General features: G+C 59.8%; 54 protein-coding genes and 2 tRNA genes (2 of these 56 running past the window's edge). 21 read left to right on the forward strand and 35 right to left on the reverse strand.

Going from position 1 to position 55642, the window contains the following annotated elements:
- Window positions 1-158 carry the 3' portion of a recombinase RecA gene (recA, locus tag QOM10_RS06300; protein WP_007908746.1) on the forward strand. Its footprint begins 898 nt before the window's first position, so the window shows 158 of its 1056 coding nt (coding positions 899-1056); the start codon falls outside the window, past its left edge; the stop codon is at window positions 156-158.
- Between the two features lie 8 nt (window positions 159-166).
- Entirely contained in the window at window positions 167-637 is a 471-nt protein-coding gene (gene recX / locus QOM10_RS06305; RefSeq protein ID WP_110720180.1) for a recombination regulator RecX, read from the forward strand.
- A gap of 55 nt (window positions 638-692) precedes the next feature.
- Here recX and QOM10_RS06310 read toward each other — a convergent pair whose 3' ends face one another.
- Entirely contained in the window at window positions 693-1811 is a 1119-nt protein-coding gene (locus QOM10_RS06310) for a TIGR00730 family Rossman fold protein (RefSeq protein ID WP_316917751.1), read from the reverse strand.
- 351 nt (window positions 1812-2162) lie between these two features.
- Between QOM10_RS06310 and QOM10_RS06315 the strand changes: the two genes are divergently transcribed.
- Window positions 2163-2357, forward strand: a complete 195-nt coding sequence (locus QOM10_RS06315) for a hypothetical protein (RefSeq protein WP_034154934.1) — start codon at window positions 2163-2165, stop codon at window positions 2355-2357.
- Here QOM10_RS06315 and QOM10_RS06320 read toward each other — a convergent pair whose 3' ends face one another.
- Complete coding sequence (locus QOM10_RS06320) at window positions 2358-2783, reverse strand: PA3611 family quorum-sensing-regulated virulence factor (RefSeq protein WP_008077172.1); 426 nt, start codon at window positions 2781-2783, stop codon at window positions 2358-2360. It lies immediately after the preceding gene.
- A 189-nt stretch (window positions 2784-2972) separates the two neighbouring features.
- Between QOM10_RS06320 and QOM10_RS06325 the strand changes: the two genes are divergently transcribed.
- The 3 genes from QOM10_RS06325 (at window position 2973) to QOM10_RS06335 (ending at window position 5030) form a co-directional block, all read left to right on the forward strand.
- Window positions 2973-3719 carry a tRNA-uridine aminocarboxypropyltransferase gene (locus QOM10_RS06325; protein ID WP_160038550.1) on the forward strand — a complete coding sequence of 249 codons (747 nt, stop codon included), beginning with the start codon at window positions 2973-2975 and terminating at the stop codon, window positions 3717-3719.
- Between the two features lie 223 nt (window positions 3720-3942).
- Window positions 3943-4593, forward strand: a complete 651-nt coding sequence (erdR, locus tag QOM10_RS06330; RefSeq protein ID WP_077571373.1) for a response regulator transcription factor ErdR — start codon at window positions 3943-3945, stop codon at window positions 4591-4593.
- A 74-nt stretch (window positions 4594-4667) separates the two neighbouring features.
- A complete protein-coding gene (locus tag QOM10_RS06335) occupies window positions 4668-5030 on the forward strand; it encodes a diacylglycerol kinase (RefSeq protein WP_042557932.1) in 363 nt (120 codons plus the stop codon).
- Here the strand turns inward: QOM10_RS06335 and QOM10_RS06340 are convergent.
- Window positions 5027-5953, reverse strand: a complete 927-nt coding sequence (locus tag QOM10_RS06340; RefSeq protein ID WP_316917752.1) for a LysR family transcriptional regulator — start codon at window positions 5951-5953, stop codon at window positions 5027-5029. The genes QOM10_RS06335 and QOM10_RS06340 overlap by 4 nt on opposite strands.
- Window positions 5954-6086: 133 nt before the next feature.
- On the opposite strand from QOM10_RS06340, the gene fpr reads away from it, so the two are divergent.
- Window positions 6087-6866, forward strand: a complete 780-nt coding sequence (fpr, locus tag QOM10_RS06345; RefSeq protein WP_007908723.1) for a ferredoxin-NADP reductase — start codon at window positions 6087-6089, stop codon at window positions 6864-6866.
- A 110-nt stretch (window positions 6867-6976) separates the two neighbouring features.
- On the opposite strand, the gene tsaA is transcribed toward fpr, so the two are convergent.
- From tsaA to rimO, 6 genes are all read right to left on the reverse strand, one after another.
- Window positions 6977-7675, reverse strand: coding sequence for a tRNA (N6-threonylcarbamoyladenosine(37)-N6)-methyltransferase TrmO (tsaA, locus tag QOM10_RS06350; RefSeq protein WP_174245045.1), 699 nt, complete (start codon window positions 7673-7675; stop codon window positions 6977-6979).
- 169 nt (window positions 7676-7844) lie between these two features.
- On the reverse strand, window positions 7845-8615 hold the full coding sequence (locus QOM10_RS06355; RefSeq protein WP_127926074.1) for an SDR family oxidoreductase: 771 nt from the start codon (window positions 8613-8615) through the stop codon (window positions 7845-7847).
- A 129-nt stretch (window positions 8616-8744) separates the two neighbouring features.
- Entirely contained in the window at window positions 8745-9215 is a 471-nt protein-coding gene (locus QOM10_RS06360; RefSeq protein WP_316917753.1) for a DUF1456 family protein, read from the reverse strand.
- Between the two features lie 72 nt (window positions 9216-9287).
- Entirely contained in the window at window positions 9288-9998 is a 711-nt protein-coding gene (locus tag QOM10_RS06365; RefSeq protein ID WP_127926075.1) for an rRNA pseudouridine synthase, read from the reverse strand.
- A gap of 191 nt (window positions 9999-10189) precedes the next feature.
- Complete coding sequence (locus QOM10_RS06370; protein ID WP_127926076.1) at window positions 10190-10663, reverse strand: GNAT family N-acetyltransferase; 474 nt, start codon at window positions 10661-10663, stop codon at window positions 10190-10192.
- Between the two features lie 552 nt (window positions 10664-11215).
- Window positions 11216-12553: a 30S ribosomal protein S12 methylthiotransferase RimO gene (gene rimO, locus QOM10_RS06375; protein WP_095188906.1), complete on the reverse strand. Its 1338-nt coding sequence runs from the start codon at window positions 12551-12553 to the stop codon at window positions 11216-11218.
- 349 nt (window positions 12554-12902) lie between these two features.
- Between rimO and QOM10_RS06380 the strand changes: the two genes are divergently transcribed.
- Complete coding sequence (locus QOM10_RS06380) at window positions 12903-14744, forward strand: potassium transporter Kup (RefSeq protein WP_371857960.1); 1842 nt, start codon at window positions 12903-12905, stop codon at window positions 14742-14744.
- Window positions 14745-14928: 184 nt separating this feature from the next.
- Here the strand turns inward: QOM10_RS06380 and QOM10_RS06385 are convergent, their stop codons facing one another.
- Entirely contained in the window at window positions 14929-15252 is a 324-nt protein-coding gene (locus QOM10_RS06385; RefSeq protein ID WP_160038558.1) for a DUF3077 domain-containing protein, read from the reverse strand.
- A 403-nt stretch (window positions 15253-15655) separates the two neighbouring features.
- Between QOM10_RS06385 and QOM10_RS06390 the strand changes: the two genes are divergently transcribed.
- Window positions 15656-15802, forward strand: coding sequence for a hypothetical protein (locus QOM10_RS06390; protein WP_174245029.1), 147 nt, complete (start codon window positions 15656-15658; stop codon window positions 15800-15802).
- A gap of 196 nt (window positions 15803-15998) precedes the next feature.
- On the opposite strand, the gene QOM10_RS06395 is transcribed toward QOM10_RS06390, so the two are convergent.
- From QOM10_RS06395 to QOM10_RS06410, 4 genes are all read right to left on the reverse strand, one after another.
- The gene (locus QOM10_RS06395; RefSeq protein ID WP_316917754.1) at window positions 15999-17294 is read right to left on the reverse strand and encodes a virulence factor family protein; all 1296 of its coding nucleotides are present in this window, start codon (window positions 17292-17294) and stop codon (window positions 15999-16001) included.
- Window positions 17294-19933, reverse strand: coding sequence for a bifunctional lysylphosphatidylglycerol flippase/synthetase MprF (gene mprF, locus QOM10_RS06400; protein WP_127926079.1), 2640 nt, complete (start codon window positions 19931-19933; stop codon window positions 17294-17296). The genes QOM10_RS06395 and mprF overlap by 1 nt, the downstream gene beginning before the upstream one ends.
- Window positions 19934-20212: 279 nt before the next feature.
- A tRNA-Met gene (locus tag QOM10_RS06405) sits at window positions 20213-20289 on the reverse strand.
- 221 nt (window positions 20290-20510) lie between these two features.
- Window positions 20511-20587 (reverse strand) — tRNA-Met (locus QOM10_RS06410).
- A 280-nt stretch (window positions 20588-20867) separates the two neighbouring features.
- Here QOM10_RS06410 and dinB point away from each other — a divergent pair.
- Window positions 20868-21929, forward strand: coding sequence for a DNA polymerase IV (gene dinB, locus QOM10_RS06415; RefSeq protein WP_150749402.1), 1062 nt, complete (start codon window positions 20868-20870; stop codon window positions 21927-21929).
- Between the two features lie 102 nt (window positions 21930-22031).
- Here dinB and QOM10_RS06420 read toward each other — a convergent pair whose 3' ends face one another.
- From QOM10_RS06420 to QOM10_RS06435, 4 genes are all read right to left on the reverse strand, one after another.
- A complete protein-coding gene (locus QOM10_RS06420; protein WP_137217559.1) occupies window positions 22032-22985 on the reverse strand; it encodes a hypothetical protein in 954 nt (317 codons plus the stop codon).
- Window positions 22986-23002: 17 nt separating this feature from the next.
- A complete protein-coding gene (locus tag QOM10_RS06425) occupies window positions 23003-24718 on the reverse strand; it encodes a proline--tRNA ligase (protein ID WP_007918631.1) in 1716 nt (571 codons plus the stop codon).
- 129 nt (window positions 24719-24847) lie between these two features.
- The gene (locus tag QOM10_RS06430) at window positions 24848-26407 is read right to left on the reverse strand and encodes an AmpG family muropeptide MFS transporter (protein WP_150651372.1); all 1560 of its coding nucleotides are present in this window, start codon (window positions 26405-26407) and stop codon (window positions 24848-24850) included.
- Between the two features lie 43 nt (window positions 26408-26450).
- Entirely contained in the window at window positions 26451-26804 is a 354-nt protein-coding gene (locus QOM10_RS06435; protein ID WP_122608732.1) for an MGMT family protein, read from the reverse strand.
- 161 nt (window positions 26805-26965) lie between these two features.
- On the opposite strand from QOM10_RS06435, the gene QOM10_RS06440 reads away from it, so the two are divergent.
- A complete protein-coding gene (locus QOM10_RS06440) occupies window positions 26966-27973 on the forward strand; it encodes a DUF481 domain-containing protein (RefSeq protein ID WP_127926081.1) in 1008 nt (335 codons plus the stop codon).
- A 164-nt stretch (window positions 27974-28137) separates the two neighbouring features.
- Here the strand turns inward: QOM10_RS06440 and QOM10_RS06445 are convergent, their stop codons facing one another.
- On the reverse strand, window positions 28138-28347 hold the full coding sequence (locus QOM10_RS06445) for a cold-shock protein (RefSeq protein ID WP_002554837.1): 210 nt from the start codon (window positions 28345-28347) through the stop codon (window positions 28138-28140).
- A gap of 354 nt (window positions 28348-28701) precedes the next feature.
- Here QOM10_RS06445 and dcd point away from each other — a divergent pair, with 354 nt between their 5' ends.
- Complete coding sequence (dcd, locus tag QOM10_RS06450; protein WP_007918616.1) at window positions 28702-29268, forward strand: dCTP deaminase; 567 nt, start codon at window positions 28702-28704, stop codon at window positions 29266-29268.
- 107 nt (window positions 29269-29375) lie between these two features.
- Window positions 29376-29585: a hypothetical protein gene (locus QOM10_RS06455; protein ID WP_127926082.1), complete on the forward strand. Its 210-nt coding sequence runs from the start codon at window positions 29376-29378 to the stop codon at window positions 29583-29585.
- Between the two features lie 42 nt (window positions 29586-29627).
- On the opposite strand, the gene pdeM is transcribed toward QOM10_RS06455, so the two are convergent.
- From pdeM to QOM10_RS06510, 11 genes are all read right to left on the reverse strand, one after another.
- Window positions 29628-30284 carry a ligase-associated DNA damage response endonuclease PdeM gene (gene pdeM / locus QOM10_RS06460; protein WP_150774147.1) on the reverse strand — a complete coding sequence of 219 codons (657 nt, stop codon included), beginning with the start codon at window positions 30282-30284 and terminating at the stop codon, window positions 29628-29630.
- Window positions 30281-32770 (reverse strand): ligase-associated DNA damage response DEXH box helicase, encoded by a 2490-nt coding sequence (locus tag QOM10_RS06465; RefSeq protein ID WP_160038568.1) that lies wholly within the window; start codon window positions 32768-32770, stop codon window positions 30281-30283. The genes pdeM and QOM10_RS06465 overlap by 4 nt, the downstream gene beginning before the upstream one ends.
- Before the next feature lie 196 nt (window positions 32771-32966).
- A complete protein-coding gene (locus QOM10_RS06470) occupies window positions 32967-33731 on the reverse strand; it encodes an ABC transporter ATP-binding protein (protein ID WP_127926085.1) in 765 nt (254 codons plus the stop codon).
- A gap of 13 nt (window positions 33732-33744) precedes the next feature.
- A complete protein-coding gene (locus QOM10_RS06475) occupies window positions 33745-34863 on the reverse strand; it encodes a M14 family metallopeptidase (protein ID WP_316917755.1) in 1119 nt (372 codons plus the stop codon).
- Window positions 34864-34891: 28 nt separating this feature from the next.
- Window positions 34892-35602, reverse strand: a complete 711-nt coding sequence (locus QOM10_RS06480; protein ID WP_016986412.1) for an ABC transporter permease — start codon at window positions 35600-35602, stop codon at window positions 34892-34894.
- On the reverse strand, window positions 35599-36327 hold the full coding sequence (locus QOM10_RS06485; RefSeq protein WP_150749395.1) for an ABC transporter permease: 729 nt from the start codon (window positions 36325-36327) through the stop codon (window positions 35599-35601). Before QOM10_RS06485 ends, QOM10_RS06480 begins: the two co-directional genes overlap by 4 nt.
- Before the next feature lie 56 nt (window positions 36328-36383).
- Window positions 36384-37166, reverse strand: a complete 783-nt coding sequence (locus QOM10_RS06490) for a transporter substrate-binding domain-containing protein (protein WP_007918608.1) — start codon at window positions 37164-37166, stop codon at window positions 36384-36386.
- Between the two features lie 296 nt (window positions 37167-37462).
- Window positions 37463-39151, reverse strand: coding sequence for an ATP-dependent DNA ligase (locus QOM10_RS06495; protein ID WP_316917756.1), 1689 nt, complete (start codon window positions 39149-39151; stop codon window positions 37463-37465).
- Window positions 39148-40182, reverse strand: a complete 1035-nt coding sequence (locus tag QOM10_RS06500; RefSeq protein WP_127926089.1) for a ligase-associated DNA damage response exonuclease — start codon at window positions 40180-40182, stop codon at window positions 39148-39150. The genes QOM10_RS06495 and QOM10_RS06500 overlap by 4 nt, the downstream gene beginning before the upstream one ends.
- A 623-nt stretch (window positions 40183-40805) precedes the next feature.
- The gene (locus QOM10_RS06505) at window positions 40806-43256 is read right to left on the reverse strand and encodes a penicillin acylase family protein (RefSeq protein WP_316917757.1); all 2451 of its coding nucleotides are present in this window, start codon (window positions 43254-43256) and stop codon (window positions 40806-40808) included.
- Window positions 43257-43457: 201 nt separating this feature from the next.
- Window positions 43458-44102: a glutathione binding-like protein gene (locus tag QOM10_RS06510; RefSeq protein WP_127926091.1), complete on the reverse strand. Its 645-nt coding sequence runs from the start codon at window positions 44100-44102 to the stop codon at window positions 43458-43460.
- A 146-nt stretch (window positions 44103-44248) separates the two neighbouring features.
- Here QOM10_RS06510 and QOM10_RS06515 point away from each other — a divergent pair, with 146 nt between their 5' ends.
- Window positions 44249-44806, forward strand: a complete 558-nt coding sequence (locus QOM10_RS06515; protein ID WP_160042472.1) for a cysteine hydrolase family protein — start codon at window positions 44249-44251, stop codon at window positions 44804-44806.
- Window positions 44807-44961: 155 nt separating this feature from the next.
- Here QOM10_RS06515 and QOM10_RS06520 read toward each other — a convergent pair whose 3' ends face one another.
- The 4 genes from QOM10_RS06520 to QOM10_RS06535 all read right to left on the reverse strand — a co-directional run bounded on the left by QOM10_RS06520 (window position 44962) and on the right by QOM10_RS06535 (window position 46747).
- The gene (locus tag QOM10_RS06520) at window positions 44962-45165 is read right to left on the reverse strand and encodes an SEC-C metal-binding domain-containing protein (protein WP_034154967.1); all 204 of its coding nucleotides are present in this window, start codon (window positions 45163-45165) and stop codon (window positions 44962-44964) included.
- Complete coding sequence (locus QOM10_RS06525) at window positions 45162-45656, reverse strand: LEA type 2 family protein (RefSeq protein WP_127926092.1); 495 nt, start codon at window positions 45654-45656, stop codon at window positions 45162-45164. The genes QOM10_RS06520 and QOM10_RS06525 overlap by 4 nt, the downstream gene beginning before the upstream one ends.
- Before the next feature lie 112 nt (window positions 45657-45768).
- On the reverse strand, window positions 45769-46245 hold the full coding sequence (locus tag QOM10_RS06530; protein ID WP_316917758.1) for a YchJ family protein: 477 nt from the start codon (window positions 46243-46245) through the stop codon (window positions 45769-45771).
- Window positions 46246-46249: 4 nt separating this feature from the next.
- Window positions 46250-46747: a DUF6231 family protein gene (locus tag QOM10_RS06535; protein WP_316917759.1), complete on the reverse strand. Its 498-nt coding sequence runs from the start codon at window positions 46745-46747 to the stop codon at window positions 46250-46252.
- A 199-nt stretch (window positions 46748-46946) separates the two neighbouring features.
- On the opposite strand from QOM10_RS06535, the gene QOM10_RS06540 reads away from it, so the two are divergent.
- The 4 genes from QOM10_RS06540 to QOM10_RS06555 all read left to right on the forward strand — a co-directional run bounded on the left by QOM10_RS06540 (window position 46947) and on the right by QOM10_RS06555 (window position 49652).
- Window positions 46947-47642 carry an OmpA family protein gene (locus QOM10_RS06540; RefSeq protein ID WP_095119209.1) on the forward strand — a complete coding sequence of 232 codons (696 nt, stop codon included), beginning with the start codon at window positions 46947-46949 and terminating at the stop codon, window positions 47640-47642.
- Window positions 47643-47733: 91 nt separating this feature from the next.
- Entirely contained in the window at window positions 47734-48456 is a 723-nt protein-coding gene (locus QOM10_RS06545) for an OmpA family protein (RefSeq protein WP_150749386.1), read from the forward strand.
- A gap of 163 nt (window positions 48457-48619) precedes the next feature.
- Window positions 48620-48901: a DUF1145 domain-containing protein gene (locus QOM10_RS06550; protein WP_038358130.1), complete on the forward strand. Its 282-nt coding sequence runs from the start codon at window positions 48620-48622 to the stop codon at window positions 48899-48901.
- Window positions 48894-49652 carry a collagen-like protein gene (locus tag QOM10_RS06555; RefSeq protein WP_150749385.1) on the forward strand — a complete coding sequence of 253 codons (759 nt, stop codon included), beginning with the start codon at window positions 48894-48896 and terminating at the stop codon, window positions 49650-49652. The genes QOM10_RS06550 and QOM10_RS06555 overlap by 8 nt, the downstream gene beginning before the upstream one ends.
- 107 nt (window positions 49653-49759) lie before the next feature.
- Here the strand turns inward: QOM10_RS06555 and QOM10_RS06560 are convergent, their stop codons facing one another.
- On the reverse strand, window positions 49760-50218 hold the full coding sequence (locus QOM10_RS06560) for a CopD family protein (RefSeq protein ID WP_316917760.1): 459 nt from the start codon (window positions 50216-50218) through the stop codon (window positions 49760-49762).
- 99 nt (window positions 50219-50317) lie between these two features.
- Here QOM10_RS06560 and dinG point away from each other — a divergent pair, with 99 nt between their 5' ends.
- The 3 genes from dinG to QOM10_RS06575 all read left to right on the forward strand — a co-directional run.
- The gene (dinG, locus tag QOM10_RS06565; RefSeq protein ID WP_273914324.1) at window positions 50318-52462 is read left to right on the forward strand and encodes an ATP-dependent DNA helicase DinG; all 2145 of its coding nucleotides are present in this window, start codon (window positions 50318-50320) and stop codon (window positions 52460-52462) included.
- A 95-nt stretch (window positions 52463-52557) separates the two neighbouring features.
- A complete protein-coding gene (locus tag QOM10_RS06570; RefSeq protein ID WP_316917761.1) occupies window positions 52558-55038 on the forward strand; it encodes a beta-galactosidase in 2481 nt (826 codons plus the stop codon).
- A 190-nt stretch (window positions 55039-55228) separates the two neighbouring features.
- Window positions 55229-55642, forward strand: partial view of a serine hydrolase domain-containing protein gene (locus QOM10_RS06575; RefSeq protein WP_127926099.1) — the 5' portion only. It continues 732 nt past the right edge of the window; 414 of the gene's 1146 nt are visible here — the first part of the coding sequence; the start codon lies at window positions 55229-55231; its stop codon lies off the right edge, out of view.

Below are 55642 nucleotides of genomic sequence, written 5' to 3' on the forward strand. Positions count from 1 at the left end.
GCAAGGCCAACTCGGCCAAGTTCCTGGCGGACAACCCGGAAATCGCCGCGAAGCTCGAGAAGCAACTGCGTGACAAGCTGCTGACGCCGGCAGTGATCGACTCCAAGGCTTCTGCAGTCAAAGAGACTGAAGACGACCTGGCCGACGCTGATATCTGATTGCAGCGATGACCACCGCCGTACTCGATACCCTCGTCGCTGTGCGGCGAACCGCCATGGACCTGCTCGCACGCCGCGAGCACGGTCGAGTCGAGCTGACGCGCAAACTGCGTCAGCGCGGCGCCGAGGCGGATATGATCGAAACAGCCCTCGACCGTTTAACGGAAGAGGGGCTGCTTTCCGAAGCCCGTTACCTTGAAAGCTTTGTTTCCTACCGTGCCCGTTCCGGCTACGGCCCTCTGCGGATTCGCGAAGAGCTGAGCCAGCGCGGTTTGCAACGCGCCGATATTGAACTCGCCCTGCGCGAAAGCGGTATCAGTTGGCAGGAACAACTTCAGGAAACGTGGCGCCGGAAGTTCTCCGGGCATTTACCGATTGATGCGAAGGAACGGGCCAAACAAGGCCGATTTCTGGCGTATCGGGGGTTTTCGATGGAGATGATCAACCGCTTGTTCAGCGGTCGAGGCATGGACGATTAAAACGATTCAATAAAAACGGCCCGCTATGAAAATAGCGGGCCGTTTTTTTTTGCCCTCAAATTACCTTTGAGGGTTCGCGCGAACGTTGCGCTGTTTGCGGTTTTGAATCAGCCCAGTTTTCCGGCAGGTTGATGTAGTCGATCAACTCCCTCAGACGCCCATGAGTGCGGGCATTGAAGGCAAAGGCCAGTCGCACCAGATGGCTGTACTGCGCTTCATCCTGCTCCTCACCGCTGTAGGCGTGTTGATGAAACTGGTCGCTCAGGCACAGATCGGCAAAGGCCTCCTGCATATGTTCCAGCGCTTGATCGCTGAGCTTGTGATGCATACGAATCACGAATTGCCGCTTGAGCCAGCGGCTGGAGTGGAAGTTGCCGTAGAACTGGTTGATCTGTTCCACCGCTTCCTCAACGGTATAAACCAGACGCATCAGCTTCATGTCAGTCGGCAGGATGTAGTGGTTGGCCTCCAATTGCTGGCGGATGAAGTCCATCGCGCCTTGCCAGAATGTGCCGCCTGGCGCATCCAGCAGCACCACCGGCACCAATGGACTTTTGCCGGTCTGGATCAAAGTCAGCACTTCCAATGCTTCATCCAGTGTGCCGAACCCGCCGGGGCATAAAACCAGTGCGTCAGCCTCTTTGACGAAGAACAGCTTGCGCGTGAAGAAAAAATGGAAAGGCAGCAGATTGCCGGTACCGTCGACGGTCGGGTTGGCATGTTGTTCGAAGGGCAGGGTGATGTTGAAGCCGAGGCTATGATCGCGGCCGGCACCTTCATGGGCGGCGGCCATGATGCCGCCCCCGGCGCCAGTGATGACCATCATCCCCGAGCGGGTCAACGCCGCGCCGAGTTCACGGGCCATGGCATATAGAGGATGTTCGACTGGTGTACGCGCCGAGCCGAACACCGTGACTTTACGTCGGCCCTTGAATTGTTCCAGCACCCGGAATGCCTGCTCCAGTTCGCGCAGGGCTTGCAGGGTGATCTTGGCGTTCCAGCGGTTGTGGTCTTCCTGAGCCATGCGCAGCACGGTCAGGATCATGTCGCGGTAGATCGGAATGTTCGGGCTGTTGGGGGAAACACGGTTGAGTTGTTCTTCGACCTTACTGATGAGGTCGGGGCCGCTTTCCTGAAAATGACGACTCAAGAGGTCATTCGGTTGGTAAGGCATTCAACGTCTCCTTCTGCACAGAGCGGTTGGCCCTGACGAGCGGCGTCAGTGCCGCGCTGCAAAAAACACACGATCGACAGTTCCTTTCCTGCCGTTGAAAAGTGATCGGGAATACTCTGAATCTAGACCCTTGCGCGCAATCGCGCTGACTTGATCATTGCGTTGCAAGGTTTTGGCTGGCAACCGTTTATTGATTTTCCGCCCGTTCCGTCACCGCTCGTCCGAACGTGCGCCGAGCGGCAATCCCTCTGATTAACTAACTCACAGGCGCCGTACGACAGCTTTGCGTCAACAAACGTACGCAAGGTGCACGCGATTCAAGGATTTGCGGGTGGCAAGGAGGCGGGGCACATGGCCAGAGTGATTCTGGAGATCGATACGCAGCTGTATCGAATGTTGAAGGCATCAGCCGAGACCAATCATCTCAGTCTCGAAGAAGAGTGCTGCCGGCGGTTGGCGGGCGGCGAGCGCCGTTCGCACTATTTACAGGCCTTGCTGGCCGAACTGCGCGCCGAGGATGAACAGCGGCGCGCCAATTCTCGATGATTACTTCTTCTTCGCCGGCCCGGCTTTCGGGCAATCCGATTCCTGGTAGCTGGCGGAGCCGATCGCTTTGTTGGTTTTCACTTCCGTGAAGTCGTAACGCATGATCGCGCCCTTGGCCATCAGCTTGCGAAACGACGGGTTGTTGCACACCGAAGCGCCCAACTGGAAATACACGGCTTTAGGGTCAGCGCGCATCTTGTCGGCGTGGCTCTTCTGCACGCTCAGGTGGTTGATCAACTGCGTGCCTTCAACGGTGAAGCCCTGATCAAGAATGTCTTCACTGATGGCGCGTGGCGTGCCGACGCTGCTCTGGGCGGCGACGTTGCGCAGCTCGCGGTTCAGATTCTGCTCACTCAGGGAGGCAGCCTGAGCGGTGAAGGACGACGCCAGCAGAATGGCAGCGGTGGGAACGATAAGGCGCAGCATGAAACTCTCCTGGTTCAGTGACTGGTGGTTCGACCAGCCACGTGACTGTGCGTTCAGTGGCGGCGAATTATAGGGGAGCCGGTCGGGAGGGTACAGGCTTGTGCCCGTCGCTCTGGTAAACTGCCGGCCTTTATTGCCCTGCCGAGTGTTGTTCGTGTCGAGTTTTCCTGCTTTTCGGCGTTATCCGCGATGAATCATGCCCCCAACGCCGTCGCTCGTCTGCGTGACCAGCGTGAAGATGAAGGCATCAAGCCGATTCAGGCCCGTGGCTTTCGCTCTGAGCGTTGCCGCGACTGCCGGGTGATCATCAGCCATTGCCTGTGCGCCTGGCGGCCGAGTGTCGAAACGCGTTCGGGCGTGTGTCTGATCATGACCGGCAAGGAAGTGTTCAAACCGAGCAACACCGGTTGGCTGATTGCCGATGTCGTGCGCGATAACCATGCGTTTATCTGGTCGCGCACCGAGCCCGATCCGCAGATGCTGGCGCTGCTCAACGATCCGCAGTGGCAGCCATACCTGGTGTTTCCTGGCGAATACGTCGAGCCATCGCGCGTGACCAACACCGTCGCGATCGATAGCAGCAAACGTCCGCTGTTCATTTTGCTCGATGCGACCTGGACCGAAGCGCGGAAGATTTTCCGCAAGAGCCCGTATTTCGATCGCTTGCCGATCTTGAGTCTGTTACCCGACAAACTTTCGCGCTACCGCTTGCGTCGTTCGACCCGCAGCGAGCACTTGTGCACTGCCGAAGTCGCCGCGTTGTGTCTGGAACTGGCCGGTGACAGCGACGCCGCCTCTGCGCTGGACGCCTATTTCGACGTGTTCAGCCAGCATTACCTCGGCGCCAAACAGCAGGTCGACATGAATGAGTCCACTCCTGCTCACGCCGAGTTGCTGCCCTATATACGAAAGCCGCAGCCGGAGTTGGCCCAATAGTGGCCCATACTGTGCACAACGGCGGCCGTGCTGCTTGACCACCCAGTCTGCGCTGGGCATGCTTGGCGCCGATTGGGGTGCGGCCAAGGTTTGAAACGCCGTGTTTGCTGTTGATTGGCGTTGAACGTGCCCCTGTGGATATCGCCGCCAAGCGGTATCTTGAGTTGCTTTGGCCAGACCGGAATGCACCGCGTCTGCCATCAAAAACAGGATCATTTGAAAAATGGCCACATACGACATCCTGATTGCCGATGATCACCCTCTGTTTCGTAGCGCCCTGCATCAAGCGGTGACGCTGGGCCTCGGCCCTGATGTACGCTTGGTCGAAGTAGCAAGCATCGCCGAACTGGAAACCCGCTTGACCGAAAAAGCCGACTGGGATCTGGTCCTGCTGGACCTGAATATGCCCGGCGCTTTCGGATTTTCCGGATTGGTCATGCTACGCGGACAGTATCCGCAGATTCCGGTGGTGATGGTCTCGGCGCAGGAAGAAGCTTCGGTGATGGTCAAATCCCGTGAGTTCGGCGCCAGTGGCTTCATTCCCAAGTCCAGCGACCTCAGCGTGATTCAGCAAGCGGTGCGCAAAGTACTCGATGGCGATGTCTTCTGGCCGCCGCAAGCGTTTGAAGCGGTCGCCGTTTCCGACGAAGCCAAAGCTGCCAGCGATGGCCTTGCCAGCCTGACGCCGCAGCAGTTCCGCGTGTTGACCATGGTCTGCGAAGGCCTGCTGAACAAGCAGATTGCCTATGAGCTGAGCGTGTCGGAAGCGACCATCAAGGCCCACGTCACGGCGATCTTTCGCAAGCTGAATGTGCGCACCCGCACGCAAGCGGCTTTACTGCTGCAACAACTTGAGTCAATTCCGAGCCAATAATGGCTGGCGTCTTCACGCTTTTTTGACTTTTGTTGATCTAGTTTTCCCACTCCTTTTTGGTTGGTTTCTACTTTATGTCACCTTTCAAGGGCCAGACCGGCCTGAAACGCATCCTCAACGCTTCCGGCTACTCGCTGGACGGTCTGCGCGCAGCCTTCACCGGTGAGGCGGCATTCCGTCAACTGGTGCTGCTTAATGTCGTGCTGGTTCCGCTGACGTTCTTCCTCAATGTCAGCCGCGTGGAGCAGGCTTTGCTGATTGCCGTGTGCTTGTTGGCGCTGATCGTCGAGCTGTTGAACTCGGCGGTAGAAGCGGCCATCGACCGCATCTCGCTGGAACTGCACCCGCTGTCGAAGAACGCCAAGGACATGGGCAGCGCCGCGCAGTTCGTGGCATTGAGCATGATCGCGCTGGTGTGGGCAGTGATTCTGCTTTAAGCGATTGTCGGCAAAACGATCTCGTCGCTGCGCTGCACCCCGGCGGTGAAAGCGCGGCACAGCTCGAGAAACTCGCGCATGGCCGAAGTCTGGTATTTCTGCTTGTGCCAGATGAAGTAGAACTGCCGCGCCAAGTCCAGATCCGGCGTCTCCACCGGCACCAGACTGCCACGGCGGAACGCATCACGCAGCGCCAGCCGTGAGATGCAGCCAATCCCCAGCCCCGATTCCACCGCGCGTTTGATCGCTTCGGTGTGTTCCAGCTCGAGACGGATATTCAGCGAGCTGCGATGGTGACGCATGGCTTGATCAAAGGTCAGCCGCGTGCCGGAACCCTGTTCACGCAGAATCCACGCTTCGTGAGTCAGCTCTTCCATGGTTGCAGTGCCGCGTTGGGCCAGCGGATGCTGCGGCGCGCAGAACACCACCAGCTCATCCTCGACCCAGCTCTGCACTTCGATGTCCGGGTGGCTGCAATCGCCTTCGATCAGACCCAGATCAATTTCGTAGTGGGCGACTTGTTGCACGATATTGGCAGTGTTCTGTACATGCAGCTTCACCTGACTTTCCGGATGGCGCTGCATGAAGCTGCCGATCAACAGGGTTGCCAGGTAATTGCCGATGGTCAGCGTCGCGCCGACCGACAGCGAGCCGAAACCGGATTTGCCGTTGAGCAGGTCCTCGATTTCCTTGGCCTGATCGAGCAGCGCCACCGCCTGTGGCAACAGCTGTTTGCCAAGGGCGTTGAGGCTCAGCCGTTTGCCGGCGCGGTCGAACAGCTGGCAGCTGGATTGGCGCTCGAGCTCGGTGATCGAGGTGCTGGCGGCCGACTGCGAGAGGTTGAGCAGACCCGCAGCACGGGATACGCTTTCCTGCTGGGCGACGGCGACGAAGACTTGAAGTTGACGGAGAGTAAATCGCATATCGATATAACCGATAACCCTTATCTTAATAATCCAGTTAACAGATATTGTCGTCGCTATTAGAATGCGATGCAATTGCGCACCGTCGCCTTCAAAAGCCAGCGCAGACCCAATCTCCAGGAGTCAAACGTACATGAGCAACATGAACCACGAGCGTGTCCTCAGTGTTCATCACTGGAACGACACTCTGTTCAGCTTCAAGTGCACCCGCGATCCGGGCCTGCGCTTCGAGAACGGTCAGTTCGTGATGATCGGCCTGCAACAGCCAAACGGCCGCCCGCTTATGCGCGCTTACTCGATCGCCAGCCCGAACTGGGAAGAGCATCTGGAGTTCTTCAGCATCAAGGTGCAGGACGGCCCGCTGACTTCGCAACTGCAGCACTTGAAGGAAGGCGACGAGATCATCATCTCGAAGAAGCCTACCGGCACCCTGGTTCTGGATGACCTGAACCCAGGCAAGCACTTGTACCTGCTGAGCACCGGCACTGGCCTGGCGCCGTTCATGAGCGTGATTCAGGACCCGGAAACCTACGAGCGCTTTGAAAAAGTGATCCTGGTTCACGGCGTACGCTACGTCAACGAAGTCGCCTACCGCGAATTCATCACCGAGCATCTGCCGCAGAACGAGTTCTTCGGCGAAGCGCTGCGTGACAAGCTGATCTACTACCCGACCGTGACCCGCGAGCCTTTCGAGAATCAGGGCCGCCTGACCGACCTGATGCGCAGCGGCAAGCTGTTCAGCGACATCGGCCTGCCACCGATCAACCCGCAGGACGACCGCGCGATGATCTGCGGCAGCCCGAGCATGCTCGACGAGACCAGCGAAGTGCTCGACAGCTTCGGCCTGAAGATCTCGGCGCGGATGCGCGAGCCGGGTGATTACCTGATCGAGCGTGCGTTCGTCGAGAAGTAAGCGTTTGGCCGGTGACGCGGAGCGTCACTGGATGCATTCCCACGCGGAGCGTGGGAACGATCAGCCCGCGTTGCCTGTTAAGGCAGCGCGGGCTTTTTCGTTTCCGGGGGTTACGCTTCGGCAGGGATGACTTCGAGCACGCGGATCTGCTCAGGCGTCGGGTAATGCCAGCGTACGTCCAGATCCCAGAACTGCGCGCCGTACTCGCGTTCCGGCACCGGGGTTTGATACGCCGGACGCGGATCCTGGGCCAGACACTGTTCAATCAACGCCACCAACGGTTCATCAAGACGCTGAGCGTGTGCGTGCGCCTGTTGCAGCGCGGAATCCGTCCACTGCACGTCAATCAGCTGTGGCGCAGCGCTGGCGATGCTGTTGGCAGCCTCGGGAATGATGTCGGCGTAAGGCACGTAGGGTTTGATGTCGAGAATCGGCGTGCCGTCGAGCAAGTCGATGCCGGAGATGAACAGGCGATTGGCTTCGACTTTGTCCAGTTTCACCACGGACTGGCCGATGCCATTAGGACGGTGTGTGGCGCGGGTGGCGAACACGCCCATGGACTTGTTGCCGCCCAAGCGGGGCGGACGGACTTTCAGTCGCGGTTTATCTTCCAGCGCTTGATGAAACAGGAACAGCAGCCAGACATGGCTGACCTGCTCCAGGCCTTGCACCGCGTCACCCTGATCGAACGGCGCCACCAGTTCCAGCACACCACGGGCGGCTGGGGCCAGTTGCGGTTGGCGGGGGATGGCGAATTTCTCCTTGAAGCAGGAGCGCACGAAGCCGATGGGGGAGACGCTGTAAGTCATGGTTTGCATTCGAAGCGGGGCAGGGGTGGGCATGATAACCCGACAGGCCTAAAGTCTGGTGTTAGCAGGGCTGGCCTCTTCGCGAGCAGGCTCGCTCCCACAGGGGTTGTGTGCAAGACACGGATCCAATGTGGGAGCGAGCCTGCTCGCGAAGGCCGCACCGCCGATGTCAGAGGCTAAATCCGCCATCAAGTGGAATGATATTCCCGGTCATATAAGCCCCAGCCGTACTCGCCAGACTGATCGCCAACGCCGCCATCTCCTCTTCACGCCCCCAACGCTTCATCGGAATCAGCGCCGTGTCCTCAGCCAATGCCTGCTGATCGCTGCCAATATGCTGCGTCATCTTGCTCGGAAAGCGCCCCGGCGCGATCACGTTGACATTGATGTGCTGGCTCACCAGCTCCCGCGCGAGAATCCGCGACAACTGATGCAGGGCCGCCTTGCTTGGCCCATAGGCATACGCCTGCTCGCCAAACGAAGAAATCCCCGCCACCGAACCGATATTGATAATCCGCGCCGGATTCGCCGCCGAGCCGGCCTTGCGCAACAACGGCAGAAACTGCTGGATGCAGGTGAACACCGACGTTACGTTGAGCTGCATGACCTTTTCCCAGCCCTTGACCGGGTAGCTCTCCAGCGGCGCGCCCCAGGTGGTGCCGGCATTGTTCACCAGAATATCCAGATGCGTGATCTGCTCGCCCAGGCGCGCGGCCAGTTCCTGCACGCCTTCTTCAGTCGCCAGATTCGCCGCCACGCCGTGGCACTTGCCCAAGGCGCTGAGTTCTTCAGCCGTTTGATGGCAGGCTTCGGCATCGCGCGAGCAGACATAGACACGCGCGCCAGCCTCGACAAAGGCCTTGGCGATCATTTTGCCGATACCACGGGTGCCGCCAGTCACCAGAGCGGTGCGGCCTTGCAGGGAGAAATACGGGTGCATGGCGAGTCCTGAGGATTAGGGATCAGTACACCCTAGTCGTCAGCCGCACAAAGCGGAGCCATTATTTCTGGAGGGAATGAGCCGTCATGCGTTGCGGCGGCGACCATCAGTCGCCACCGCAGAAGGGGATCAGGCCGGGCGAACGCGCAGGGTCAGACCCTTGAGGAAGTTGCGCAGCAACTGGTCGCCGCACGGACGGTAGTTGGTGTGGCCGACCTTGCGGAACAGCGCGCTCAGCTCAGGCTTGGACACCGGAAACTCGGCGGCCTTGAGGATTGCGTGCATGTCGTCTTCTTTCAGTTCGAAGGCTACGCGCAGCTTTTTCAGGATGATGTTGTTGGTCACCGGCACTTCGATCGGCTGCGGCGGACGGCTTTCGTCCTTGCCACGCTTGAAGATCACCAGACCGTCGAGGAAGTGTGCGATGACTTCGTCCGGGCAGCGCACGAAACCTTCTTCGTCTTCTTCTTTCTTGTCGAGCCAGGTCACTATATCGGCGAGCGCTACGTCCATGCCGCCGAGCTTGATGATCTCGACAACCTTCTTGTCGCTGATGTCGAGCATGTAGCGCACGCTGCGCAATACGTCGTTATGAATCATGTGAGTAATCCTGATAAGCGTTGTGGGCAGCACGCGGGCGCGCTGCCGGAATGTGTGGCGGCAGTGGAAGTCTTAGAACTTCTCTTTGCCGGACAGGTAGCGCCATTGGCCGACCGGGACTTTGCCGATCGAGACGCCGCCGATGCGGATGCGGCGGATGCCGATGACCTTCAGGCCGACCGCTTCGCAGAACTGGGCGATGATCCCCGGCTGCGGATTTTTCATGGCGAAGCGCAGACGGTTTTCGTTCTGCCAGCTGGCCTTGACCGGCGGCAGCTCCTTGCCCTTGTGGGTGAGGCCGTGCTGCAAGCGGTTGAGGCCGTGGGCGACCATGTCTCCTTCGACTTCAACCACGTATTCCTGCTCGATCTTCGCGGCGTCAGCGGTGAGCTTGCGCAGGATTTTCCAGTCCTGAGTGAACACCAGCAGACCGCTGGCCTTGGGCTGCAGATCGGCACTGGCGGTCAGGCGCAGGAAGTGCCCGCGCAGAGGGCGTTTGCTGAAGCGGTGTTCTTCGCTGAGGGTTTCGGCGCTCAGCGATTGCATGGCGGTTTCAACGTCCATGCCGGCAGGGGCGTTGAGCAGGATGGTCACCGGCTCCGGCGCGGTGGCCTTGGCGTCCTTGTCGAGCTCGACCTTCTGGTCGCCGACCTTGAATTGCGGCTCGTCAATCACTTCGCCGTCCACGGTGACCCAGCCGCCCTCAATGAACAGCTCGGCCTCCCGGCGGGAGCAACCGACCAGTTCGATGAGGCGTTTGGAGAGGCGAATCGGGTCAGTCATGACAGGGCCGTAACAAAAAAGGGGTGGGCATTGTACCTGTGTGGCGCCGGTTAAGCCCGGTTCCATTTACAGGCTGTTCGCAATTCCCTGTGGGAGCCAGCCTGCTGGCGATTGCATCACCGCGGTGTATCTGACTGACCGCGTCGCCTGCATCGCTAGCAGGCTAGCTCCCACAGTTGTTTTGGATTGTGTCAACCGTTACTGGAGCGCTGCTGGTTCTGGCGCAAACGCATATGCAACAACGGATACGGCTGGCCCATGCCATCGACCTCCGAGCGGCCGATTACCTCGAAACCCTGCTTGAAGTAGAAGCCCAAGGCCTGCGGGTTCTGCTCGTTGACGTCCAGCTCATCGGCATTCAGATGCTGCATGGCATAGTTGAGCAGTTTCTTGCCCAAGCCCTGACCGCGATGCTCAGGATCGATAAACAGCATCTCGATCTTGCCCGCCGCGACTCCGGCAAACCCGGTGATGCGCTGGTCGGCGTCCTTGGTGCAAACCAGCATCACCGCATCGAGATAACGCGTGAGCACCAGATTGCGCAGCAGCTCGATATAGCTGTCCGGCAGAAAGTCATGGGTGGCGCGGACCGAGGCCTCCCAGACCCGGGTCAGTTCCTGATAATCGCTGAGTTTCGGCGTGTGGATGACCGAATGGTGACGCATGCCTGTCTGCCTCTTGTCCGTTTCAAGGGAGTCCGTCCCCCGCTAAACGATAGCCGTAAAAAAGCCCCGCATCTCGTAAAAAGAGCGGGGCTTTCTGTATTTGTTGCGGTATCTGGCTGGCTATTTCTGTCGCCAGCAAGATCTCTCCCCCTCACCCCAACCCTCTCCCCCAAGGGGGCGAGGGGGAAGGGAGCTGATCTTCATGCTGTTCAAAACCTGAGCCCGACTGGATATTTCTAGTCGCCGCAATTCGAAAGAACACCTCGATCAGTCCCCTCTCCCCCAAGGGGGCGAGGGGGGAAGGGCGCAGATCTTCGTGCTGTTCAAAACCTGAGTTCGACCGGATGGCTCAGGTCGGTGCAGCACGCAAGAACACATAGATCAGTCCCCGCGCCCTCTGGGAGAGGGCGAGGGGGAAGGGAGCTTATCTTCGTGCTGTTCAAAACCTGAGTTCGACTCGAACGTTCAGGTCGGTGCAGCTCGCAAGAACACCTCAATCAGTCCCCTCTCCCTCTGGGAGAGGGCTAGGGTGAGGGGCTTTTGATCTTCAGGTCAGATCTGCTCAGCCCACAGGTCATACTCGTCAGCGTCAGTAACCTTGCACCAGACCTTGTCACCCGGCTTCAGATTGCTGCCGTTATCAATAAACACGTTGCCATCGATTTCCGGGGCATCGAAGAAGCAGCGGCCGACCGCGCCTTGCTCGTCGACTTCGTCCACCAGCACTTCGATTTCACGGCCGATACGCATTTGCAGGCGTGCCGAGCTGATCGCTTGCTGGTGCGCCATGAAGCGATCCCATCGATCCTGCTTGACGTCGTCCGGTACGATCTCCAGATCCAGATCATTCGCCGGAGCGCCATCCACCGGTGAGTATTGGAAGCAACCGACGCGGTCGAGCTGGGCTTCGGTCAGCCAGTTCAGCAGGTACTGGAAGTCTTCTTCGGTTTCGCCCGGGAAGCCGACGATGAAGGTAGAACGGATGATCAGGTCCGGGCAGATTTCGCGCCAGTTCTTGATGCGCGCCAGGGTCTTGTCTTCGAAGGCCGGGCGTTTCATCGACTTCAATACTTTCGGGCTGGCGTGCTGGAACGGGATGTCCAGGTACGGCAGGATCTTGCCGGCGGCCATCAGCGGGATCAGCTCGTCAACGTGCGGGTACGGGTAAACGTAGTGCAGACGCACCCAGACGCCGAGGGTGCTCAGGGCTTCGCAGAGTTCGGTCATGCGGGTTTTCACCGGCGCGCCGTTCCAGAAACCGGTGCGGTATTTCACGTCAACGCCGTAGGCGCTGGTGTCTTGCGAGATCACCAACAGCTCTTTGACGCCGGATTTGACCAGACGCTGAGCTTCGTCGAGCACATCACCCACCGGACGGCTGACCAGTTTGCCGCGCATCGACGGGATGATGCAGAAGCTGCAGCTGTGGTTGCAGCCTTCGGAAATCTTCAGGTACGCGTAGTGGCGCGGGGTCAGCTTGATGCCTTGCGGCGGCACCAGGTCGATCAACGGGTTGTGATCCTGACGCGGCGGTACGACTTCGTGCACGGCGTTGACCACTTGTTCGTATTGCTGCGGACCGGTCACGGCCAGCACGCTCGGGTGCACGTTGCGGATGTTGCCTTCTTCCACGCCCATGCAACCGGTGACGATGACCTTGCCGTTTTCCTTGATCGCTTCGCCGATCACTTCCAGCGACTCAGCCTTGGCCGAATCGATGAAACCGCAGGTGTTGACGACTACCACGTCGGCGTCCTGATAGGTGGACACCACGTCATAGCCTTCCATGCGCAGCTGGGTCAGGATGCGCTCGGAGTCGACCAGTGCTTTCGGGCAACCCAGAGATACAAAGCCAACCTTTGGATTGGCCGGCGCGGGAGTGGTGGACATGTCTAACCTCGGTATTTTGTGACATCGCTTTCTTGGTGCGAAAGCCGACGGACGGGCGCTTAGGGCGCGCCTCTGATCAAAAAGTGCGCAATTCTAGCGGCGAGCAACGCACTTGACCAGCTTTATGCAGGGAAATACGACGAGTGCTGCGCTATGCTTCGCGCCGTTGAGCTTTACCAATTTTTTACAGTCAACAAAACGTCTGTAACAACAGGTAAAACAGCGCATGCTGCACCACAAAGCATAGTGCTTCATTCAAGAAGCCGGTTCTGAGAAGTAGGAGTGTTGGATGGGTCAGGCAAGTAGTCATGCGGCAGGCGCCGAGGGTTCGGCCTCCAAGCCGCTGAGCATGCTGGTCGCGGCGGTCGGGGTGGTTTACGGCGACATCGGCACGAGCCCGTTGTACACCCTCAAAGAAGTGTTTTCCGGCGCTTACGGCGTATCGGTCAATCACGATGGCGTGCTGGGCATTCTGTCGTTGATCTTCTGGTCGCTGATCTGGGTCGTGTCGATCAAATACATGATGTTCGTGCTGCGCGCCGACAACCAGGGCGAGGGCGGCATCATGGCGCTCACCGCACTGGCGCGACGGGCGGCAGGGCATCGCAAGAAATTGCGCTCGTTGTTGGTGGTTTGCGGGCTGATCGGCGCGGCGCTGTTTTATGGCGACAGCATGATCACCCCGGCGATTTCCGTACTGTCGGCGATTGAAGGTCTGGGGCTGGCATTCGATGGCATCGACCATTGGGTGGTGCCGTTGTCGCTGGTGGTACTGGTGGCGCTGTTTCTGATTCAGAAACACGGTACGGCGCGGATTGGCATTCTGTTCGGGCCGATCATGGTCACCTGGTTCCTCGTCCTCGGCGCCCTCGGTGTATATGGCATCAGTCACGCGCCAGAAGTGCTGCATGCGATGAACCCGATCTGGGCGGTGAATTTCTTCGTGGTTCATCCGGGCATGGGCGTAGCGATCCTCGGCGCCGTGGTGCTGGCGCTGACCGGTGCCGAAGCGCTGTACGCCGACATGGGCCACTTCGGCCGCAAGCCGATTGCCCGCGCCTGGTTCATCCTGGTGTTGCCGGCGCTGGTGCTCAACTACTTCGGTCAGGGCGCCTTGCTGCTGGAAAACCCGGAAGCAGCGCGTAACCCGTTCTATCTGCTGGCACCGAGCTGGGCGCTGATTCCACTGGTCGGTCTGTCGACGCTGGCCACGGTGATTGCCTCGCAAGCGGTGATTTCCGGTGCATTTTCCCTGACCCGTCAGGCGATCCAGCTCGGTTACATCCCGCGCATGTACATCCAGCACACTTCCAGCGACGAGCAGGGCCAGATCTATATCGGCGCGGTGAACTGGGCGCTGATGGTCGGCGTGGTCCTGTTGGTGCTGGGCTTCGAATCCTCCGGCGCACTGGCCTCGGCTTACGGCGTGGCGGTGACTGGCACCATGCTGATGACCACCATTCTGGTGTCGGCAGTGATGCTGCTGCTGTGGAAATGGCCGCCGATCCTCGCGGTGCCGGTGCTGATCGGCTTCCTGCTGGTGGACGGTCTGTACTTCGCCGCCAACGTGCCGAAGATTGTGCAGGGCGGTGCTTTCCCGGTCATTGCCGGTATCGCGCTGTTCGTGCTGATGACCACTTGGAAACGAGGTAAGCAGTTGCTCGTCGATCGCCTCGACGAAGGAGCGCTGCCGCTGCCGATCTTCATCAGCAGCATTCGCGTGCAACCGCCGCATCGTGTGCAGGGCACTGCTGTGTTCCTCACCGCGCGCTCCGACGCCGTGCCGCATGCGCTGTTGCACAACCTGCTGCATAACCAGGTACTGCACGAGCAAGTGGTGTTGCTGACGGTGGTCTACGAAGACATCCCGCGCGTACCGCCATCGCGGCGCTTCGAGGTCGAAGCGCACGGGGAGGGTTTCTTCCGGGTGATCCTGCATTTCGGCTTCACCGACGAGCCGGACGTGCCGCAAGCGCTGAAGCTGTGTCATCTGGATGATCTGGACTTCAGCCCGATGCGCACGACCTACTTCCTCAGCCGCGAAACGGTGATTGCCTCGAAACTTGAGGGGATGGCGCGTTGGCGTGAGGCGTTGTTTGCGTTCATGTTGAAGAATGCCAATGGGAATTTGCGGTTCTTTAATTTGCCGTTGAACCGGGTGATTGAACTCGGCACGCAGGTAGAAATGTAAGCTTGGCCTCAAGCGAAAAGCCCCCGTCAGCCTTGTGGCTGGCGGGGGCTTTTTTGTGCATGCACATAAACCTCAAACCCACGCAAATCCCCTGTGGGAGCTAGCCTGCTAGCGATGGCTGAGTGTCAGACAGCACATCTTTACCAGATCCACCGCAATCGCTAGCAGGCTAGCTCCCACAGGGTTAAGTGGTGCGTTCAGGCAGATCGATTTCAGATTCAGTCTTCGTCCGCGCAGGTCGTGGCATCAACGCCTGAATCACATCATCAATCAAGGCTTTGCCCATCACCGTCAGGTAATGCGCGGCCCAGGCATGGCGATCGGTGTCTCTGATGAAGGCAGCGTCTTCTGCGAAGGATTTGGCGAGGGATAGCAGGTCGGAGGATTGGGACAAGGCATCGATGATCGGGATGCCGGAGCGGACGTTGAAATACGCTTGATCCGAGTTGTAGAGGAAGGGGGTGAAGCCGATGGTTGTAGTGTCTGAAGGCGTACCTGTTTTACTCATTGTTTTGCTCCTTAACGCGGGGAGCTGCTCCATTTCGTTACCACGCGAAAGGGTGGCAGCTGTACGCAGGGTGGTAAACCGGGAGCAAAGAAACCGGCAGACCCGAAGGTCTCCCACGCACAGCCGCCATTACACTGAATTACAGGCATCAAAATGCCTATTGTCGTGATGGGGCGCTGTTGCGCTTTGCATAGCCGGGTTACCACACCCGATCGCTGAATGGGTCAGCGACATCCGGAGAGTATCCCGTCGAAAAACAGCGCAATAGAGCGGCACAGCGCCCCAACAAGAGTTTCGGAGTTTGCCTACAAGGTCTGTGGGCGTCATCTGATATTGCGAGACTGGAAGTAAACGATACTAAACGTCTGACACGAACTGGCGTGTGCAAATGAGCGAGGCATGTATGACGGCATCATCGGAACAAGAAAAGCATGATGATCTCGAGAACCTTCGAATTGAAGCCGAAGCGATGGAACGATTGATCAACCTCGATCCGGCTCAAGTGATCAGCCATGACGATATGCGGGCAAGATACGCTTGCCAGGACTAACGATTATTTGAGTCCAGGGCAATTCCCCTGTGGGAGCGAGCCTGCTCGCGAAGGCATAGTGTCAGTCGACGAATCTGTAAACTGACCCACCGCTTCGCGAGCAGGCTCGCTCCCACAGGGGATTTTGGTGGCTGCTGGAATGTAAAAGCCCCCGCAACCGTGAAGTTGCGGGGGCTTTTTATGGGCGTGGCTCAGATCACTCTTCGGCGACCGAGTCCTTGCTCTGACGCTTCTCGATCAAGTCCACCAGACGCTTGGCCAGCGCCGGGTAGTTCTCATCGAAGTGGTGGCCGCCAGGCAGTTTCACTGCTTCGCCAACGGCAGTCTTGTCCGTGCAGCCACTTTCATCCGTCTCTTCTTCACCATAGATGCACACAACCTTGGCCGGTGGCAGCTTGGCCATTTCCGGGCCGGTGGCGGCTTCTTTGCCGGCGTTACCCAGCCAGCCTTCGACTTCGATTTCGAAGCTGCCGGTGCGGGCGAAGGCCAGCAGGATGATTGCGTCTACGCGTTGCTGCTCGGTGTCCGGCAGGCGGTTGTAGATCGCTGGCAATACGTCAGCACCGAACGAATAACCGGTGAGGATGAAGCGCTTGGTGCCCCATTTCTGCCGGTAGTGCTGCATCAGTTCGGTCAGATCCAGTGCGCTTTGCTCCGGGCTCTTGTGCTGCCAGTAGTAGCGCAGGGTGTCGATGCCGACCACCGGGTAGCCTATCTTGGCCATTTCACCGGCCACGTCGCGGTCGAGGTCGCGCCAGCCACCGTCACCGGAGAGGAACAGGGTCACGGTGTCTTTCGCTTGGCCGGCCGGCACTTCAACCACCGGGATCGCCAGACCGCCGTTGGCCTTGTCGCCGCCAACGAGGATTTTACGCAGTTCGTTGTTCAGCACTTGCGGCAGGTTGATGTCGTAGTCGCTGATGCTGGTTTCGGCGTTCGGTTGGTCGCGCACGAAACCTGCGCTGGCGTCGTCCGGGTTATCGTTCCAGGCTGCCAGCCAGTGGCCGTGGGCGGCGGATTTTGGCAGCAGGTGGGTGCAGCCACCTTTTTCCAGCGCGAGGTCGACGGACACGGCTTGAGCCTTGTCATCTTTCTGTTCCGACAACCAGCGCCAGGCCAGCACGGCCCCTGGGCCAATGCCACTGACCAAAGTAGCCGGACCGTTCAGTTCACGCAGGCCCGATTGCAGGGCGCGGCTTTGCAGCAGGCAGTCCTTGGGCAGAATCACTTGAACGATCTGCGCCGAGGCGCTGCGGCTCAGGGTGGTCAGTTGTTTTTCACTGAGTTTCTGGTCGTCGTTGACTGCTACCAGCACCTGCGCCTTGGGCTTGGTGCCCGGGATGACGCGGGTCATGGCGGCGCCATCGGCCGGGGTCAGCTGTTCGACGGTCGGTTCCGGTGCCGGGCGTTTGAGGTACCAGAAACCGCCGCCGGCAATCACGGCCAGCACGATCAGTGCGGCCAGGATGTACTTCAGGGAGCGTTGAATCATCAGCGTTTCACCAATCCAGTCAAGCCGCCCGCGATCAGGGCAGCAGTGTCGGCCAGCGCCACCAACGGATCGAGTCCGGCGGGCACGGCCATATAACGGGGTTCCCAGTCAGGCTGGAACTTGTCTTTGAAGCGGCGCAAGCCTTGGAAGTTGTACAACTGCTCACCACGGCGGAAAACCATCGAGCCCAGACGCTGGGTCAGCGGTGCACCACGGCGGGGTTGCAACCCCGACAACGGCACCATGCCCAGGCTGAAGCGCGCGTATCCGTGACTCTTATAGTGTTGAATCAGGCCGACCATCATGAATTCCATGGTCAGCTTCGGCGCATCCGGGTGCGCGCGCATCAGGTCGAGACTGGCCAGGTCATGGCTATAAGTTTCGAGCAGGTTGGCGAACGCCACCGGGCGACCTTCGAAGCGAATCACCGCGATGCGGAAATGCTTCAGGTAATCGTCGCTGAAACGGCCGAGGGAGAAACCTTTCTCGCGCACGTTCTTGCCAGTCAGCCACGCATCGGAAATCACTTTCAGCTCATCCATCGGCGCCTGACCCGGCTCGTGGATCTCCAGCGACAAACCATCGCGGGTGCCTCGGTTCCAGGTGTAACGCAGATCCTTCATCTCTTTGCCCTTGGCTTCCAGGTCAAAGCGCAGCAGATCGACCCGGGCTTCTTCGCCGAGTTTGATCGCGGTCAGGCCGATGTCCATGTAGTACGGCAGGTTCTCCGCGCGCACCTGGTAGAACACCGGGCGAGCGTGGTGAATGTCACAGAGGTCGCGGAACTGCCAGATCATCTCGGCACGTTGCTGGCCGGGGCCGATCGGGTCGTACAGCGCCACGAGGCTGCGACCACGGCGCGCGTACATCAGGAACGCTTCGTCGTTCTGATGAAACAGCAACGCCTTGTCACCAGTCAGCGCGAGGCCACCGTCGGGTTGCGACGACGCCATCAGAATCTTCGCCGCACGATCGAGTTCGTCAGGCGTCGGCAGGTGAATGACCGGGCGCGCGGTGCGCAGCAGCCAGGTCAACGCGATCACCAGCAGCAGGACGGCGGCGCCGAGCAGCGAACGCAGGCCACGTGGCGCGTCAGCGTCGAGGGTGAACTGCCACCACAGTTGATGGCTGTACGGCACGTCCTGATAAGCGAACAGCAGCAGCCATGTCGAAGCGCCGAGCACACAGAGGCTGGCCACTAGGTACAGCGGCGAGAACGGCAGTTCGGTCAGGCGACTCGGGCGATAGAACGAGCGACGGAACACGCCGAGCAGCGCTGCCGTCAGGGTCATCAGTGTCGCCTCTTCCCAGTCAAAACCTTTGAGCAGCGAGAGCAGGGCGCCAACCAGCAGCAGAATGGTGGTCAGCATCCACGCGGCCGACAGGCGACGACGCAGACCCTGAGCGAGCATCAGGCAGAGCACGCCGATCAGGCTGGCGCCAAAGTGCGAAGCGTCCACCAGACGATGCGGGATCAGAAAGCCGATGTGCTCCAGACGTGTGTCGATCTCGGGAGTAGCGCCGGAAAACAGCAGCACCACACCGGACAGGAACACCAGCACCGCCAGAATCGGTGCGGCCAGACCGGACGCGGCGCGCATGGTCTGGGTCTGGAACAGGCGCTGACCTTCGTTGATCAGCAGGAATACGCAGGCCACCAGCAGCGGCAGCACCACATAGATCAGGCGATACAGCAGCAGGGCGGCGGCGAGAGGCGCGGCACCGAGCTTGTCAGCGAAAGCGGCCAGCAGAATCGCTTCGAAGACGCCAACTCCGCCGGGAACATGGCTAAGTACGCCGGCAGCCAGTGCCAGCAGATACACCAGCAGGAACGCGCCGAACGGTGGCGCTTCCGGCAGCAACAGATAAAGGACCGTGGCGGCAGCCGCGACGTCGAGGGCGGTAATGATCAGTTGCAGGAAGGTCAGGCGACGCCCCGGCAAGCGCAGCGTGCGGCGGCCAACCCTGACCAGCAGGTTGTCGCGTAACGGTTGTTCCGGCAGGCGTCGACGGTAGATGCCGATGGCCAGTACTGCGCCAAGCAACAGCACGACAGCGGCTATAGTGCCGAGCAGGCCTTCGGACAAACCCAGCGCCTGCGAGGCAGCAGGCAGATCGCTCAGCGTTGCCAGTGCGGCCAGCGGCGGCAAGGCGCAGCCCAGCGACAAACTGGCGAACAAGGTCATGTGCGCGACTTCCGACGCGCCCAGGCCCAGTCGTGCATATAAACGGTAGCGCACCGAACCGCCGGACAGCAGCGACAGACCGATCGCATTGCCAATCGCAAACGCGGTGAAGCCGCCCAGCGCCAATGTGCGCGGCGGCAAGGTCACGCCGGCATAGCGGCTGGCCGACCATTCGTAGCCCAGTAGAATGATGAAGCCGACCACAGTCGCAGCAAACGCACCGAGCAGGGCGGGTTTCGGCACGTCGAGAATCGAGTCGTGCAGCGCATCGAGATCAAGCTCGGCAAGCAGATGACGACAGGCAATCAGCGCAATGGCAAACAGCAACAGCGTGACCGCCAGACCGATGGGTTGCCGGTATTTGCTCAACCGATCCAGCAAGCGCAGGCGCTCGGGTTTGATCGGGTGTTCCGCTGTGACGGTGTCTTGTGGATCAGACGAGTTGGCGCGCATCAATCACCTCTTGGATTGTGCGCGACAGGATGGAGGTATCCAGCCAAGTTACCAATCCCTGTAGAAAAAAATAATCACAAAATACTACGCCTCTCACCGGGTATCGGCGAGGGCAGTTCCTGGATTGCAGACGTCTTGCCTGCGACTCAAGCATAGTCGCAGGTGAGTACTTCTGAAGATCCCAAGCGGTTCACTGCACAGTGACAGATCATTGTTGCGAAAGGACTTTTTCAACAGATACAAAAAAGGCCACTCTTTCGAGTAGCCTTTTTTGATGTTTGGTTGCGGGAGCCGGATTTGAACCGACGACCTTCGGGTTATGAGCCCGACGAGCTACCAGACTGCTCCATCCCGCGTCTGTGTGGCGGCATTCTACAGGCGAACGGCGAGGTGTCAACCGCTAATCCCATAAAGGGTCAAATAAGTGTGCAATCGCGTCAAACGGTCGCAGGTGGTGCGTTAAGTTTCGGAAATGCAAAGAATTCCTGTTTGGCGATCCTTCTCTATAAGAAGAGGAAATCCACAAAACAGACGCGCACAAAAAAGGCCACTCTTTCGAGTAGCCTTTTTTGATGTTTGGTTGCGGGAGCCGGATTTGAACCGACGACCTTCGGGTTATGAGCCCGACGAGCTACCAGACTGCTCCATCCCGCGTCTGTGTGTCGGCATTCTACAGAGGAACGCTGGGGTGTCAACCTTCAATCTGGATAAAATCTGTTGAGGTTCAATCGGTTAGCGCTTTTTCTCGGGCGTTTTTCCGTGCGCAGGGCAGGCGGGGCAAGGCTTTCAGCTCTATTGGAGGCCGTTTGTCGATTGAGAAAATAAATTCAAAGGCCTTTTCCCACGCGCGGAGAAGAACATTCATACCACTGGTGCTATATACAGGTGTCAGTGAGATACTGCCCATCCGGCTCGCCACGTTTCCTTTTCTGACATGACTCAGCGAAAAATCATCCACATCGACTGCGATTGTTTTTACGCCGCCATCGAAATGCGCGATGACCCGCGTCTGGCCGGCAAGCCGTTGGCAGTGGGCGGTTCGGCGGATCGGCGCGGGGTGATCGCCACCTGCAACTATGAAGCGCGCGCGTATGGTGTGCGTTCGGCGATGGCCTCGGGGCATGCACTGAAGTTGTGTCCGGACCTGACCATCGTCAAGCCGCGAATGGATGCCTATCGCGAAGCCTCGAAAGAAATTCACACGATCTTTGCCGATTACACCGACTTGATCGAGCCGCTGTCGCTGGATGAGGCCTATCTGGATGTCTCCGACAGCGCGCATTTTGGCGGCAGCGCTACACGCATTGCCCAAGATATCCGTCGCCGGGTCTCCAATCAGTTGCACATCACCGTTTCCGCTGGCGTGGCACCGAACAAGTTTTTAGCGAAGATCGCCAGTGACTGGAAAAAACCCAACGGGCTATTCGTGATTACGCCGGATCAGGTCGAAGACTTTGTCAGCGATTTGCCGGTCAGCAAACTGCATGGCGTCGGCAAGGTCACCGCCGACAAACTGGGCAGGCTCGGCATCGTCGACTGCCTGCAATTGCGCGAGTGGGACAAGCTGGCGCTGGTACGCGAATTCGGCAGTTTTGGTGAGCGACTGTGGAGTCTGGCCCGTGGGATCGATGACCGGTTGGTGCACAACGACAGCCGGCGTCAGTCGATCAGCGTGGAAAATACCTACGACGTCGATCTGCCGGACCTGCGCAGCTGTCTCGACAAACTGCCGGAGCTGCTGGAAACCCTGAAAACCCGCATGGCGCGGATCGACAGCAGTTATCGTCCGGGCAAGCCGTTCGTCAAAGTGAAGTTTCATGACTTTACCCAGACGACACTGGAGCAGGCCGGGGCAGGGCGGGATCTGGGCAGTTATCAGTTGATGCTGACGCAGGCGTTCAATCGCGGCGGGAAACCGGTGCGGTTGTTGGGGGTTGGGGTGAGGCTGGAGGATTTGCGCGGCGGGTTTGAGCAGATGGAGTTGTTTGAGCGGTAGATTTGCGGTGTCTGTCGGAGCCTCTTCGCGAGCAGGCTCGCTCCCACATTTGGAATGTATTCCACCCTGTGGGAGCGAGCCTGCTCGCGAAGCTTTTAGCTGTCAGTTCGGCCCTGGATCCGCCACCAGACGCCCGGCATCCTTGGTCAGCGACTTGAGAAACTCAGTCTGCAATTCAGGATCGTTGCGCGTCAGTTCGATCAGGCTCTGTTCCAGCTCGCTGGCTTCTTCTTCCAGACCCAGTTCCGACAGACGTTTGACCCGGTGCACCCACTGGCTCACTTCGTCGTCTTCAAGGTCGTCATAAATCAGCCCGTGCGCTTCCAGCAACTTGCCACGCAGATGACTGCTGATCATCAGCGAAGAGTCCGAGTGCACGTCATCCTTGGCGTCTTCGACACTGATCTGCAATTTGCCGACATGATTGAGATCATTTTCGGCAAACGGGCTGTCGAGCAGGTTCAGACGCAGCACACCGTTACGATCGGTGGTCATGTCGAAGGTCTGCTTGCCAGCCTTGACCTGCACCGGACGCTCGCTCCACGGCAGGCTCGAATACTCCGTGCGCTTGTCGCGCTGGACTTCATCGATGCCGGCCAGATTCTGCTGCGCACGACCGTTGGACTGCACGTTCATGAACGGGTTGAGCCCGGCGAAACCGTAACTCAGCCAGTCCTTGGTGATGCTGTCCGGCAGGTTGCCGAGGGCGAACACGTTGACCACGTTGGCGCCAACGCCACCGACCACGGCGACCGCACCCAGCGGAATCTCGTAGACCTCCCGCCAGGGCTGGTAAGGCGTGTAGCGATCGTAGCGACGCGTCACTTCGAACTCGGTGACTTCAAAAGTCTTCTGTTCGTTGATCTTCACGCGTCGTTGCGGCAGCTCAAGCTCCTTAGGCTCACCGACATCAATCTGCAGGCTATGGTCGAGCAACTTTCGCTCGACCCGCTCTTCGTGCTCGCTGCGTTGTGACATGTGATTGGCACAGCCGCTGACCAGCAGGGCGCCGCACAGGGCGGTGCCTCCGAGGCCTAAGGTGTTTCGCTTGAACATGACGTCTCTATCTGGTTTCAGCGGCGGATACGGGCCTGAAGGAAGGACAATACGTCAGCCACCGGCAATGCTTGCGCCTCGCCTTCGGTACGACTCTTGTATTCCAGGTTGCCTTCGGCGAGGCCGCGGTCGCTGACCACGATCCGGTGTGGAATGCCGATCAGTTCCATGTCCGCGAATTTGATGCCCGGGCTGGTTTTCTTGTCGCGATCGTCCAGCAGCACTTCGAAGCCGGCGGCCGTCAGTTCGGCGTACAGCTTGTCGGTGGCTTCACGGACCTGCTCGGTTTCATAGCGCAGCGGCACCAGAGCAATCTGGAATGGCGCCAGGGTGTCGCTCCAGATGATGCCGTTTTCGTCGTTGTTCTGCTCGATGGCAGCAGCCACCACGCGGGATACGCCGATGCCGTAGCAACCCATTTCCAGGGTAACCGGCTTGCCGTTCTCGCCCAGCACTTCGCACTTCATCGCCTTGCTGTACTTGTTGCCCAGCTGGAAGATGTGCCCGACTTCGATTCCGCGTTTGATTTCCAGGGTGCCTTTGCCGTCCGGGCTTGGGTCACCGGCGACTACGTTACGCAGGTCAGCCACGGTTGGAACCGGCAGATCGCGCTCCCAGTTCACGCCGAAGTAGTGCTTGTCGTCGATGTTCGCGCCGATGCCGAAGTCGCTCATCAGCTCGACCGAGCGGTCGATGATGATCGGCAGCGGCAGATTCAGCGGGCCGAGCGAACCGGCGCCGGCGCCAATGGCGTCACGCAGTTCGGCGTCGGTGGCCATGACCAGCGGGCTGGCCACGCCAGGTTGCTGGGCAGCCTTGATTTCGTTGAGTTCGTGGTCGCCACGGATGACCAGCGCGATCAGCTTGCCTTCTTCTTCGGCGCGCACGATCAGGGTCTTGATGGTCTTTTCAATCGGCAGATTGAATTTTTCCACCAGCGCCGCGATGGTTTTGGTGTCTGGTGTATCGACCAGGCGCAGCTCTTCGGTCGCGGCAGCACGCGAGGTTTCGCGTGGCACGGCTTCGGCCTTTTCGATGTTCGCTGCGTAGTCGGAACCGTTGCTGAAGACGATGTCGTCTTCGCCAGACTCGGCCAGTACGTGGAATTCGTGCGAACCAGCGCCACCGATCGAACCGTTGTCGGCTTCAACCGGACGGAATTTCAGGCCAAGACGGCTGAACACGTTGCAGTAGGCCTGGTGCATACGGTCATAAGTGACCTGCAGCGACGCCTGATCAGCGTGGAACGAGTACGCGTCCTTCATGATGAATTCGCGACCGCGCATCAAACCGAAGCGTGGGCGGATTTCGTCACGGAATTTGGTCTGGATCTGGTACAGGTTGATTGGCAGCTGTTTGTAGCTGCTCAACTCGTTGCGCATCAGATCGGTGATCACTTCTTCGTGGGTCGGGCCCGCGCAGAAGTCGCGACCGTGGCGGTCTTTGATGCGCAGCAGCTCAGGGCCGTATTCTTCCCAGCGCCCCGATTCCTGCCACAGCTCGGCCGGTTGGGTGCTCGGCATCAACACTTCCAGAGAGCCGGCGGCGTTCATCTCTTCGCGAACGATGGCTTCAACCTTGCGCATGACTCGCAGGCCCATGGGCAGCCAGGTGTACAGGCCCGAGGCGAGTTTGCGGATCATGCCGGCGCGCAGCATCAGCTGGTGGCTGATCACGACCGCGTCGGAAGGCGTTTCTTTCTGTGTGGCGAGCAAAAATTGACTGGTGCGCATGGTTGGCCGTTGTCGGTTGCTATGACTGGAAATGACTCCGCAGTGTACCGGCGAGTTTTGCCGACGTACAGGCGTGAGGTCAGTGGGGAGGCACGACGGCGGGATTCCTCCCGCCGTTGCCGAAACGTCTTACGATTCTTCTGTGACCGGCGTCGGCACAGGCTCGGGCGTTGGCGTCGGGCCTTCGCGGCGGCTTTCCTGGAACCAGTGCAGGGCGATCAGTACCAGTGTCGGCACGCCGAGCAGGGCAGTGATCAGGAAGAAACTGTGGTAACCGAACTTCTCGACCAGAACCCCGGAATAGCCGCCCATCAGGCGCGGCAACAGCAGCATGATCGAGCTGAGCAGGGCGTATTGGGTGGCGGAGAACTTCAGGTTGGTCAGGCTCGACAGATAGGCAACGAACGCCGACGTCGCCAGGCCCGAGCTGAAGTTGTCGAGGGAAATGGTCACCACCAGCATCTGCAGGTTCGGGCCCATGTCGGCGAGCATGACGAACAGCAGGTTGGTGGCCGCCGAGGCCGCGCCGCCGATGAACAGAATCGGCAGGATGCCGAAACGCACGATCAGCAGGCCGCCCATGCCGGCGCCAACCAGCGTCATGATCAGGCCGAAGATCTTGCTGACACTGGCGATCTGATCCTTGGTGAAACCCTGGTCGATATAGAACACGTTGGCCATGACGCCCATCACCGTGTCCGACATGCGATAGGTAGCAATCAGGCCGAGCAACAGCAGTGCCTGCCAGCGGTAACGCAGAATGAAATCGTTGACCGGCGTCAGCACCGGCGCCAGGCCGCGACGGCCCATGGTCGACAGGCACAGGCCAGTCAGCAGCGTATAGAGAATGGCGCGCAGGAAGGCGCGGTCTTCGAGCAGCAGGTCGAGCGGGCTCATGTCGCCGAACAGCACACCGGCGAAATCGGTGTTGTACAGCTGAGTGAACATCGCCGGCACCGAGACCAGCAAAACAATCAGCACAAACACCGACATCAACTGATGCATGAAGGTGTAACGCCCGGCCTGCAACTGCGTGCGTAGTGGCACTGGCGGTTCGCGCATGAATAGCGTGGTCAGCAGCGCGGGCACCATCAATGCACCGAACAGTGCGTAAGTGCCGGCCCAGGCCGAATGTTGATAGTTGAAGCCCGTGGAGCCGAAGCCCTCAGCGAAGAACAGCGCACCGGCAGTCGCCAGCAGTGCTGCCACGCGATAACCGGACATATAACTGGCGGCAAGGGCGGCCTGGCGGTTGTCCTCGGCGATTTCCAGGCGATAGGCATCCACCGCAATATCTTGAGTGGCGGAGGCAAAGGCGACGACAACGGCGATCGCGATCAGCCAGGACAGATGTTTCTGTGGATCACAGAAACCCATGCCGATCAGCCCGAGGATGACCAGCACCTGTGAGAGCACCAGCCACGAGCGGCGACGGCCAAGCTTGCCCAGCAACGGCAGGCGCCATTGGTCGAGCAGGGGTGACCAGACCCATTTGAACGCATAGGCCAGACCGATCAGGCTGGCATAGCCGATGGTTTCACGGGCCACACCGGCCTCACGAAGCCAGACGGAAAGCGTTGAAAACACCAGCATGTACGGCAGGCCGGCGGCGAAACCGAGCAACAACAGCACGAGCGTCGAAGGACTGGCATAAGCGGCTAGCGCGGCGCGCCAGGTTTTACGGGGCATGGGCTGGAGTCTGCCTCAAGATTGCGAAAACAAAGCGCGCACTCTAACCGCTGTGCTCTACCGGACGCCAGCCATGGCGCTGAATATCCACACGATTGTTCAGGACGGTGATGCCTTCCATGCGCAATCGGGCCCGTTGTTCATCGCCCGAAGGGCTGCCCACCGGCAGGCTGATCCGACCGCCGGCGCCGAGCACGCGGTGCCAGGGCAGCCTGGTATCGCCGGGCAACTGGCTCAAGGTGCGGCCGACCCAGCGGGCGGCGCGCCCCAACCCGGCAAGTTCAGCTAACTGACCATAGCTGACGACTTTGCCCTCGGGCACTTGGGCGAGCGTGGAATAGAGCGCCGTGCGTCGGATTTGCGCTTCACTGTCACGATCGTGGGGCTGCTCTGTCACGTGCGCGGCTCCTGAACATGGGCGGATTGATGCTTCAAGGGTAATCCGTCGCGGCGCAGTTGAGAAATGAACTCAATGGAAATCGTCCGGTCAGTCCTTGTCAGGGTCTTATTCCTACGGATAATGCCGACCTTTTCGCAAACTGAGCCCTAGATTCGCTTATGTTTTCCAGATCCTTGCTGTGCCTTGCTGTATTCAGCGCGTCCACGCCCCTGCTTGCCGACACCGTCTGGTTGAAGAACGGTGACAAGTTGAGCGGCACTATCACCGTGTTCGATGGCGGCAAGCTGTTGATCCAGACCAAATATGCCGGTGCGGTCACGATTGACTGGAAAGAGGTCAAGACCCTGGACAGCGATCAGCACCTGCTGGTCAAGCAGGATGCCTACACCGGAGAAGTGTCCAAGTCGCTGACGGCTGCCGAAGATGGCAAGGTCACCCTGGCCAACGGAGAGGCGCCGAAAACCGTCGAACTGGCGAGCATTCAGCAGATTCTCAAACCCAAACCGGTGGTCGAGGATCTGGTGTGGAAGGGCAATGTCGACCTGGCGCTGGACTATCAGCGCGCCGAGAAGGACACCGATGACTACGATGTCGGCTTCAAGACCTCAGCGCGTCATGGTCGCTGGCGTCATACCGCCGAAGGCGAGTACAACCGCGAAGTGCAGGACGACGAGACCACCACCAACAACTGGCGCGCCGAATATGCACTCGACCGCTTCCTGACGGATCAATGGTTCTGGCAGGGCCGCCTGAACTACAAGCGTGATCACATCGAAGAGCTGGCGCGTCAGCGCGTGGTCGGTACCGGTCCTGGCTACCAGTTCTGGGATGACGAGCTGGGCGCGTTCTCGCTGGGCTCGCTGCTCAACCGTACCGATTACGAGTATCGCGATGGCAGCAAGGACAACTTCTATTCCGTCGCGATGAAGTGGGATTACAACCGTTACCTGATTGGCAAGAAGGTCGAATTCTTCACCAACGGTGAAGTGGGCAAGCCGCTGTCGGGTGTTGCCGATTACGCGCTGGATGCCGAGATGGGCTTGCGCTACAAGGTCACCGATTGGGCCTCGCTCAATCTCAAGGCTGAGCGTGACATCATCAGCGGCACCAACGATGCCGATCTGAACAAGACCCGTTATACCGCCGGGTTTGGCGTGGCCTGGTAACGCACAAGCAAAAGATCGCAGCCTTCGGCAGTTCCTACAGAGGATTGATATACATCCTGTAGAAGCTGCCGAAGGCTGCGATCTTTTTTTGCGAGCTGAAAAACAGACGCCCACAAAAAAGCCCCGCTTTTAAGGGCGGGGCTCTTTTCTAAAGAAGCTACAAGTTAGATAACTTGTACTTCTTCAGCTTGCATGCCTTTCTGACCGCGGGTAGCGATGAAAGAAACCTGTTGGCCTTCTTTCAGGCTTTTGAAGCCGTCGGATTGGATAGCTTTGAAGTGAACGAACAGGTCGTCACCGGATTGTGGAGTGATGAAGCCGAAGCCTTTTTCATCGTTGAACCACTTAACGGTACCGGTTTGGCGATTAGACATGGTGTAACTCCTTGAACAAAGATAACTGCGACTCAGGAAGAACCCTGGCCGAGACTGAGTGCAAAGAGCAGGAAAAATTCTTGTAGATGGTTGGATCGAAATTCAACATATCGTGTAGAGATTCTCAGTGACACAAGCAACACAGTGACGCCACCTTAACCCAGTTTCCGAGAAGTGCCAATGCTTCTTGCGAAGGTTTCTCTGTTTTCGGGATCGGCGGTGTGACGGTTCGTCGCCAAAGCCCGTATTTCATGGGTGTTCGGCGAGAATTGCACCGCGCACTTTGAACCGGGCGGCGCGCCCGGTAAGATGCCGGACAGAATTTTTCCACCTCGCTATTCAGGACACCCCGCCATGAGCATCAAATCGGACAAGTGGATTCGCCGCATGGCGCAGGAACACGGCATGATCGAACCGTTCGTCGAGCGCCAGATGCGCGGCAGCGATGACAGCCGAGTGATTTCCTACGGTGTGTCGAGCTATGGCTACGACGTACGCTGCACCAATCACTTCAAGGTGTTCACCAACATCAACTCGTCTATCGTCGACCCGAAAAACTTCGATCCGGGCAGCTTCGTCGACGTCCACAGCGACGTCTGCATCATCCCGCCGAACTCTTTCGCCCTGGCCAGCACCGTCGAATATTTCCGCATTCCGCGCAATGTGTTGACCATCTGCCTGGGTAAAAGCACCTACGCGCGTTGCGGCATCATCGTAAACGTCACGCCGCTCGAGCCAGAGTGGGAAGGCCACGTGACGCTGGAATTCTCCAACACCACCAACCTGCCGGCGAAGATCTACGCCAACGAAGGCGTGGCGCAGATGCTCTTCCTCGAATCCGACGAGGAATGTGAAGTGTCTTACAAGGATCGCGGCGGCAAGTACCAGGGCCAGCGTGGCGTGACCTTGCCGCGCACCTGATCGGCCCATCCGACAGATCGCGGGAATTCTTTGGCGGGCAGACACTCTATGGGGTGTACTGCCCGTTTTTGCTTTCGGCAAAACGGGCCTTCGCCGAGGAGTGCCCCATGAAGATCGATCCGCAAATCACTGCCGAACTGGCAAGGCTTGAGCCCAATCAGGTTGGCGTATTGGCCTGGTCATTGTTGGCGCATCCGTCGCTGAGCATGGCTGGCGGAATTCCCGGACAGCCCGATCCCGATACGCCCAACGAACAACCGACCGAGCCGGGCGAACCGACCCTTCCGGACGAGCCGCCACCGGCGCCTGTCGCCTGATAAGCCGTGAAAATGGTCAGCCAGACGAGGTCTGCAAAGACTTTAACTGACTGGCCATATTTCGTTATCACCGATGACGAAGATTCTGCAGCTTTCATCCTTCTCGACTGAATACCCCCCAGTAAAGGCGCCAAATGCCGGCAGCAGACTGATGCGTTCGCCGAGCTTGAAACACGCCAGGCGCAAGCTCTGCCGACCCTTGCCATTTAGCCGATAGACCGGGTGCACATGACCCGCCAGTACGTGTCTTTCAGGATGCGGGTCCGGTTCATGTTGCAAGGCGAATGGCCCGAGCAGCAGCGGTTCCGGCACCACCCGGATGTTCAGCGATTCAGGCGGGTCACCAGCGCGTTTGTCGTGGTTGCCGCGAATCAGCGTCATTGGCAGCTCAGCGTGGCGCGCACGCCATTGGGCCAGCGCGCTCAGCGTGCCCGTGGCATGAGAGCCGGGCCCGTGCAGGAAATCCCCGAGAAAGATCAATAAACGGCAGGGCAGCTTTGCCAGCAGCCGATCAATCACGGCGATATTGCTCGCCGTGGTGCCATGCGGGACCGGTTGACCAAGACTGCGGTAAGCCGCGGCTTTGCCGAAATGCACATCGGCAATCAACAGGACCTGCTGCGCGGGCCAGTACATGGCTTTCTCGGGCAGGAGCCAAAGTTCTTCGCCGGCCAGACGCACCGGGTAGGGCGCATTCATCGGGATTTATCCTTGTCGGCGCTATTCTCCAGATCACCGACCATTCGCCTGATGCGATCAGCGAGTTTTTCCGAACTCATGCTTTCGCGCATGCGTTCCACCAGCAGCGGAAACCCTAGCGGTGTAGGACGTTTGAGCTGATGCACGTCCAGTTTCATCCCGTTGATCCGCTCCAATGTCTGTTCCAGGCGACGAATATCCAGTTCTTCGCGTAAGACTTCTTCCCCGGCCTGCGCCAGCAACAGGTTGTCGGCGTCGTATTGTTTGAATACTTCGAAGAACAAACCGCTGGATGCCTGTACCTGCCGGGTGCTTTTCGGCGCGCCTGGGTAGCCGGCGAAGACCAGCCCGGCAATCCGCGCGATCTCGCGAAAGCGCCGCAGCGCCAGTTCGCCGGCATTCAGGCTGGCCATAACGTCCGTTAACAAATCATCAGCATTGAAGAGATCGGTATTCAAATACTCGGCCCAGTCGATCGGCGTAGCGCTGAGCAATTCCAGGCCGTAATCGTTCACCGCAATGGAAAACGTCACGGGCTGCCGTTGACTGACGCGCCATGCCAGCAGGCTCGCCAGGCCCAGATGCACTTGGCGCCCGGCAAACGGATAAAGGAAAAGGTGCCAGCCCTCGCGGGACTTCAATACTTCGGCCAACAGGTTTTCTGTGGTGGGCAAACCCGACCAGCGCATCTGGGTTTCCAGCAAGGGTCGCAATGCCTGCATTTCCGGGCCGATAAACTCGCCCTGCGCGGCGGCACTGAAGCGCCTGACCACGGCCTCAGCCAATTCGTTTGAAAGTGGCATCCGCCCGCCATTCCAGCGCGGTACGGCGGCTTTCTTCGCAGTGCTGCGTTTGACGTAAGCGGTCATGTTTTCCACTCGCACCAACTCCAGCAAACGCCCGGCGAAGAGAAAACCATCACCGGGTTTGAGCCGTGCGATAAAGCCTTCCTCGACACTGCCCAGCTGTTTACCACCGCCGCCCTTGCTCCAGAATTTCAGCTGGATGCTGGCATCGCTGACGATCGTGCCGATGCTCATGCGATGACGCCGCGCCAATCGTGCATCGGGCACACGCCAGACGCCGTGCTCGTCCGGTTCGACCCGGCGATAGTCCGGATAGGCTGTCAGAGACATCCCGCCATGGCGTACGAAAGCCAGCGCCCACGCCCAATCGGCGGGTGTCAGGTCACGATATGCCCAGGCACCGCGGACTTCTTCGTACAAGTCCTCAGGAATAAAGCCACCGCCAAGGGCCATGCTGACCAAATGCTGCACCAGTACATCCAGCGGTTTGTGCGGTGACAGGCGTGGTTCGATGCGCCGTTGTTCGACGGCATCGCCGGCGGCAGCCGCTTCGATCAATTCAAGGCTGTGCGTTGGCACCAGTGTCACTCGCGACGTGCGTCCCGGTGCATGACCGGAGCGCCCGGCGCGTTGCATCAAACGCGCGACACCTTTGGCCGAGCCTATTTGCAATACGCGCTCGACCGGCAGGAAATCCACGCCCAGATCCAGACTCGATGTGCAGACCACGGCTTTCAGTTGCCCGTCCTTCAAGGCCTGTTCGACCCAGTCGCGGGTCTCGCGAGACAGTGAGCTGTGATGCAACGCGATCAACCCGGCCCAATCCGGCCGTGCCTCCAGCAGTGCCTGATACCAGATTTCCGATTGCGCCCGGGTGTTGGTGAAGACCAGCGTGCTGGCGCAGGCATCCAGTTCAGCAACGACCTGCGGCAACATTTTGAGACCGATGTGCCCGGCCCAGGGAAAACGCTCGATGGCCGGCGGGAGGAGTGTGTCAACCTTCAGCGATTTTTCGCTTTGTCCTTGAATACTGATTCCGCCGCCCTGCGGGATTAGCACCTGCTCGGCGTGGGATTGATTACCGAGGGTCGCGGATACGCCCCAGACAATCAGATCAGGTTGCCAATGGCGCAGGCGGGCCAAGGCCAATTGCAACTGCACGCCGCGCTTGTTGCCCAGCAGTTCGTGCCACTCATCGACGACGATCATACGCAAACTCGACAGCGCGACTTGTGCGTCGGCGCGCGCCAGCAGCAGTGTCAGGCTTTCCGGCGTGGTGATCAGCGTGGTCGGCAGGCGTCGGCTTTGGCGGGCGCGTTCGCTGCTGCTGGTGTCACCAGTGCGCAGGCCGATGCTCCACGGGATCTGCAGATCATCGAGAGGTGTTTGCAAGGCGCGTGCAGTATCGGCGGCGAGCGCGCGCATGGGGGTGATCCACAGCACTGTCAGCGGTTCGGCCGGTTGTTTGCGTTTACGCGATGTTTCGACGGCAGGCTGCGAGCGGGCAAAGCGATTGAGCGCGGCAAACCACACCGCATAGGTTTTACCGGCACCGGTGCTCGCGTGCAGTAGACCGGACTCACCGTTTTTGACCGCCGCCCACACCTGTTTCTGAAAGGCGAACGGCTTCCAGTCGCGGGCGCTGAACCAGATTTTTGCCAGGTCGGAGGATTTCGCCATGCGGGCTGCGCGCGCTCTGGAGGGGTTCTTCCAGAGACCGCGGGGCGGGCAGACAAGTTTGATTTTTCAGGCTGGCACGGTGTGCTTTTTGTAGGAGTGAGCCTGCTCGCGATAGCGGTGTGTCAGTCACATTAGTATTGGATGTAATGACGCTATCGCGAGCAGGCTCACTCCTACAGGGGGATTGTGTGCGGCGTTATTTGAGGTTACCGCTGAGGAATTGCTTCAGGCGTTCGCTTTTCGGGTTGCCCAGCACTTCTTCAGGCGCGCCTTCTTCTTCCACCAAACCCTGATGCAGAAACAGCACCTGGCTGGAGACTTTGCGGGCGAAACTCATTTCGTGGGTCACCATGATCATGGTCCGGCCTTCTTCCGCCAGACCCTGAATCACCTTCAACACTTCCCCCACCAACTCCGGGTCGAGCGCCGAGGTCGGTTCATCGAACAACATCACCTCCGGTTCCATCGCCAACGCCCGGGCAATCGCCACGCGCTGCTGCTGGCCGCCCGACAAAAACGCCGGGTACTGATCCGCCACCCGCGCCGGCAGACCGACCTTGTCCAGATAACGCCGCGCACGATCATCGGCTTCCTGTTTGCTGCAACCCAACACCCGGCGCGGGGCCATGGTGATGTTTTCCAGCACGGTCATGTGGCTCCACAGGTTGAAATGCTGGAACACCATTGCCAGACGCGTGCGCAGGCGTTGCAGCTCAGCAGCGTCGGCGACGTGCATGCCGTGGCGGTCGGTGACCATGCGGATCGCCTGGCCATCGAGGCTCATGGCGCCATCATTGGGTTGTTCGAGAAAATTGATGCAGCGCAAAAAGGTGCTTTTGCCCGAGCCGCTGGCGCCGATCAGGCTGATCACGTCGCCGGTCTTGGCCTTGAGCGACACGCCTTTGAGCACCTGATGGTCGCCATAGCTTTTATGCAGGCCTTCAACGGTCAGTTTGTACATGGGACAGACATCCTCAAGGCGAAAGTAGGTAGCCGCTGCGATAGGCTTCGGCGCCCGCGACGTGGGCGATGACCATGCCGGCGGTGGCCATGCGTCGCAGCGAGCGGGCGTACATCACGCCGGCGCTGGTGCAATGAATGGGGGTGATCCGGTCGTGGATCGGGTCGATGATTTCGGCGATCTGCTGTCCGGCTTCCAGGACTTGCCCCGCCGTGGCGGTGTACACCAGCAGGCCGCCGACCGGCGTGGTTACCGGTTCGACTCCCGCGAGAGGCGTGGCCGGGAACGGCAATGGCGGCTGCGGTTTGGTTTCGCCGACGATCGCATCGGACTGGATCAGATAATCGATCAGCGCCTGGCAGTCGCGGCTGGCCAGCGGATGGGTGACGTCACCCTGGCCGCGCAACTCGACGGTCACCGAGAAACTGCCAAGCGGAATTTCGAAGTGCTCGCCGAAACGTTCCTTCAGTTGCCACCACAGCAGGGTGAAGCATTCATCGAACGACTGGCCGCCGGAATCGGTGGCCAGCAGGCTCGCCTGAGCTTCGATGTAGCGCGCCAGCGGTTCGACCTGCGGCCACGCTTCGGGCGTGGTGTAGAGGTGCACCACCGATTCGAAATCACAGTGCAAGTCCAGCACCATATCCGCGTCGCAGGCCAGCCGTTGCAGGGTCAGACGCTGGGATTGCAGTTGCGTGCTGGCGGTCTGGCGGGCGAGGGCGTCGCGCAGATGCGTGCGGATCAGTTCGAGGTTGTGCTGCGGATCGTCATTCAGCCTGCCTTCGATGGCGTTGCCGATTTCTTCACTGAGGTCGACGAACCAGCGGTTGAAGTTCTGCCCGCTCTCCAGTTCGTAGCGGCCCAGTGGCACGTCCATCAACACTTGCTCGAGGCCGACCGGGTTGGCCACTGGCACCAGCACGATTTCGCTGCGCAGGCGCCCGGCCGCTTCCAGCTCGGCCAGACGTTGCTTGAGGTGCCAAGCGACGAGCATGCCCGGCAGTTCGTCGGCGTGCAGCGAAGACTGAATGTAAACCTTGCCCTTGGCCTGTTCCGGGCCGAAGTGGAAGCTGTGGATCTGTCGTGCGGTCCCCGGCAGCGGGGCCAACAGGTCATGGATCAGGTGGCGCATTTTTTATCTCTTTATTCCTGAGCTGGGCCTAGTGAGTCGGGCCGAGGAAGGCCAGCCATCGGCGTTCGGCAAGGCGGAACAGGCCGACCAGCGCAAAGGTAATGGTCAGGTAGATCAGCGCGGCAATGCCGAACGACTGAAAGGTCAGGAAGGTCGCCGAGTTGGCGTCCCGCGCGACTTTCAGAATGTCGGGGATGGTCGCGGTGAAGGCCACGGTGGTCGAGTGCAGCATCAGGATCACTTCGTTGCTGTAATACGGCAACGATCGGCGCAGGGCCGAGGGCATGATCACGTAGGCATACAGCTTCCAGCCGGTTAGCCCGTAAGCCTTGGCGGCTTCGACTTCGCCGTGGTTCATGCTGCGAATCGCCCCGGCGAAAATCTCCGTGGTGTAGGCGCAGGTGTTCAGGGCGAAGGCGAGGATCGTGCAGTTCATCGCATCGCGAAAGAAACTGTCGAGCAATGGCTGCGCACGCACGGCGGCGAGGCTGTAGATCCCGGTGTAGCAAATCAGCAACTGGATATACAGCGGCGTGCCACGGAACAGGTAGGTGTAAAACTGCACCGGCCAGCGAATGTAGAAGTGCGGCGAAACTCGCGCAATTGACAACGGAATCGACACCAGAAAACCGATGAAGATCGAGGCGCTGAGCAGCCACAGCGTCATCGCCAGCCCGGTGATGTTCTGGCCGTCGGTATAAAGGAAGGCGCGCCAGTATTCCTGCAGGAGTTCGATCATCGTACGGCCTCCCGGGCACCGGCGGCGTAGCGGCGTTCGAGCCAGCGCAGGATGAAGTTGGAAGCACTGGTGATCAGCAGATAGATCAACGCGGCGAGAACCAGGAAGTAGAACAGTTGATAAGTGCTTTTACCGGCGTCCTGTGCAGCTTTGACCAAGTCGGCAAGGCCGATGATCGACACCAGTGCGGTGGCCTTGAGCATCACCATCCAGTTGTTACCAATGCCCGGCAGGGCGAAGCGCATCATTTGCGGGAACACCACGTAGCGAAAGCGCTGGCCGCGTTTGAGGCCATACGCGGTGGCGGCTTCAACCTGACCGCGCGGCACGGCGAGAATCGCGCCACGGAAAGTTTCGGTGAAATACGCGCCATAGATGAAGCCCAGGGTCAGCACCCCGGCGCTGAATGGGTTGATCTCGATGTATTCCCATTCCATGTAGTCAGTCAGGGACGTTAGCCAGGTTTGCAGGCTGTAGAAAATCAGCAGCATCAGCACCAGATCCGGCACGCCGCGAATCAGCGTGGTGTAGAGCTGGGCAGGCAGGCGCACCAGTTTGACTTTTGACAGCTTGGCACTGGCGCCGAGCAGGCCGAGCAACACGGCCACCAGCAGCGACAACGCTGATAATTTGATGGTCATCCAGGTGCCTTCCAACAGCAACGGGCCAAAGCCCTTGAGGCTGAAGGCTGCGAGCCCCAGATTTTGTAAGAGGTTTTCGAACATAAATCAGCAACCTGAGCGGATGGAAAAGGCGCCCATCGAGGATGGGCGCCGGGGCATTATTTGCCGCTGTACAGATTCAGATCGCCAAAGTGTTTCTTTTGAATCTCGGCGTATTTGCCGTCATCGTGTAACGCTTTGATACCTTTATCTAAAAGCGCTTTCAGCTCAGTGTTACCTTTCTTAATACCGACAGCGGTTTTGGCTGGCAGCAATTCGCTGTCGACTGGCTTGCTGACGTCATAGTCGGCGCCCTGTGGCGACTTCAAAAAGCCCAGTTCGGCTTGCAGCATGTCCTGGATACCGGCGTCGAGACGGCCGGAGGTCAGGTCGGAATACACCTGATCCTGGTTCTGATAGGCCTGGGTTTTCACGCCGGCCTTGTCCAGCACGGCTTTGGCATAGGCTTCTTGAATAGTGCCTTGCTCGTAGCCGACGGTTTTGCCCTTGAGGGACGCGACGTCTGCGGTGATGCCGGAGCCTTTCTTGAACACATAAGCGGTCGGGCCGGAGAACAGTTCGCTGGAGAAGTCGATGACTTTTTCGCGGGCCGGGGTCACGGTCATCGACGAGATCACGCCGTCGAATTTGTTGGCCTTGAGGCCCGGAATCATGCCGTCGAAGTCACTTTCGACCCACTTGCACTTGACCTTCAGTTCGGCGCAGATCGCGTTGCCCAGGTCGATGTCGAAGCCCACCAGGCTGCCGTCGGCCGCTTTCGACTCGAACGGTGCGTACGAAGGGTCAACGCCAAAGCGTAGCTCTTTGTATTCCTTGGCCAGCGCGGAGCCAGCGGCCATGCACAACGCCAGTGCAGAAAGGGTCAGCAATGCTTTTTTCATTATTCAATCCCTAAGAACCAATATGAGCGCTTGTGGCGCAGAATTATTGTTACTGGAACGCGTACGACCTATAGAAAGTAGCAATTTCCGAACCAGAGTCCCGAACAAGTGTTTTAAAAGGTTGGCGCAGCGATTGGATGAGCGAGTCAGTGCCCGCAAACGGGCACTGAAAATAGCTTGCACTGATTCAGGGCTGATCGTTCCCACGCTCTGCGTGGGAATGCAGCCCGGGACGCTCCGCGTCCCATCCAGAGCCGAACGCGGAGCGTAGGAACGATCTTCGCGTCATGTTGAACTCAGGCGAGAAGATCCTGCAATGTGGCTAGGCTATCCGCCTCATCCACGGTTTTATCTTGTCGCCAGCGCAGCATCCGTGGAAACCGCACGGCAATTCCGCTCTTGTGCCGCCGTGACAGGGCGATGCCTTCGAAACCCAGTTCAAACACCAGACTCGGTTTCACGCTGCTCACCGGGCCAAACTTCTCCACCGTGGTCTTGCGCACGATGCTGTCGACCTGACGCATTTCCGCATCGGTCAGCCCCGAATAGGCTTTGGCAAACGGCACCAGCGACCGCTGACTCGAATCGGGCGGGCCGTCCCACACAGCAAAGGTGTAATCGCTGTACAAACTGGCCCGCCGACCATGCCCGCGCTGCGCGTAAATCAACACCGCATCGACACTGAACGGATCAACCTTCCATTTCCACCAGACGCCCATGTCCTTGGTGCGGCCGACGCCGTACAGCGAATCCCGCGCCTTGAGCATCATCCCTTCAACGCCCAGCCGCCGCGAGGACTCGCGCTGGCGGGCGAGGTCGAACCAGTCGCTGCCGGTCAGCACCGGTGAGGCCAGCAGCACCGGGCTGTTGCAACGGGCGATGACCTCTTCCAGTTGCGCGCGGCGTTTGGCCTGCGGCTGGTTGCGCCAGTCTTCGCCTTGCCATTCCAGCAAGTCGTAGGCGAGTACCACCACCGGCACCTCTTCGAGGATTTTCTTGTCGAGGGTTTTGCGACCGATACGTTGTTGCAGCAGGGCGAAGGGCTGCACGGCCGGCGGTTGGGTCGATTGCGGATCAAAGGCGTCTTCGGTGCCCGGATGGGTGCTTTTCCACACGACGATTTCGCCGTCGATCACCGTGCCGTCAGGCAGACCGTGCACCAGCACTTCCAGTTCGGGAAAACGCTCGGTGACCAGTTCCTCGCCCCGCGACCAAATCCACAGCCGGCCTTCACGCTTGACCACTTGTGCGCGGATGCCATCCCACTTCCATTCGATCTGCCAGTCGCTGGCAGGCCCGATCAGTGCTTCGAACTCTTCCACCGGTTGTGACAGGGCATGAGCGAGGAAAAACGGGTACGGCTGACCACCGCGCTGGGCATGTTCATCGCTGGACTCAGGGGCGATCAGCTTCAGGTAGCTGGCGGCGCTTGGCCGATTGGACAGGTCGGTGTAGCCAACCAGACGCTGCGCCACGCGTTTGCTGTCCAGCCCGGCCATCGATGCCAGAGCCCGGGTGACCAGCAGTTTCGATACGCCGACGCGGAAACTGCCGGTGATCAATTTGATGCACAGCATCAGGCTCGATCGATCCAGTTGCGCCCACAGGGCGGGCAGTTGTCGGCTGAGGTATTCCGGAGTTTCACCGCGTAGCGGCAGAAGTTTATCTTCGATCCACTCGGCGAGGCCGGCGTCGGAACTGTGCGGGTTTTCCGCGAGCACCAGCGAAATGGTTTCCGCCAGGTCACCGACCGCTTGATAGCTTTCTTCGAACAGCCACGGTTCCAGGCCGGAAATCTCGACAGCCAGTTCGCGCAGGATTCTCACCGGCACCAGTTGCCGGGGCCGGCCACCGGACAGAAAGTACACCGCCCACGCAGCGTCATGCGGTTCGGCCTGGGCGAAGTACGTCTGCATCGCCGCCAGTTTGGCGTTGCTCGACGTAGTTGCGTCGAGTTCGGCATATAACTCGGCAAATGCTTTCATGCGGGCATCTCGACGATGGTCGGTTCGGTGGCGATGTTTTCTTCTTCGTCATCGCCGTATTCGGTGTTGAAACCCTGGGCATCCAGGCCTTTTTCACGCAGATGCCGCACCAGCACGCCAATCGAGCCGTGGGTGACCATCACCCGTTCCGCTCCGGTCTGTTCGATGGCCCACAACAGACCGGGCCAGTCGGCGTGATCGGAGAGCACGAAACCGCGATCGACACCGCGCCGCCGCCGCGTGCCACGTAAACGCATCCAGCCGCTGGCAAACGCGTCGCTGAATTCACCGAAGCGGCGCATCCAGGTGCTGCCTCCCGCCGAGGGCGGGGCGATGACCAGGGCCTGGCGCATGATCGGGTCGCTTTTCTTTACGTCGCCGGCGTAGATCGTCGGCGGCAGGTACACGCCAGCCTCGCGGTAAACCCGGTTCAGCGGCTCGACCGCGCCGTGACTGAGGATCGGGCCGAGGCTTGCGTCGATACCGTGGAGAATCCGCTGGGCCTTGCCGAACGAATAGCAGAACAACACGCTGGCTTTGCCGGCGGCAATGTTTGCTGCCCACCACTGATTGATCTCGCTGAACACCTGCGCCTGTGGCTGCCAGCGGTAGATCGGCAGGCCGAAGGTCGATTCGGTGATGAAGGTGTGGCAGCGCACCGGTTCGAACGGGGCGCAGGTGCCGTCGGGTTCGATTTTGTAGTCACCCGATGCGACCCAGACTTCGCCGCCGTATTCCAGACGCACCTGCGCCGAGCCGAGCACGTGGCCGGCGGGATGAAAGCTCAAGGTGACACCGTGGTGCGTCAGGCGCTGGCCGTAGGCGAGGGTTTGCAGGTTGATGTCCTGCCCCAGCCGCGCGCGCAGAATCCCTTCGCTGGCGCTGCTGGCGAGGTAATGCTGGTTGCCGGTACGGGCGTGATCGCCGTGGGCATGGGTAATGACCGAGCGCTCGACGGGGCGCCACGGATCAATGTAGAAATCCCCGGCAGGGCAATAAAGACCTTCGGGACGGGCGATAACAAGGTCCATGTCGTTACCAGGAATGGGGGGCTTGTTAGCTATGAGGTTGGCGCGTGTTCAGAAGTTCTATCGACTTTGAAGAGCAACCCTCACCCCAGCCCTCTCCCGGAGGGAGAGGGGGCCGACCGCGCTGTCTGGCGAGCTACATCGACCTGAAAAACCGAGTCGATTAGGGATTTGGCAGAGCACGAACCGGCTTAACTCAGGATTCGGCAGAGCACGAACCAAGTTAACTCCGGATTCGGTACAACAGTTTCAGGTCGGCGTAGACCTGCAGCATCCCCCAATCAGTCCCCTCTCCCTCCGGGAGAGGGCTAGGGTGAGGGGCTTTTGATTTACAAGGCCGACCGAGATGCCCGACGAGTTGAACCGAGCAAATTCCGGATTCGGCAGTGCCCGTTCAGGTCGGCGTATGACTCAAGCAACCCCCAATCAGTTCCCTCTCCCTTTGGGAGAGGGCTAGGGTGAGGGGTTTTTGATTTACAGGGCCGACCGAGATGCCCGACGAGTTAAACCGAGCAAACTCCGGATTCGGCAGTGCCCGTTCAGGTCGGCGTATGACTCAAGCAACCCCCAATCAGTCCCCTCTCCCTCCGGGAGAGGGTTAGGGTGAGGGGCTTTTGATCTTTGTCTTATTTGCCGGGAGTAAGAGTCAAACGGGCCTTGCCATACACCCGGTCAAAGTTCTGCGGCTGCATCGGCAAACCGATGTACTGCCCCTTCAACCACGCATCGATGCCATTGAGGTAGTTGGGACTGACCGGATTCCCCGATTGCCCCGTACCGTTCTGCCCCAGCAACGGTTCAGTCTGGCCGAAGTCGACAATGAAACGCATCGACGGCGCACGTGTGGTGGTGAAATCCTGCCCCCAAGCGAACGCTGAAGTGTTCAGCGTCGTGTGATCGCCACCGGCCGCCAGCGGCCCGCGCACGGTCTGACCATTGCTGTTCTTCCAGGCATAGCTGTGCAACTTGCCCCACTGCCAGGCGCGATGGTCGCCGCCCAACTGACTGTCGCCAGCGCTGATCGCTGCGGCGAAGCTGCGGGCGAGAATCAGCGCTTTGTCCTCTTTCTGCGGCGTGCGCAGGTCATCCCAGAACGGACTGTCTTCACGCCCCAACAGATGATCGGCCTGCGCCGCGTAAGACAAATCGCCGTTGGCGATAAACGCCTTCCACGCAGGGCTCGATTCCGGACCGAGCTCATCGAGGAAGATCTGCTTCATGCTTTCCTGCAGGAACAGTTCGTAAATCGCCGCGTCTGCCGAGGTCGGGCTGAGCTTGCCGTCGAACGCCATCAACCGGGTAAACGCCTCGCGCGCCTTGCTGCGATCCGCTTCCGGCAGGGCATCGATTGCCTGTTTCAGCGGTTGTTTCATGCCCGGTGCTTCGAAGACTTTTTTCAGCTTGGCGGCGAAGGTGGTGGTCTGGTCGTACTGCATAGCGATCACGCTGCGGCTGTCGTGCTTGCCGCTGCCGGCCAGTTCCGCCAGACGTTCGCCACGCTCCGGTGCGGCCCACGAGTTCGACAATTGCATGCCGTAACCGTGCGGGATCACGCGCTGGTTGGCGGTGCCGAGCCAGCCTTGTGCCGGATCCTGATCGTATGGATGCAGCATCGGGTCGGCGTAACCGTCCCAGTCGTAACGACCTTCCCAGCCCGGCGATGGCAGCAAACCTTCACCTTCGCGGCGATTCGGGAAGCGCCCGGTGACTTGCCAACCAATGTTGCTTGCATCGGCGAACACCAGATTCAGGGCAATGGCGCGGATTTCCCGGCTGGCATCCGAAGCTCGTTCTACGGTTTGCGCGCGGGTCAGATCAAAAAACGCATCCAGCGACTTGTCGTCGGTGAAGCTCGGCGTTTGCAAGGCCAGGCCGAAACCGCTGCCTTGGGCCGCCGCCTGAGCACTGTTGAGCAACGCGCCGTGGCGGGTTTCGTATACCGCTTCGCGAATCGGTCGCTGGCCTTTGACGAAGTAGGTTTCGTTGCGCACGCCCAGCGGCTGCCATTTGCCGTTGACCTCGTAGGTCAAACTGCTGCCCTGGCGACGGATTTTTTCCAGGAACAGGTCCTGGTTGTCGCCGAGCACGCTGGTCATGCTCCACGCCACTTTGCCGTTGAAACCGCCAAGGACCAGTGGCAAACCGGCAACCGTGACGCCTGCGGCCTGATATTTCGGTGCGCGGATCTGCACGAAGCTCCACAGCGACGGTGCAGCCAGCGGCCCATGGACGTCGCTGGCCAGCAGGCTCTTGCCGCTGCGGCTGCGTTGTGGGGCGATCGCCCAGTTGTTCGAAGACGTGGTGCCCAGGAGGTTCAGTGCCGACAGTTGCTGGCTGGCGCTGCTCAGTTCGGTCAGCCCCGGGATTTGCCCGTTGAGCTTGAGACCTTGCAGCTTGTCAGCCTCGGCCAGTGGCAGATTCTCGTCGGGTGCGGACGGCGTCAGCCAGGCGAGTTTGTCGCTGGTCACGGTTTGCGCGAGCACCAGCGAGGATATTTCTTCCGGCAGGTTGGCCGACTGGCTGAAATTCAGCAGGGCGAAAATCAGCGCCGAATCTTCCGGCTTCCAGTATTCAGGCTTGTAACCGCTGGAGGCGAGGTCGCCCGGCAACTTGTCGGCGTAGCGGAACAGGTAGGCGTTGACGCCCCGCGCATAGACTTCGAAGAAACGCTTGAGGCGTGGCGACGAAGCCTTGTACAGCTCGCCGGCGCTTTTCTTCAGATTGACCGCGCGCATGTAGCGGTCGGCGTCGAGCATCGATGCGCCGGACATTTCCGCCAACCGGCCCTGCGCCAGCAGGCGCAAGGTGACCATTTGATTGATGCGGTCGCTGGCGTGCACATAGCCGAGGCTGAACAGCGCGTCGTGAAAGGTGTTGCTCTCGATCAACGGCATGCCCATGGCATTGCGTCGCACCGACACGTTCTGCGCCAGGCCCTTGAGCGGTTGCACGCCGGAGGTCGGCGGGAGGGTGTCCTGAGCATTCCAGGTCTGGCAACCGGACAGGCCCAAAACACCGGCCACTGCTGCGGCAACGCCGAACCGGGGAAGAAAATGTATGAGGGCTGGCGAGGCCATGGCAAAGCTCCTGCGGGGGTGTAGAGGCTGGGGGCGCAATAAAGCCGCTACGTTAGTGAGCAGGAGGTGGCCGCGCAAGCGGGGGCAGGGGTTATTTGTGTATTTCTGTCGAATGGAAAAGATCGCAGCCTGCGGCAACTCCTGCATAGGCATGCATTCCCATGCAGGAGCTGCCGCAGGCTGCGATCTTTTGCCGTTAAATCAGGATTTGGGTGGATTGATTTTCTGCACCAAGGCGTAGGCCTTCACGGTCGCCGGGCGATCCTTGATGTGGTTGAACCAGCGCAGTACATGCGGGAAGTCTTCCAGGTTCTGGCTCTGCCATTTGTGTGAAACGATCCACGGATAAATCGCCATGTCGGCAATGCTGTATTCGCTGCCGGCGACGAATTCGTTATCAGCCAGTTGCTTGTTCAACACGCCATACAAACGTGCGGTCTCGTCGATGTAGCGCTTGATCGCGTAAGGAATTTTCTCCGGAGCGAACTGGCTGAAGTGATGGTTCTGCCCGGCCATCGGCCCCAGGCCACCCATTTGCCAGAACAGCCATTGCAACGCCGTTTGCCGACCGCGCAGGTCTGTGGGCAAAAACTTCCCGGTCTTCTCCGCCAGATACAACAGGATCGCCCCGGACTCGAACAGCGACAGCGGTTCACCGCCATCGGCCGGTTCATGGTCAACAATGGCCGGAATGCGGTTGTTCGGGGCGATCTTCAGAAAATGTGGCTGGAACTGCTCACCCTGACTGATGTTGATCGGGTGCACGTTGTACGGCAGGCCGGCTTCTTCGAGGAACAGGGAAATCTTGTGGCCGTTGGGGGTGGTCCAGTAATACAGGTCGATCATGGAGAACTCCAAAGCAGAAATGGACTTGCGTGCGGACAGCAAACGCCGGCGTCAGGTCGTCCCGTGTGCATTCGATAGCTTGCTTAACAGGAAGAGGTGATGCTGAACTGCGCAGAATTCAATGACCCCGCGTGAGAAAAATCGCCATGGAGCTTGAGGCCAACGCTGCACTGATCATCATCGACCAGCAAAAGGGCATCCTGCAGCCGCGTTTGGGACGGAGGAATAATCCTCAGGCGGAAGCGCGAATCCTTGATCTGCTGGGGCATTGGCGGCGTAGCGGGCGACCGGTGATTCATGTGCAGCACCTGTCGCGTGAGCCTGATTCAGTATTCTGGCCCGAACAGGAAGGGGTGGAATTTCAGCAGCGGTTTTCGCCGCAGAACGGGGAATGGCTGATTCAGAAACAGGTGCCGGATGCGTTTTGTGCCACCGGACTAGAGGCGCGGTTGCGTGAGGCGGGGATCGGGCAACTGATCATTGTCGGCGTGGCGACCAACAACTCGGTGGAGTCAACGGCGCGCACGGCGGGCAATCTGGGGTTTGCAGCTTGGGTGGCGGAGGATGCCTGTTTCACCTTCGACAAGGCCGATTATTTCGGCACGTTGCGAACGGCTGAAGAGGTGCACGGGATGTCGCTGGGGAATCTGGATGGGGAGTATGCGACGGTGGTCAGTGCGAAGCAGATTCTTGCGGCGGGCTGAATAACTTCGCCGTATGCGCCGGCCCCTTCGCGAGCAGGCTCGCTCCCACAGGGATCGCGGTGGGCACAAAAGCCCTGACCGGCGCAGATCAAATGTGGGAGCGAGCCTGCTCGCGAAAGCGGTCTGTCAGGCGAAACGACTGTCCGCCCAGTGCATCACGCGCCGTGGCACTTCTTGAATTTCTTGCCGTTGCCGCATGGGCAAGGGTCATTGCGGCCGACGTCTTTCAGGGCATTGCGCACCGGTTCCTGGTGGGCGTGGCCGCAGTTCGGGCCGTGAACATGGCCGTGGTCATGCTCGTGATGATGGTCATGATCGTGGTTGCAGTCAGGGCCATGGACATGAGGTTGCTGGGTCATCGGTGTTGCTCCGGAATTAAATCGGCGGGGATTATCACGCCATTGCGCTCAAGGTGCACGTAGTGAGCGATGAATAAACCGGTTTCCATTTCGCCCTGCAAACGATAGGGAATCTGCTGGTTCGGATTTTTCAGCATTTTCACCACGTCTTTTACCTTCGGCCAGAGGTTGGTGCGGATCGGCACTTTGAAATAGGCGCTGCGCTTGGGCCCGACGGTGAACCAGTGTTCATGCTCGCCTTCGGCCAGCAGCATATCGGCCAGATGAATGCGGTATTCGAGGCCCCGCACGGTCAGGTCGCTGTCGTTGGGGTTGTCGATGCGAAAGTGCAGGATGAATTTCTGTTCGAGCAGCTTGGCGCGCACCACTTCGACTTTTACCAGGTGCACGGCGGGGTCGACGCTGTCATCGCTGAACCACGACGCGCAGCCGCCGAGATTGAGGATCAGCATCAAAAACAGAAAATGTAATGTGCGCTGGCAACCGAGCATGATTTAACTCCCTTTGCTGCCAGTCTAGACGCTAAAAGAACGCAGCCTTCGGCAGCTCCTACAGAGAAACGCATTCCATGTAGGAGCTGCCGAAGGCTGCGATATTTTGATCTTAAGCGCCAAAATACCCCGCACAGCACTTCTTGAACTTCTGCCCACTGGCGCACGGGCAGCTGTCATTGCGCCCCAGCTTCAACAGAACCGTCGGATCAATGAAGTACCAACGCCCGGCATTCTGCACAAACGACGAGCGTTCGCGGTGGCTGTGTTCGCCCTGGCTGTCGTGCCAGCGTGCAGTGAAGGTGACGAAGGCGTGTTCCGGCTGGCCACCGAAGACTTCCGAACTTTCGACATCGAGGCCGAGCCAGGTGCTCTGCGCGCTCCAGTCGCTGATCGACTGACGATTCAGTCCCGCTTGCTGAGCAGGCAGGGTGGTCGCCACAAGGTAATCGATCAAACCCAGCACATAGGCGCTGTAGCGCGAACGCATCAAGGCTTCGGCGCACGGCGCAGGATGGCCATCGTGATAATGACCGCAGCAGGCATCCAGCAGATTGCCGCTGCCGCAGGGGCAAATGGCTGTACTCATTGCATTACCACCAGTATTTCCCGAAGTTTTCCGGATTGGCCCAGAACCGCGAGTTGAGCCAGTCGGGGACTTGTTTGTAGTCAAGCAGATCGTAGGTGAACAGGGTCAGCACTTGATCGTCGCGTTGAAAGCGCTCGCTGGCCTGCAGCGCCAGCGAATAGAAGTCGGTTTCCTGCCAGCCGCTGGCCGACAGATCCGCCAGCACGGCAATGCGGCTGGCGTTGAGATTACGAATTCCGCCCAACAGATTCAGGCCTTCGCGCTTGGGCAAGTGTTCCAGGCAATCGACCACCAGCGCCAGATCGAAACGTTGCGCGGCCAGTTCGGCGGGCAATGGGCCCGGCGCCGTATGGGCGACGACGGTGTCTGGGTGCGCCACTTTAAAGGCGCTCAGGGCTGGAAATTCGCTGGCGCCGATCAGCAGCAGACGGGCCGGGGCGTAGCGATCCAGCAAAGCGGCCAACGCCTGTTGCGGCGTGCGGGAAGAAATGGCGACGTTCATCAAGGCTCCTCAATCAGACCGCCAAGACTAGCCTGCCTGACGATGTCGGCAAAGAGCGCCGTTACGTCAGTTACCGACGATTGCGCCAAAGTCCTGTGAACACGGTCGCAAACAGGCATGGCCTATTGCTGGCGGAGATTAAAACTCCGGTCTTTACTCCCTGAATCGGTTTTAAGCCGATCCCTCAGGAGAAAACCAGATGAGCATAGTTCGGACAGCATTACCTTTGATTCTGCTAACCAGTGTGTTGACTGGTTGCGCAGGTTTGCAGAAAACCGACTGGCCGACCTGTGCGGCGGTCGGTGGTGTCGTCGGTGCCGGTCTCGGCGCAACCGAGAGTTCGGCGTGGGCCGGCTACGGCGCGTTGTTGATCGGTGGCACGGCAGCGGCCTATTGCTGGGTACACGGTGATGGCGACGAAGACGGCGATGGCGTGCCGGACAGTCGCGACAAGTGCCCGGGCACGCCTAAAGGCGTGCAGGTCGACGCTGACGGTTGCCCTCCACCAGCGCCTGCACCCGTGGTCGAAGAAGCTGTAGTGGTCAAGGAAGAAACCATTGTTATCCGTGATGTGCACTTCCAGTTCGACAAAGCCACGCTGACCGGCCCTGACAAGCAAGTACTCGACAAGGTCGCCACCCGCCTGAAACAGGAATCCTCGACGGCGCAACTGACCGTGACCGGTCATACCGATAGTGTGGGCAGCGATGCCTACAACAAAAAACTGTCGGATCGTCGTGCGCACTCGGTGGTGGACTACCTGATCCAGCAAGGTGTGCCACGCGCCAGCTTCGTTTCGGTGTCCGGTCTGGGTGAAAGCCAGCCAGTGGCCGACAACAAAACGGCGGATGGTCGTGCACAAAACCGTCGTACCGAAATCAAAATCCAGCGTTAAGCCCCTCTCGCATCCGCGCCTTGTGCAGTCGCGGATGCGGGTCTTTACTCCTGTGTAACCGGTATGGGCCGGTGACACAGGAGCTTTCACAATGACTGTTTTCTCAAGGTCCGTCTTGCCGGTGCTGCTGCTAGGCAGTTTGCTCACCGGTTGCGCCACCCACAGCGATGGCACTGCACCCCTCAATCAACGTACGTGGCCGATCTGCAGCGTTATCGGCGGACTGGTCGGTGGCGGCCTCGGCGCTATCGAAAGCGCTGGCTGGGCCGGTGGCGGCGCAGCGCTGGGGATTCTTGCCGGCGGACTGATCTGTTATGCCCAGGACGGCGATGAAGACGGCGACGGCGTGTTCGACCGCCGCGACCGTTGCCCGGACACCCCGGAAAACACCCCTGTCGATCACCGTGGTTGCCCGCTGCCGCAGTACCCGGTCACGGAAAAAGTGCCGGAGCCCGCACCGCAAACTGAAGTCATCACCCTCAGCGATGCCGGCAACGTGCTGTTCGATTTCGACAAATCCGACCTGACCCCGGCGGCGAAAGCCCAGCTCGATACGCTGATGGACAAGCTGCGCAATGCCGATGTGGTGAGCATCAAGGTCATAGGTCACACCGACAGCAAAGGTTCGGATGCGTATAACCAGGCTTTGTCGGAACGGCGGGCGAGCAGTGTCGCGGCGTATCTGCTGAGTCAGGGGCTGGCGCCGAACAAGCTCACCAGCGAAGGGCGCGGAGAAAGTGAACCGGTGGCCGATAACGCAACCGATGAAGGGCGCGCGCAGAACCGTCGTGTGGAGTTGCATATCAATCGCTAGGACGCCTCTGTAGGGCGCAGGCTAGAGCTGCCGGACGATTATCAAAGTCGTTCCGGCAGCCATTTGGCGGCGCGGCGAAGTTTTTTCATTTGTGCCTCTGGCTTATCCCCCGCAGAAGCCGTTACTGTGCGCCCAAAGAATAATTCGCAACACGGGGGAGCGTATGAAAGTGTTCTGGGGGCTGGGGCGGTTGTTGACCCTGCTGTTCTGCTGCGTGGTGCTGGCCAATCAGCTGGTGCCGTTCGTACATCCGCTGCATCTGCTGGTCAATCTGGCTGGCGGCCTGCTGTTGCTGATTCATCTACTCGAAGTGCTGCTGTGCAATCGCAGCCTCAAAGGCCGTCCGCACCCTTGGCGTGACCGTGGCCGCATCCTGCTGTTCGGCGTATTCCACTTGCAATCCATCCCGGCCCCGGCCGCTCCGGAGGCTTCTTCCCATGCGTAAACTTTGCCTGCTCGCTGCATTCATCAGCCCATTGGCCTGTGCTCAGGTGGTCAGTGTTGAAACCAATTCGCTGATGCGTTTGCCCAACACGGCCAGCACGTTGCAGCTGGAAAAACTGGAAGTGGCCGATTACGGCACGTTGCTGATTCCTGCCAACGTGACCGAACTGACCGTGGGCGAGTTGCGTCTTGGCCATGAAGCCCGTATCGCGATCGTTCCGAGCGAGAACGCTTTGGAGATGAAGGTCGTTCGTGCAGAGCTGAGCGATGGCAGCCGGATTACTGCACGGGGTGCACCGGGTACTTATGAAAAAGCCGCCCGTGCCGGGCGCAATCTGAATCTGCAATTCAAGGCATTGAACGCGCCGCAACTGTTGGTCGATGCCCGTGGCGGCACCGGTGCGCCGGGGTTTGTCGGCCTCGATGGCGGTAATGGTGAAGACCCGGGCTGCACTTATGGCTCGGCCGGGCACGGTTTTGATGGCAGCAACGGCAGCGACGGCCAACCGGGTGCACCGGGAGCGCTGGTACGCCTTGAAGTGCCGCGCGAGTTTCCGGCCGAGCTGATCAAGGTCAATGTCGCGGGCGGTGCTGGCGGCCCGGCGGGTGTGGGTGGCAAGGCAGGGAAGGGCGGCAAGTCCAAGGGCTGCCTGGTGTACCGCGCCGATGGCGGCAAGAATGGCAAGGCCGGGGCGGATGGACAGCCTGGGCCAGTGGGGGCGGCGGGGGCGGTGACTGTGCAGCGCTTGTAAGATCACTGATTGTTCCCACGCTCCGCGTGGGAACACAGCCCGTGACGCTCCGCGTCACTGGACGCAGAGCGTCCCTTGCGGCATTCCCACGCAGAGCGTGGGAACGATCACGGCCTCGCCGCCGCAATCGCCACCAGCACCAGCCCGACAATCAGATTAAGCCCCACCACCCGGCGAATCCGCCCCAGCACCGCCGCACCCGTCGGCCAGTCCTTCGCGTCCACCGCCGTACGCAACTCCGGCAACATCAAGCCCTGAATGCGGATAAACAGCGCCGTCATCACCACATACAAGCCCATCATCACCTGCACATATTTCGGCGCGGTCTCAAAGCCGACCTGCTGCAAATGCAACATGCCCACGCCGCTGATCGGCAACAGGAGCACCGCAACCCAGACCCAACGGAAAAAACCTTGAAACACTTCCACCCACAAGGTCAGTCGGGCAGGGCCGTCGAGGGCCTTCACAGCCGCCGGGCGCAAGACCATCCAGGCGAAAAACATGCCGCCGACCCATACCAGTGCGGCTAATACATGCAGGGGGTAGACGAGGCTAAAAAGTGTCATTGGGTTACTCCGTTCTGCGCAGGATCGATTCGCGGGGTATGATAGCCGCCGATTCAAACCACTGAAAATTTATCCAGCGTTTTTTGCGCCCGACACTCAATGATCAGCACTGAACTCAAAACCACGATCCAGGGCGCCTATTCGCGTTTTCTAGAGGCCAAGAGCCTCAAGCCGCGTTACGGCCAGCGCCTGATGATCGCTGAAATCGCGAAAGTCCTCGGGGATATCGACACCGACGACGAAGGCCGGCGCAGTGGCGACCCCGCGATTGTCGCGGTGGAAGCCGGCACCGGCACTGGCAAGACAGTGGCCTACAGCCTGGCCGCGATCCCGACCGCGAAACTGGCCGGCAAACGCCTGGTCATCGCCACCGCGACCGTGGCCCTGCAAGAGCAAATCGTCTACAAGGATTTGCCCGACCTGATGCGCAACAGCGGGCTGAATTTCACTTTCGCGCTGGCCAAGGGCCGTGGCCGCTACATGTGCCTGTCCAAACTCGACATGCTCTTGCAGGAAGGTCACGCACAAACTGCCACCGCCCAGCTGTTCGAAGAAGAAGGCTTCAAGATCGAGGTCGATGAGGCGAGTCAGAAGCTGTTCACCAGCATGATCGAGAAGCTTGCCGGCAATAAATGGGACGGCGACCGCGACAGTTGGCCCAATGCGTTGGAAGACGCCGATTGGGCGCGCCTGACCACCGATCACAGCCAGTGCACCAATCGTCATTGCCCGAACTTCGGCCAGTGCGCCTTCTACAAGGCCCGCGAAGGCATGGGCAAGGTCGACGTCATCGTCACCAACCACGACATGGTCCTGGCTGACCTGGCGCTGGGCGGCGGTGCGGTACTGCCGGATCCGCGCGACACCATTTACGTGTTCGACGAAGGCCACCACTTGCCAGATAAGGCGATCGGCCACTTTGCCCATTACACGCGCCTTCGCTCCACCGCCGACTGGCTGGAAACCACGGCGAAAAACCTGACCAAGCTGCTGGCCCAGCATCCGCTGCCGGGCGATCTTGGCAAGTTGATCGAACAGGTGCCGGAGCTGGCGCGCGAGATCAAGGCCCAGCAACAGTTCATGTTCAGCGCCTGTGAGCAGGTCGCCGATTTCAAACCCGGCGAAGACGTCGAAGGCCGTGAGCGTCCGCGCCATCGTTTCGTCGCCGGGGTGATTCCCGAACACATGCGCGAAATGGGCATCGAGCTGAAAAAAGGCTTTTCGCGCCTCAACGATCTGTTCACGCGCCTGACCGACCTGCTCAAGGAAGGCATGGACGGCGAGGTCAACATCGGCATTGCCAGCAATCAGGCCGAAGAGTGGTATCCGCTGTTCGGCAGCCTGTTGTCCCGCGCTTCGGGCAACTGGGAACTGTGGACGGCGTTCACCGCCGAAGACCCGGAAGACAGTCCGCCGATGGCACGCTGGCTGACGTTGGCCGAAAGCGGTTCGCTGTTCGACATTGAGGTCAATGCCAGCCCGATCCTCGCCGCCGAAACCCTGCGCCGCAGCCTGTGGAACGTGGCTTATGGCTGTCTGGTGACCTCGGCGACTCTGACCGCGCTGGGCACTTTCGACCGTTTCCGCATGCGCGCCGGTCTGCCGAAAAAAGCCGTCACCGCTGTGGTGCCGAGCCCGTTCCATCACGCCGATGCCGGTGTGTTGCGGGTGCCGGATCTGAAGGCCGATCCACGCGATGCCGCTGCTCATACGGCAGCGATCATCCGTGAGTTGCCTGATCTGGTTGAAGGCTCGCGCGGCACGCTGGTGCTGTTCTCCTCGCGCAAACAGATGCAAGACGTGTTCGACGGTCTCGACCGCGACTGGCGCAAGCAAGTGTTCATTCAAGGCAACCTGTCGAAACAGGAAACCCTGAACAAGCACAAGGCGCGGGTCGATGGCGGTGATTCCAGTGTGCTGTTCGGTCTCGCCAGTTTCGCCGAGGGCGTCGACTTGCCGGGTGCCTACTGCGAACACGTGGTGATCGCCAAGATCCCGTTTTCGGTACCGGACGATCCGGTCGAAGCGGCGTTGTCGGAATGGATCGAGGCCCGTGGCGGTAATCCGTTCATGGAAATCTCCGTGCCCGATGCCTCGCTGAAACTGGTGCAGGCCTGCGGGCGTCTGCTGCGTACCGAAGAAGACCGCGGCACCATCACTTTGCTGGATCGGCGGCTGGTCACCCAGCGCTACGGCAAGGCGATCCTCAATGCGTTGCCTCCTTTCCGTCGTGAAATATCCTGAGACAACGGTGGGCAGTTTTGCCCACCGTGTTGTCTATCTCTCTGCCATCGCTTTTCCATTGGCCATTGTTGGTCGTTAGGGAGAACTCCGTTCTTATGATCCGCCGTTCGTTGCCTGCCGTATTCGCTTTGATCTTCGCCACGCCGCTGTTCGCAGCGCCTGCGGGTCAGCAGACCCTGTTCAACTTTGTCCGTCCTGCCGACGTGGTCAAAGTCGCGACCGAAAATGCCGATCTGCCGCAAGCCAACGCCGAACAGACACCGGAAGGTGAAGTGCTGCGCCGGGTGACGTTCAACCCGGTGGCGCGCCCGACCTTGCGTCTGACGCCGCAGACCGGCGCGTGGGACTGGTCGCAGTCGGGCATGATGACCTTGCGTTTGCAGAGCGCAATGGACTGGGCTGTGACGGTCTACGTGCAAATCCAGAGCAACGACGGTCGCACGTTGCTCAGCCGCGTCGACCTGCCGGCCGGTCCTGCGCAGACGTTGCTGGTGCCGCTGGTGGCGTCCGCACCGCTTGGCCAAGGCATGAAGGCCGGGCCGCCAATGCCAATGACGGTCGATGGTCAACGGATCCTGCTGGCCAGCAGCAGCGGCGAAATCGAGCGCAGCCAAGTGGTCTCGGTGAGCCTGTCGATGGATCAGCCGAAGGTCGCTCAGAGCTTGCTGCTCGAGCGTTTCGGCGTGCAGGACGGTGAATCGGTCACCCAAGCGGTGTACGGCAATCTGGTCGACGCTTACGGGCAATCGACCCGCAGCAAGTGGCCGGAAAAAGTCGCCAATGACGAACAGCTGAAATCCGCCGCCGCCAAGGAACAGCAACAGCTGAAAACCTGGCTGGCCGAGCGCGAAAAGTCCTCGCTGGACAAGTTCGGTGGCTGGAACAAAGGCCCGGCCTTCAAGGCCAGCGGTTTCTTCCGTACTGAAAAGCGCGATGGCCGCTGGTATCTGGTCACGCCTGAAGGTCATCCGTTTTACTCGTTGGGCGTGAACACCGTCAGCCCGCAGGTCAACCAGACCTACGTGGCCGGTCGTGAGTACATGTTCGAATCTCTGCCCAAGCCGGAAGAACCACTGGCCAAGCACTTTGGCGAGGGTGACAACCGTGGCGGCAACGGTGTCGATCAGGGCCGAAGTTATGCAAACGGGCGCTGGTATGACTTCTATGGCGCCAACTTGCAACGTGTCTACGGTGACCCTTGTAAGGTGGATAGTGAGAGCAAGTCCGGGGTGGCCGAAGCGGCTAAGTCCGAGGCCGCTGAAACCGCCGCCGTAAAAGCCGCGCAGCCTACTGCTGTACCCGCTGAACCGAAGTCCGGAGTTGCCGAAGCCGCGCAGACTGATGCAGTGCAGGCAACCAGCGAAAACGCTGCTCCGCCGTGCAAGGCAAGCATCGATGAGCAGCGATGGACCGGTCACACCCTTGATCGCTTGCAAGCCTGGGGCTTCAACACGGTCGGCAACTGGAGTGCCGATTCGCTGACTGAAGCCGAGCGTGTGCCGTACACCTTGCCGCTGTCGATCGTCGGCGACTACACCAGCATCAGCACCGGCAGCGACTGGTGGGGCGGCATGCCCGATCCGTTCGATCCGCGTTTCGCCATGGCCACCGAGCGCGCCGTCGCCATCGCCGCCCGCGATCACCGCGACGATCCGTGGCTGATCGGCTATTACGCCGACAACGAACTGGCCTGGGCTGGTCCCGGTGATGATCCGAAATCCCGTTACGCGCTGGCCTATGGCACGTTGAAAATGACCACCGACGTGCCGGCCAAGCGTGCGTTCCTCAAGCAATTGCGCGACAAGTACCGCAATCAGGCCGGGCTGTCGAAAGCGTGGGGCATTGATCTGCCCGCGTGGGAATTGATGGAAGATCCGGGTTTTGTACCGCCGCTGCCGAACCCGGAGCACCCGGAAATCGAGGCTGACTTCAAATACTTCCAGAAGGTTTTCGCCGATACCTACTTCAAAACCATTTCCGACTCGCTGAAATGGCACGCGCCGAACCAGTTGCTGCTTGGCGGCCGTTTCGCCATCAGTACGCCGGAAGCCGTGGCGTCCTGCGCGCAGTATTGCGATGTGCTGAGCTTCAATATGTACACGCTCAAACCGCAGGATGGTTATGACTTTGCTGCGTTGGGGGCTTTGGATAAACCGGTAATGATCACCGAATTCAACTTTGGCTCAGCGGATCGTGGCCCGTTCTGGGGCGGCGTCACGCAAGTGGCCAAGGAAGAAGATCGCGGCCCGGCGTACGCCAACTTTCTCAAGCAGGCCTTGAGCGAACCGTCGATTGTCGGCGTGCATTGGTTCCAGTATCTCGATCAACCGGTGACCGGGCGTTTGCTCGATGGTGAGAACGGTCATTTCGGTCTGGTCGGGGTGACGGATCTGCCGTATCAGGGCTTTGTCGAATCGGTGCGCAAGAGCAACTTGCAGGCGATTGATCAGCTTGGCAAAGAGGCTGAGAAAGCGGCCGCGGCGGCGGGTCATGAGGCTGAGGGCGGCAGGAAAGGCGAGGCCGGCAAAGGGCCGGGGGCAGGGCATGCCGGTGGGCATTCGGGGAATGGTCATTAACGCGTGACGCTTTAAAAAGATCGCAGCCTGCGGCAGCTCCTACTGAGAAACGCAATCCATGTAGGAGCTGCCGCAGGCTGCGATCTTTTGACTTGGCTTTTAACCGTCTGGCCCGCAGCTGTTCCCAAATCCCTCAAGGGCTGGAACAATGCGGGCCACTTTGTAGAGCGTTTTCGCGGGGGAGTTGCGGGTGCAGATTCAGGGACATTACGAGCTTCAATTCGAAGCGGTGCGCGAAGCTTTCGCCGCACTGTTCGACGATCCCCAGGAACGCGGCGCAGCCCTGTGCATCAAGGTCGGTGGAGAAACCGTCCTCGACCTCTGGTCCGGTACTGCCGACAAGGATGGCGCCGAAGCCTGGCACAGCGACACCATCGCCAACCTGTTCTCCTGCACCAAGACCTTTACCGCCGTCACCGCCCTGCAACTGGTCGGTGAAGGCAAGCTGCAACTGGATGTTCCGGTCGCCCGCTACTGGCCGGAATTCGCCGCCGCCGGCAAAGAATCCGTGACCCTGCGCCAATTGCTTTGCCACCAGGCCGGTCTGCCAGCTCTGCGTCAATTGCTCGCGCCGGAAGCGCTGTATGACTGGCAAACCATGGTC

The sequence above is a fragment of the Pseudomonas sp. P108 genome, assembly GCF_032613195.1.
In the GTDB taxonomy this organism is placed as follows: Bacteria; Pseudomonadota; Gammaproteobacteria; order Pseudomonadales; family Pseudomonadaceae; genus Aquipseudomonas.

Excerpts from the sequence above, each read along its gene's own strand:
- recX (WP_110720180.1), top strand. The coding sequence starts at position 167 with ATGACCACCGCCGTACTCGATACCCTCGTCGCTGTGCGGCGAACCGCC.
- QOM10_RS06310 (WP_316917751.1), bottom strand. The coding sequence starts at position 1,811 with ATGCCTTACCAACCGAATGACCTCTTGAGTCGTCATTTTCAGGAAAGC.
- QOM10_RS06315 (WP_034154934.1), top strand. The coding sequence starts at position 2,163 with ATGGCCAGAGTGATTCTGGAGATCGATACGCAGCTGTATCGAATGTTG.
- QOM10_RS06320 (WP_008077172.1), bottom strand. The coding sequence starts at position 2,783 with ATGCTGCGCCTTATCGTTCCCACCGCTGCCATTCTGCTGGCGTCGTCC.
- QOM10_RS06325 (WP_160038550.1), top strand. The coding sequence starts at position 2,973 with ATGAATCATGCCCCCAACGCCGTCGCTCGTCTGCGTGACCAGCGTGAA.
- erdR (WP_077571373.1), top strand. The coding sequence starts at position 3,943 with ATGGCCACATACGACATCCTGATTGCCGATGATCACCCTCTGTTTCGT.
- QOM10_RS06335 (WP_042557932.1), top strand. The coding sequence starts at position 4,668 with ATGTCACCTTTCAAGGGCCAGACCGGCCTGAAACGCATCCTCAACGCT.
- QOM10_RS06340 (WP_316917752.1), bottom strand. The coding sequence starts at position 5,953 with ATGCGATTTACTCTCCGTCAACTTCAAGTCTTCGTCGCCGTCGCCCAG.
- fpr (WP_007908723.1), top strand. The coding sequence starts at position 6,087 with ATGAGCAACATGAACCACGAGCGTGTCCTCAGTGTTCATCACTGGAAC.
- tsaA (WP_174245045.1), bottom strand. The coding sequence starts at position 7,675 with ATGACTTACAGCGTCTCCCCCATCGGCTTCGTGCGCTCCTGCTTCAAG.
- QOM10_RS06355 (WP_127926074.1), bottom strand. The coding sequence starts at position 8,615 with ATGCACCCGTATTTCTCCCTGCAAGGCCGCACCGCTCTGGTGACTGGC.
- QOM10_RS06360 (WP_316917753.1), bottom strand. The coding sequence starts at position 9,215 with ATGATTCATAACGACGTATTGCGCAGCGTGCGCTACATGCTCGACATC.
- QOM10_RS06365 (WP_127926075.1), bottom strand. The coding sequence starts at position 9,998 with ATGACTGACCCGATTCGCCTCTCCAAACGCCTCATCGAACTGGTCGGT.
- QOM10_RS06370 (WP_127926076.1), bottom strand. The coding sequence starts at position 10,663 with ATGCGTCACCATTCGGTCATCCACACGCCGAAACTCAGCGATTATCAG.
- rimO (WP_095188906.1), bottom strand. The coding sequence starts at position 12,553 with ATGTCCACCACTCCCGCGCCGGCCAATCCAAAGGTTGGCTTTGTATCT.
- QOM10_RS06380 (WP_371857960.1), top strand. The coding sequence starts at position 12,903 with ATGCTGGTCGCGGCGGTCGGGGTGGTTTACGGCGACATCGGCACGAGC.
- QOM10_RS06385 (WP_160038558.1), bottom strand. The coding sequence starts at position 15,252 with ATGAGTAAAACAGGTACGCCTTCAGACACTACAACCATCGGCTTCACC.
- QOM10_RS06390 (WP_174245029.1), top strand. The coding sequence starts at position 15,656 with ATGACGGCATCATCGGAACAAGAAAAGCATGATGATCTCGAGAACCTT.
- QOM10_RS06395 (WP_316917754.1), bottom strand. The coding sequence starts at position 17,294 with ATGATTCAACGCTCCCTGAAGTACATCCTGGCCGCACTGATCGTGCTG.
- mprF (WP_127926079.1), bottom strand. The coding sequence starts at position 19,933 with ATGCGCGCCAACTCGTCTGATCCACAAGACACCGTCACAGCGGAACAC.
- dinB (WP_150749402.1), top strand. The coding sequence starts at position 20,868 with ATGACTCAGCGAAAAATCATCCACATCGACTGCGATTGTTTTTACGCC.
- QOM10_RS06420 (WP_137217559.1), bottom strand. The coding sequence starts at position 22,985 with ATGTTCAAGCGAAACACCTTAGGCCTCGGAGGCACCGCCCTGTGCGGC.
- QOM10_RS06425 (WP_007918631.1), bottom strand. The coding sequence starts at position 24,718 with ATGCGCACCAGTCAATTTTTGCTCGCCACACAGAAAGAAACGCCTTCC.
- QOM10_RS06430 (WP_150651372.1), bottom strand. The coding sequence starts at position 26,407 with ATGCCCCGTAAAACCTGGCGCGCCGCGCTAGCCGCTTATGCCAGTCCT.
- QOM10_RS06440 (WP_127926081.1), top strand. The coding sequence starts at position 26,966 with ATGTTTTCCAGATCCTTGCTGTGCCTTGCTGTATTCAGCGCGTCCACG.
- QOM10_RS06445 (WP_002554837.1), bottom strand. The coding sequence starts at position 28,347 with ATGTCTAATCGCCAAACCGGTACCGTTAAGTGGTTCAACGATGAAAAA.
- dcd (WP_007918616.1), top strand. The coding sequence starts at position 28,702 with ATGAGCATCAAATCGGACAAGTGGATTCGCCGCATGGCGCAGGAACAC.
- QOM10_RS06455 (WP_127926082.1), top strand. The coding sequence starts at position 29,376 with ATGAAGATCGATCCGCAAATCACTGCCGAACTGGCAAGGCTTGAGCCC.
- pdeM (WP_150774147.1), bottom strand. The coding sequence starts at position 30,284 with ATGAATGCGCCCTACCCGGTGCGTCTGGCCGGCGAAGAACTTTGGCTC.
- QOM10_RS06465 (WP_160038568.1), bottom strand. The coding sequence starts at position 32,770 with ATGGCGAAATCCTCCGACCTGGCAAAAATCTGGTTCAGCGCCCGCGAC.
- QOM10_RS06470 (WP_127926085.1), bottom strand. The coding sequence starts at position 33,731 with ATGTACAAACTGACCGTTGAAGGCCTGCATAAAAGCTATGGCGACCAT.
- QOM10_RS06475 (WP_316917755.1), bottom strand. The coding sequence starts at position 34,863 with ATGCGCCACCTGATCCATGACCTGTTGGCCCCGCTGCCGGGGACCGCA.
- QOM10_RS06480 (WP_016986412.1), bottom strand. The coding sequence starts at position 35,602 with ATGATCGAACTCCTGCAGGAATACTGGCGCGCCTTCCTTTATACCGAC.
- QOM10_RS06485 (WP_150749395.1), bottom strand. The coding sequence starts at position 36,327 with ATGTTCGAAAACCTCTTACAAAATCTGGGGCTCGCAGCCTTCAGCCTC.
- QOM10_RS06490 (WP_007918608.1), bottom strand. The coding sequence starts at position 37,166 with ATGAAAAAAGCATTGCTGACCCTTTCTGCACTGGCGTTGTGCATGGCC.
- QOM10_RS06495 (WP_316917756.1), bottom strand. The coding sequence starts at position 39,151 with ATGAAAGCATTTGCCGAGTTATATGCCGAACTCGACGCAACTACGTCG.
- QOM10_RS06500 (WP_127926089.1), bottom strand. The coding sequence starts at position 40,182 with ATGGACCTTGTTATCGCCCGTCCCGAAGGTCTTTATTGCCCTGCCGGG.
- QOM10_RS06505 (WP_316917757.1), bottom strand. The coding sequence starts at position 43,256 with ATGGCCTCGCCAGCCCTCATACATTTTCTTCCCCGGTTCGGCGTTGCC.
- QOM10_RS06510 (WP_127926091.1), bottom strand. The coding sequence starts at position 44,102 with ATGATCGACCTGTATTACTGGACCACCCCCAACGGCCACAAGATTTCC.
- QOM10_RS06515 (WP_160042472.1), top strand. The coding sequence starts at position 44,249 with ATGGAGCTTGAGGCCAACGCTGCACTGATCATCATCGACCAGCAAAAG.
- QOM10_RS06520 (WP_034154967.1), bottom strand. The coding sequence starts at position 45,165 with ATGACCCAGCAACCTCATGTCCATGGCCCTGACTGCAACCACGATCAT.
- QOM10_RS06525 (WP_127926092.1), bottom strand. The coding sequence starts at position 45,656 with ATGCTCGGTTGCCAGCGCACATTACATTTTCTGTTTTTGATGCTGATC.
- QOM10_RS06530 (WP_316917758.1), bottom strand. The coding sequence starts at position 46,245 with ATGAGTACAGCCATTTGCCCCTGCGGCAGCGGCAATCTGCTGGATGCC.
- QOM10_RS06535 (WP_316917759.1), bottom strand. The coding sequence starts at position 46,747 with ATGAACGTCGCCATTTCTTCCCGCACGCCGCAACAGGCGTTGGCCGCT.
- QOM10_RS06540 (WP_095119209.1), top strand. The coding sequence starts at position 46,947 with ATGAGCATAGTTCGGACAGCATTACCTTTGATTCTGCTAACCAGTGTG.
- QOM10_RS06545 (WP_150749386.1), top strand. The coding sequence starts at position 47,734 with ATGACTGTTTTCTCAAGGTCCGTCTTGCCGGTGCTGCTGCTAGGCAGT.
- QOM10_RS06550 (WP_038358130.1), top strand. The coding sequence starts at position 48,620 with ATGAAAGTGTTCTGGGGGCTGGGGCGGTTGTTGACCCTGCTGTTCTGC.
- QOM10_RS06555 (WP_150749385.1), top strand. The coding sequence starts at position 48,894 with ATGCGTAAACTTTGCCTGCTCGCTGCATTCATCAGCCCATTGGCCTGT.
- QOM10_RS06560 (WP_316917760.1), bottom strand. The coding sequence starts at position 50,218 with ATGACACTTTTTAGCCTCGTCTACCCCCTGCATGTATTAGCCGCACTG.
- dinG (WP_273914324.1), top strand. The coding sequence starts at position 50,318 with ATGATCAGCACTGAACTCAAAACCACGATCCAGGGCGCCTATTCGCGT.
- QOM10_RS06570 (WP_316917761.1), top strand. The coding sequence starts at position 52,558 with ATGATCCGCCGTTCGTTGCCTGCCGTATTCGCTTTGATCTTCGCCACG.